General features: G+C 52.5%; 43 protein-coding genes and 8 pseudogenes. 24 read left to right on the plus strand and 27 right to left on the minus strand.

The annotated features are described in order from the left end of the window. Positions 1-204: 204 nt before the first annotated feature. Positions 205-1,332 carry a hypothetical protein gene (locus GIW48_RS13515; RefSeq protein ID WP_181643191.1) on the minus strand — a complete coding sequence of 376 codons (1,128 nt, stop codon included), beginning with the start codon at positions 1,330-1,332 and terminating at the stop codon, positions 205-207. A gap of 248 nt (positions 1,333-1,580) precedes the next feature. On the opposite strand from GIW48_RS13515, the gene GIW48_RS13520 reads away from it, so the two are divergent. Together GIW48_RS13520 and GIW48_RS13525 are read left to right on the plus strand one after the other, a co-directional pair. Continuing rightward, on the plus strand, positions 1,581-2,411 hold the full coding sequence (locus GIW48_RS13520; protein ID WP_181643190.1) for an HNH endonuclease: 831 nt from the start codon (positions 1,581-1,583) through the stop codon (positions 2,409-2,411). 36 nt (positions 2,412-2,447) lie between these two features. Beyond that, positions 2,448-2,708, plus strand: a pseudogene (locus tag GIW48_RS13525) (IS5/IS1182 family transposase); the annotation flags it as partial. Between the two features lie 304 nt (positions 2,709-3,012). Here the strand turns inward: GIW48_RS13525 and GIW48_RS13530 are convergent. From GIW48_RS13530 to GIW48_RS13540, 3 genes are all read right to left on the minus strand, one after another. Continuing rightward, entirely contained in the window at positions 3,013-3,984 is a 972-nt protein-coding gene (locus GIW48_RS13530; RefSeq protein WP_181643189.1) for a DUF4760 domain-containing protein, read from the minus strand. A gap of 733 nt (positions 3,985-4,717) precedes the next feature. After that, positions 4,718-9,061, minus strand: a complete 4,344-nt coding sequence (locus GIW48_RS13535) for an NACHT domain-containing protein (RefSeq protein ID WP_181643188.1) — start codon at positions 9,059-9,061, stop codon at positions 4,718-4,720. Between the two features lie 479 nt (positions 9,062-9,540). Then, positions 9,541-10,419 (minus strand): helix-turn-helix transcriptional regulator, encoded by an 879-nt coding sequence (locus GIW48_RS13540; RefSeq protein WP_181643187.1) that lies wholly within the window; start codon positions 10,417-10,419, stop codon positions 9,541-9,543. Positions 10,420-10,776: 357 nt separating this feature from the next. Between GIW48_RS13540 and GIW48_RS13545 the strand changes: the two genes are divergently transcribed. From GIW48_RS13545 to GIW48_RS13560, 5 genes are all read left to right on the plus strand, one after another. Beyond that, the gene (locus GIW48_RS13545; protein ID WP_181643186.1) at positions 10,777-10,923 is read left to right on the plus strand and encodes a hypothetical protein; all 147 of its coding nucleotides are present in this window, start codon (positions 10,777-10,779) and stop codon (positions 10,921-10,923) included. Between the two features lie 89 nt (positions 10,924-11,012). Then, positions 11,013-11,345 (plus strand): 4-fold beta flower protein, encoded by a 333-nt coding sequence (locus tag GIW48_RS29880; protein WP_442963431.1) that lies wholly within the window; start codon positions 11,013-11,015, stop codon positions 11,343-11,345. 321 nt (positions 11,346-11,666) lie between these two features. After that, the gene (locus tag GIW48_RS13550; RefSeq protein ID WP_056859336.1) at positions 11,667-11,978 is read left to right on the plus strand and encodes a hypothetical protein; all 312 of its coding nucleotides are present in this window, start codon (positions 11,667-11,669) and stop codon (positions 11,976-11,978) included. Further along, positions 11,975-12,577: a DUF262 domain-containing protein gene (locus tag GIW48_RS13555; RefSeq protein WP_236460517.1), complete on the plus strand. Its 603-nt coding sequence runs from the start codon at positions 11,975-11,977 to the stop codon at positions 12,575-12,577. Before GIW48_RS13550 ends, GIW48_RS13555 begins: the two co-directional genes overlap by 4 nt. 662 nt (positions 12,578-13,239) lie before the next feature. After that, entirely contained in the window at positions 13,240-14,043 is an 804-nt protein-coding gene (locus GIW48_RS13560) for a DUF6694 family lipoprotein (protein WP_181643183.1), read from the plus strand. A 97-nt stretch (positions 14,044-14,140) separates the two neighbouring features. Here the strand turns inward: GIW48_RS13560 and GIW48_RS13565 are convergent, their stop codons facing one another. Beyond that, complete coding sequence (locus GIW48_RS13565; protein ID WP_236460516.1) at positions 14,141-20,767, minus strand: DUF3320 domain-containing protein; 6,627 nt, start codon at positions 20,765-20,767, stop codon at positions 14,141-14,143. A gap of 308 nt (positions 20,768-21,075) precedes the next feature. Between GIW48_RS13565 and GIW48_RS13570 the strand changes: the two genes are divergently transcribed. Together GIW48_RS13570 and GIW48_RS13575 are read left to right on the plus strand one after the other, a co-directional pair. Next, positions 21,076-21,561, plus strand: coding sequence for a hypothetical protein (locus GIW48_RS13570; protein ID WP_181643181.1), 486 nt, complete (start codon positions 21,076-21,078; stop codon positions 21,559-21,561). A 189-nt stretch (positions 21,562-21,750) separates the two neighbouring features. Beyond that, positions 21,751-22,440 carry an ImmA/IrrE family metallo-endopeptidase gene (locus GIW48_RS13575; RefSeq protein ID WP_236460515.1) on the plus strand — a complete coding sequence of 230 codons (690 nt, stop codon included), beginning with the start codon at positions 21,751-21,753 and terminating at the stop codon, positions 22,438-22,440. Positions 22,441-22,698: 258 nt separating this feature from the next. Here GIW48_RS13575 and GIW48_RS13585 read toward each other — a convergent pair whose 3' ends face one another. Together GIW48_RS13585 and GIW48_RS13590 are read right to left on the minus strand one after the other, a co-directional pair. Beyond that, complete coding sequence (locus GIW48_RS13585) at positions 22,699-23,106, minus strand: hypothetical protein (RefSeq protein ID WP_236460513.1); 408 nt, start codon at positions 23,104-23,106, stop codon at positions 22,699-22,701. Between the two features lie 239 nt (positions 23,107-23,345). Beyond that, entirely contained in the window at positions 23,346-23,903 is a 558-nt protein-coding gene (locus tag GIW48_RS13590; RefSeq protein WP_236447935.1) for a hypothetical protein, read from the minus strand. 297 nt (positions 23,904-24,200) lie between these two features. Between GIW48_RS13590 and GIW48_RS13595 the strand changes: the two genes are divergently transcribed. The 4 genes and pseudogenes from GIW48_RS13595 (at position 24,201) to GIW48_RS29885 (ending at position 26,583) form a co-directional block, all read left to right on the plus strand. Continuing rightward, the gene (locus GIW48_RS13595) at positions 24,201-24,668 is read left to right on the plus strand and encodes a transcriptional regulator (protein ID WP_122822211.1); all 468 of its coding nucleotides are present in this window, start codon (positions 24,201-24,203) and stop codon (positions 24,666-24,668) included. A gap of 374 nt (positions 24,669-25,042) precedes the next feature. Further along, on the plus strand, positions 25,043-25,363 hold the full coding sequence (locus GIW48_RS13600; RefSeq protein ID WP_206199171.1) for a hypothetical protein: 321 nt from the start codon (positions 25,043-25,045) through the stop codon (positions 25,361-25,363). A gap of 68 nt (positions 25,364-25,431) precedes the next feature. Then, a pseudogene (locus GIW48_RS13605) lies at positions 25,432-26,040 on the plus strand (histidine phosphatase family protein); the annotation flags it as partial. A gap of 156 nt (positions 26,041-26,196) precedes the next feature. Beyond that, positions 26,197-26,583, plus strand: coding sequence for a DUF7693 family protein (locus GIW48_RS29885; RefSeq protein WP_419789540.1), 387 nt, complete (start codon positions 26,197-26,199; stop codon positions 26,581-26,583). A gap of 305 nt (positions 26,584-26,888) precedes the next feature. On the opposite strand, the gene GIW48_RS13615 is transcribed toward GIW48_RS29885, so the two are convergent. Together GIW48_RS13615 and GIW48_RS13620 are read right to left on the minus strand one after the other, a co-directional pair. Beyond that, a complete protein-coding gene (locus tag GIW48_RS13615) occupies positions 26,889-27,137 on the minus strand; it encodes a CsbD family protein (protein WP_083221824.1) in 249 nt (82 codons plus the stop codon). A 100-nt stretch (positions 27,138-27,237) separates the two neighbouring features. Next, positions 27,238-27,417, minus strand: coding sequence for a CsbD family protein (locus tag GIW48_RS13620; RefSeq protein ID WP_003191424.1), 180 nt, complete (start codon positions 27,415-27,417; stop codon positions 27,238-27,240). 219 nt (positions 27,418-27,636) lie between these two features. On the opposite strand from GIW48_RS13620, the gene GIW48_RS13625 reads away from it, so the two are divergent. The 3 genes from GIW48_RS13625 (at position 27,637) to GIW48_RS13635 (ending at position 30,916) form a co-directional block, all read left to right on the plus strand. After that, on the plus strand, positions 27,637-28,950 hold the full coding sequence (locus GIW48_RS13625; protein ID WP_236418335.1) for a sensor histidine kinase: 1,314 nt from the start codon (positions 27,637-27,639) through the stop codon (positions 28,948-28,950). Between the two features lie 213 nt (positions 28,951-29,163). Then, complete coding sequence (locus GIW48_RS13630) at positions 29,164-29,892, plus strand: helix-turn-helix domain-containing protein (protein WP_098466033.1); 729 nt, start codon at positions 29,164-29,166, stop codon at positions 29,890-29,892. A gap of 79 nt (positions 29,893-29,971) precedes the next feature. Further along, entirely contained in the window at positions 29,972-30,916 is a 945-nt protein-coding gene (locus tag GIW48_RS13635; RefSeq protein ID WP_236418333.1) for a DMT family transporter, read from the plus strand. Between the two features lie 62 nt (positions 30,917-30,978). Here GIW48_RS13635 and GIW48_RS13640 read toward each other — a convergent pair. Both GIW48_RS13640 and GIW48_RS13645 read right to left on the minus strand, forming a co-directional pair. Further along, positions 30,979-31,446, minus strand: a pseudogene (locus tag GIW48_RS13640) (IS66 family transposase); the annotation flags it as partial. Positions 31,447-31,601: 155 nt separating this feature from the next. Next, on the minus strand, positions 31,602-32,540 hold the full coding sequence (locus GIW48_RS13645) for a LysR family transcriptional regulator (protein WP_236418332.1): 939 nt from the start codon (positions 32,538-32,540) through the stop codon (positions 31,602-31,604). Positions 32,541-32,661: 121 nt separating this feature from the next. On the opposite strand from GIW48_RS13645, the gene GIW48_RS13650 reads away from it, so the two are divergent. The 3 genes from GIW48_RS13650 (at position 32,662) to GIW48_RS13660 (ending at position 34,435) form a co-directional block, all read left to right on the plus strand. Then, positions 32,662-33,588 (plus strand): alpha/beta hydrolase, encoded by a 927-nt coding sequence (locus tag GIW48_RS13650; protein ID WP_164444776.1) that lies wholly within the window; start codon positions 32,662-32,664, stop codon positions 33,586-33,588. Between the two features lie 164 nt (positions 33,589-33,752). Beyond that, entirely contained in the window at positions 33,753-33,962 is a 210-nt protein-coding gene (locus GIW48_RS13655; RefSeq protein WP_122822213.1) for a hypothetical protein, read from the plus strand. After that, the gene (locus tag GIW48_RS13660) at positions 33,959-34,435 is read left to right on the plus strand and encodes a hypothetical protein (protein WP_122822214.1); all 477 of its coding nucleotides are present in this window, start codon (positions 33,959-33,961) and stop codon (positions 34,433-34,435) included. Before GIW48_RS13655 ends, GIW48_RS13660 begins: the two co-directional genes overlap by 4 nt. Before the next feature lie 49 nt (positions 34,436-34,484). Here the strand turns inward: GIW48_RS13660 and GIW48_RS13665 are convergent, their stop codons facing one another. The 9 genes and pseudogenes from GIW48_RS13665 to GIW48_RS29895 form a co-directional block, all read right to left on the minus strand. After that, a complete protein-coding gene (locus GIW48_RS13665; protein WP_236460518.1) occupies positions 34,485-34,748 on the minus strand; it encodes a CsbD family protein in 264 nt (87 codons plus the stop codon). Positions 34,749-35,318: 570 nt separating this feature from the next. Continuing rightward, the gene (locus tag GIW48_RS13670; protein WP_122476224.1) at positions 35,319-35,975 is read right to left on the minus strand and encodes a VOC family protein; all 657 of its coding nucleotides are present in this window, start codon (positions 35,973-35,975) and stop codon (positions 35,319-35,321) included. Between the two features lie 12 nt (positions 35,976-35,987). Continuing rightward, positions 35,988-36,146: pseudogene (locus GIW48_RS13675) on the minus strand (transposase domain-containing protein); the annotation flags it as partial. 328 nt (positions 36,147-36,474) lie between these two features. Further along, positions 36,475-37,656, minus strand: a complete 1,182-nt coding sequence (locus tag GIW48_RS13680) for a GGDEF domain-containing protein (RefSeq protein ID WP_122822215.1) — start codon at positions 37,654-37,656, stop codon at positions 36,475-36,477. A 383-nt stretch (positions 37,657-38,039) separates the two neighbouring features. Next, positions 38,040-38,402, minus strand: coding sequence for a histone-like nucleoid-structuring protein, MvaT/MvaU family (locus tag GIW48_RS13685; RefSeq protein ID WP_122822216.1), 363 nt, complete (start codon positions 38,400-38,402; stop codon positions 38,040-38,042). Positions 38,403-38,671: 269 nt separating this feature from the next. Beyond that, on the minus strand, positions 38,672-39,853 hold the full coding sequence (locus GIW48_RS13690; RefSeq protein WP_122822217.1) for a GGDEF domain-containing protein: 1,182 nt from the start codon (positions 39,851-39,853) through the stop codon (positions 38,672-38,674). Between the two features lie 127 nt (positions 39,854-39,980). After that, a complete protein-coding gene (locus GIW48_RS13695; RefSeq protein WP_122822218.1) occupies positions 39,981-42,029 on the minus strand; it encodes a hybrid sensor histidine kinase/response regulator in 2,049 nt (682 codons plus the stop codon). Positions 42,030-42,285: 256 nt separating this feature from the next. Then, positions 42,286-43,149: a methyl-accepting chemotaxis protein gene (locus tag GIW48_RS29890; RefSeq protein ID WP_419789529.1), complete on the minus strand. Its 864-nt coding sequence runs from the start codon at positions 43,147-43,149 to the stop codon at positions 42,286-42,288. Beyond that, positions 43,150-44,310: pseudogene (locus tag GIW48_RS29895) on the minus strand (HAMP domain-containing protein); the annotation flags it as partial. It abuts the gene before it with no gap. A 417-nt stretch (positions 44,311-44,727) separates the two neighbouring features. On the opposite strand from GIW48_RS29895, the pseudogene GIW48_RS13705 reads away from it, so the two are divergent. Beyond that, positions 44,728-45,042: pseudogene (locus tag GIW48_RS13705) on the plus strand (IS66 family transposase); the annotation flags it as partial. Between the two features lie 407 nt (positions 45,043-45,449). Here GIW48_RS13705 and GIW48_RS13710 read toward each other — a convergent pair. Continuing rightward, entirely contained in the window at positions 45,450-46,511 is a 1,062-nt protein-coding gene (locus GIW48_RS13710) for a GGDEF domain-containing protein (protein ID WP_122822220.1), read from the minus strand. Between the two features lie 267 nt (positions 46,512-46,778). Here GIW48_RS13710 and GIW48_RS29900 point away from each other — a divergent pair. Next, positions 46,779-46,914 (plus strand): annotated as a pseudogene (locus GIW48_RS29900) (GNAT family N-acetyltransferase); the annotation flags it as partial. A 122-nt stretch (positions 46,915-47,036) separates the two neighbouring features. Here the strand turns inward: GIW48_RS29900 and GIW48_RS13720 are convergent. Beyond that, positions 47,037-47,213, minus strand: a pseudogene (locus GIW48_RS13720) (universal stress protein); the annotation flags it as partial. A 53-nt stretch (positions 47,214-47,266) separates the two neighbouring features. After that, positions 47,267-48,754 (minus strand): SulP family inorganic anion transporter, encoded by a 1,488-nt coding sequence (locus GIW48_RS13725; protein ID WP_122822221.1) that lies wholly within the window; start codon positions 48,752-48,754, stop codon positions 47,267-47,269. A 471-nt stretch (positions 48,755-49,225) separates the two neighbouring features. Between GIW48_RS13725 and GIW48_RS13730 the strand changes: the two genes are divergently transcribed. Next, a complete protein-coding gene (locus GIW48_RS13730) occupies positions 49,226-50,548 on the plus strand; it encodes a chloride channel protein (protein ID WP_122822222.1) in 1,323 nt (440 codons plus the stop codon). Between the two features lie 3 nt (positions 50,549-50,551). Here GIW48_RS13730 and GIW48_RS13735 read toward each other — a convergent pair whose 3' ends face one another. From GIW48_RS13735 to GIW48_RS13750, 4 genes are all read right to left on the minus strand, one after another. Further along, positions 50,552-51,829: a DUF2254 domain-containing protein gene (locus tag GIW48_RS13735; RefSeq protein WP_122822223.1), complete on the minus strand. Its 1,278-nt coding sequence runs from the start codon at positions 51,827-51,829 to the stop codon at positions 50,552-50,554. 198 nt (positions 51,830-52,027) lie between these two features. Next, positions 52,028-53,668 carry a methyl-accepting chemotaxis protein gene (locus tag GIW48_RS13740; protein WP_236460512.1) on the minus strand — a complete coding sequence of 547 codons (1,641 nt, stop codon included), beginning with the start codon at positions 53,666-53,668 and terminating at the stop codon, positions 52,028-52,030. A gap of 708 nt (positions 53,669-54,376) precedes the next feature. Then, positions 54,377-55,594 carry a DUF1444 family protein gene (locus tag GIW48_RS13745; protein WP_122822225.1) on the minus strand — a complete coding sequence of 406 codons (1,218 nt, stop codon included), beginning with the start codon at positions 55,592-55,594 and terminating at the stop codon, positions 54,377-54,379. A 262-nt stretch (positions 55,595-55,856) separates the two neighbouring features. Beyond that, complete coding sequence (locus GIW48_RS13750; RefSeq protein WP_122822226.1) at positions 55,857-56,639, minus strand: DUF4253 domain-containing protein; 783 nt, start codon at positions 56,637-56,639, stop codon at positions 55,857-55,859. A 213-nt stretch (positions 56,640-56,852) separates the two neighbouring features. On the opposite strand from GIW48_RS13750, the gene GIW48_RS13755 reads away from it, so the two are divergent. Beyond that, a complete protein-coding gene (locus GIW48_RS13755) occupies positions 56,853-57,089 on the plus strand; it encodes a hypothetical protein (RefSeq protein ID WP_094774137.1) in 237 nt (78 codons plus the stop codon). 139 nt (positions 57,090-57,228) lie between these two features. After that, positions 57,229-57,633, plus strand: coding sequence for a hypothetical protein (locus tag GIW48_RS13760; RefSeq protein ID WP_236460511.1), 405 nt, complete (start codon positions 57,229-57,231; stop codon positions 57,631-57,633). The last annotated feature ends 38 nt before the right edge of the window (positions 57,634-57,671 follow it).

Raw genomic sequence — 57,671 nt, forward strand, 5'->3', positions numbered from 1 at the left:
CTGCCCTCCCGCTGCACCAACCTGGATTCCCTACCGATGAGTTCATCTGGGGGGTTCGAAATCCTCGCGCCTGAAGGCCATAGCCTCTCACTAAGGGAGGTAGATTCGTACAGCCGAGTGATTGATACCAGTAAAGTGGATTGCTGGAACTAGCGCTACCATTGCATGGAGAGAGCACTTCGCCCTCTCTGCTCAAGCCTGTCGTTAAAGGTCGAGATTGCCAAATTCTTCGTAGTGGTCGATCAGTCGTTGCCTGAAGGTCTCGTAGTCTTCGGAAAGGATATCTTGACCGTGGTACGTCCCGTTCAGAAAGAAGGTCATCACGGCCTGTTGCGCCTTATCAACACCTTGATCTTCAATCTTGAGCAGGTACTTCGCGATGTAAACCCGGCAGATGTCTTGGAGCAGCAGTGCGACAGCGCCGGCTACCCGGAAGGACGCCTCAGGACTTTCTGCAATGTCCAACCTGATCGAGCCTGAATGCGCTACGGAATTACGAAGGACATTCAGCCATTTGAGACGCTTAGGCGCGCCCTCATCTGGATTTTCCGGATACATGCCACCGGCCTTCAAGAAGGCTGCGAGCTTGGCAAGCGCCGACTCATTCGCAACGTTTGACAGTCGCGGCATGATGTCATCAATGAGATCCTGGCTCACACCGGCTTTTTCCAGATACTCCTTAAATGCCTGTGCCGCGACCTTGACCTCCGCTTTTACGTCCTTCGTATAGCGGTTGGAGCCCGAGGCACTGTACCAGTGGGTGTTCAGTCCATCGAGCGCAGCCGATCCCATCGCAATTTTCACGCCTGCATTGCTATTAGTCATTGCGAGCATCACTGCTTCCATCGCTTCTCCAGCACCTGCTTCTTGCAGAACTGGAAGCAGCGCCCAATCGATCACTGGGTGGGTACGGAAGAAGTTTTTGCTGGTGACGGCCTGCCCTGCTGAAACCGGCATGTACGGCCTGGCAGCATTGCCAACCAGCACATGGCGACCTGTGAGAAGCGAGAGAATGACCGATAGGTCGTAGGCTCCATTCACCCATGGATTGCCGGGCAAAAGCACGGAGGCCTGATCTAGCCCCTCGTGCTCCGCTACAGCCGCCGTTACGTTCCAAGTGCCAGAGCTAGAGGGTTCCTCAGTGACGGTGTTCCTGAACCCGGAAGAATCGAAGGCACCACCAAAGACGAGTCGTGATGACCGAGCAAAATCCCCACCAATAAGCTCCTTGCTCACAGTGATTCGGTAGGGGCCTATGACAAACCCACCCTCAGAGTTGAGGTGGTGCTCAAAGTTGAAAATCTCTCGAAATCCGGTGTGCTCAAAGTTCATGCATCCCTCCTTGGTAACTGTGGTGTAATCTGCTGACCTCGCCGCCGAGCCAGGCGACCAACACTGCAGATTCGCACTTAAGCTAGCACACTCGCTGTGACAGAAAGATGCACAAAAGGCGGCGAAATCGCACTTTTTTACGTGTTATACGTAGTCACATTTCCCTCATCGCGCTCGAGCAAGTTGCCGCAAGCGGAAATATGCATTTACACTCATTCGTCTACCCGATTTTTGCAAGGACTCAAGAAATGGCAGTTAAGCCAAAAGCTCTTAAGGAGCTGTATGCCAGAGCTGCAGGGCGATGTGCTATGTGCCCGGGCTTTGAAAGTGTATTCAAGGAGCAGGTATGCGATATTGACATTGATAACAAAAATATTTCAGAAGCAGCCCACATAATTGCTCGAAGCAAGAAAGGGCCTCGTGGTGAGGATGGCTTTAGCGGGGACATCGATGACTACGACAACCTGATACTACTTTGCCCTAATCACCACAAGTCTGTAGATGACAACCCCCTGCGGTTTCCCCCTGACTGGTTACACCGCAAGAAGATCGAACTTGAAAAATTTGTTGAGAACTCGTTAGCCACTGACAACCGACGCAGTCGTGACATAAGCTCGCTAAGTCTGCTGATGGAGAACTTAGCCTTCACTCGAATTCGTGGCTACTGCGAAAGCCTACCTGACAGCTTTAATTCTGACCTTTTTGAGGTCGGGTCAGTGTTAAATGGGTTCCCTATTGACCTGCCAGATGCACGCCCGTTCTACGATGAAATTTTAGAGTTTAATTTTTCCGACTTTGAAAAAACGTATCGAGAACTTTCCTGGCTTCTCAAATCAAACTTTGAGAATGAGAAAAAGCATCTAATCTCGGTCTACAAAGACACAATCCAACGCGGAAATACACTTACCATACTATTCAACAAAGGGGAACTTTACCCTTACAAAGAATCGCTTGATATACAAAGTGAAATTTGCGAGAAAAGAGATAGTTTTATTCAGAGCTATACAAAGCTAATGAACCACTTAAGATTTAGTTACACCGAAGTAAACCTTAATTCTTATCGACCATACATATTATAGTTTCTACAGCTCGAAGAAGCATACCAGCCTTTGAAGCGAGCGACTTCAGGTACCGGGAAAACAGGAGCCTGAAGAATCGCAAGACCACGCGTTCAGGGGGCCTGACCACCAAGATCCACATGCTCTGCGATGCCATCGGCGTACTGCTGAAGTTTCTATTATCGGATATTGGGTGGACAGACCCTCGATCTTGCTTACTCCCAGCCATTGCTTGATGAGATGTATATACCCAGCTTGCGCGGTCACCTGCGCAAGCGCTGCCGATGGTTGCTGGCGAACCACGTCTATTACGCCGAAGCTTAGTCAGAACTTCGAAACAGCCTAGACACTAGCGATATCGCGCAAATGGGCCTCCTCCCAAATTTCGGATTTCGGAGATACATCAGCTACGCGACGGAAGCCAACATACTCAAGGTATCGCAGCGCTGCTTTGGAGGTGTGCCGAGCGCCTACGTGGAATTTGCTAGGCGCGTTTGGGACAAAATTTTTGCCAGGACGGCAAGATAGGCTGGTCGACGAAAGGCACTTACTTAGCCCTTCTCCGCGAAATCGGGCACCTCTAAAACTATGACGCAGACCTTTCCTAGACTGACCTCAGTCTTTACCTTGGAAATTTCCTGCGCTCAAGCTTCGCTTCAAACTGCTTCAGCTTTTTGGTGATTGGTCTGATCTTGTTGTGTTCTTTCAGAGCGGCAAGCGACTGGTTGATGATATGAGAGGTTTCCACCGACTCTTTGGAAATAACACCAGTAATGTTCCGACGCAGAGTCCACTTCACAGCGAGCCACTCAAAATTAACCCAGAGCCGAGCTTTCTTGATTTGCCGGGCCTTGATCAGACCATAGGTCAGCTCATAGAGGTCAATAAACTGGCTGCCGTAGATGTTGTAAATGAAATCTTCATCATAGATGCCGTAGCGGATCGCGTTGGCACAGCCTTCCATTGCGTTGAGGATGACCGAAGCTGAGGCCCTCACTGCATCTTTGGAAGTGGCCGGTTTTTTAGCGGCACTGGACGTTTTTGGCGTACCAGCTGCAGCAAATCTGCCCGTGTAAAAGACATGCTCAGCTCGTTTAGTGCCCGCACCGTCTGTGGTCGAACTTGAGTAAAAAAAGAATTGTGTCGCAGAATCGTCCCCGCTTTCGAATGAAGGGTCTGCTTTGGTCGCGCCTGGCGAGGCAGTCGAGGAACTCGCAGGTGCATAAAGCTCGTGCATGTAAGCAACCGCTTTCCGGCGATTAAGGTTACCGTCAGGGAGAAGCATACCCTGACGAACCGTATATAAAACCTGGAAGTGCTCTCCAAGCTCTGACATTTCCTTTTCGAATTCCAGAGCGTTTTTTTCACTCGCCGTTTTGCGAGTGAACCCAATAGTGATGCCCACCAGTCCGATACTCAGGTACGCGATGATCGGCATCAGAAAGGACGACGGATTGATCGAAGAGACGGAGCAGTCCTGGCAGGTGACTTGGGCATAAAAAAGGTAGCCAAGCGCGGCAACCAAGCATCCTAGGAAAAAAATATAAATCAGAGGCAAAGCGAGCTTGTTGGCGTTTACAAATCTGAAAAGCATTTATCGTCCTTAAAAAAAAAGCGCCACCCATTGGGTTGGCGCTTAGTTGCCGTGTCACGCAAGCGTCAAATCATACCAAGCCTAGATCAATCTCTTTGGCAATCAATTCAAGGTTCAGAGTCATCGTATTTTCCTCACTCAGTGATCAGACAGCTAAGCGTAGCTGGCCTTAATTACAGTTGATTCTTGCACCTGCGCGCACTGGAACGCAACAAAAAAATGTTGCGACTACTCTCCCATACGCCCGACTGGGGACGTCAAGCTCCGGCGCTAAGCAGCTCATCACGACTCGTTGATGGCCGTCAGCAAAGCCCACCATAGGTTAGGTAACTCTACGAGCGGTTGGCTAGTGGCGACGGTGAGCACGGGGAAAAATATCAGTGACACACACAACAGAAAAAGCAGCCGACCGACGGTCACAAGAATCCTACCGAAGACTGTGGTTAGCTCTCAGTTAACCTAGACCGAGTAACATGATCACGGAAAATGATCGCATCCTGGTTAATGATCAGATTCGCTTTCGAGCACTCAGAAATTCGTTGCCAGCTCACTCACTTTCGCCGGCGACATCAATATCTGACCCGATTATTCCGCCCCCCATCGCTAGCCAAAAGATTCGAAACTACCTTCTGAGGCCAGCAATCGCTTCTGAATTTCCAGGCGACAGAATCGAGAAATTACAAAATCTCCGCTGCCTTTGACATTCCATTTCAAGAACCTCAGCCGCCGCATATCATCCTTCGCCTCTCTGGCTAGCCTCCGCCTGATTAGCTTTGATGGCTTTGGTCGCGGTCACTCCTCCTCGCTTAGTAAGGTCTATGCCAATGACCTTGATGTCTTCGACATTCGGAAATTTCGACGCGATGGCTAACCAGTGCTCCTGCAATGCGATAACTAGATCCTCAAATCCAATCCGTCCATTGTTGGGAGAGTCCCACGCAACCTGCCCCCCATTGTTCACTAGCAAAAAAATGCCGCAGCTTGAGCTTACATCGCGTAGGTAATCGCCGCAGAGCTGGTTCTCGATCCGTTCAAAATGCTCGGGGCCGCTCCAGTTCTGAGAGAGCTTGAGTTCGACAGGTACGGGCGCGTAGGTCTGGCTGTTCTGGAATCGATAATCCGGGCGTTTGTCATCGGCAAGCTGCTCTTCCTGAGGAACGACGTACCTTCCTACTGCGCGATCTCTCAACCACTTTCCGATGAACTTCCGAATGGAAGTCTCCTGATTGGTCAGCAGCAAAATTTCTGCATAGCTGGAGTCGCCATCTTCTAAATCATGCTTTAAATCCAGAAGACGATCGATTGCCAGGTTCCAGAGTTCGCGATGGGTAGACGGCGTGCTTTCCAGCGACTCATGGAATTCGACGACCTTCGCTGGCTCCCAAGGTGACGTCTGTGAATCGGCTGTAGCTTTCTGATGAGCGTAAAATGCGCCCCATGGACGTAATGGCTCGGCAGGGTGCGCCTGTGCAATCTCCTGCAATGCAAGGAATGCTTCCTTACCTGGCGTCTCTCGAATAAGAGCTAATAGGCCATCACGAGCACCTTGGGCATCGTCCCTAAGCCCCGGGGAATAGACCCCTGTTCCTGCGCGATCAATGTCGTCTGCAATACGTATATAAGTGTGCATAAGCAGATACAGGCTCTTGGCATGCCCAACTGTTTTGTAGTTTTGCCTACAACGGCTGGAAGTGCGATTTCCAACAATCGCAATCAGGCAAAGCATGGCAAATTTGGCTTTTTCCTCATCTAAGGACAGTGAGTCGATGCGAGATGCAAGTGCCGGGATAGCAAGCGCCGGCTCTGTTCCAATCCACACGGCGTACCAAGTCGGCGCAATATCCAAATTAGCCTCTTCCAAAGCACGCTTTCTGGAGAGCTCTGCCAGGACGCCATCATGGACTGATGAGTTCTGTACGATGCTTAGCACAAGCTGAAGCGACTCAAGATCGCTGATCTGCTGTTCCAAGAGGATTAAGAGTGGAGCAACCAGCTCTCCGTACATCCAGTCCCCGCTCCAGCGAAGTCTCTGTAAAATACGATTACCACCTGACCCCAAACGTAGCGGATCCAGCTCATGGTTGACTTCGCGCATTACGATTTCTCGGATGACGCTCGGGTATAGCCTGAAAAGATTGGGAAACCACTCCGGAAAACCATTCAGCTCAAGCAGCGCATAGCGGGCTGCGTACTCAGCGTTATCAGCAGACATCTGCGTGAAGCTCAATGACTCCTCTCTGGCTTCGATAGCGAGCCCCGTCAATCCCAAAATCACCTGGTAGGGGGTAGAATTGGCAGGAGCCCCCTCGGATGGCAGAGTTGGGCAATAGCCACGCCAGAAATTAACAGCGCCGGAACGAAACATTTGAGCAATTGGCAAGCCGAACTCAGTTATGAGCGATTGCCAATTTCCGCTGCTCCAAGTATTAGATGAGGTTGAGCCGTCAAGCAGCCGTTCAATTAGGTAAGACTGGCTTCGAGTCATCACGCCTGGTTTTGGGCTGTTTATCAGGGTCACTTCGGCTGCGAGACCTTCTCGCCAAGAGCGACGACGTTCTGTCTCTTCCGCTTTTCGCTTGGCTGCCTCTTCTTTCCACTGAGCTTGCTTGATCTCCCACTTGTCAACGTCCCGCTCCGGTGGGTTCAACAAAATTTCAAGCTTCTCGCGAAGCACGACATGGGCCTCGGCTGCCTGCTTAAGCTGACTCTCCCAACAGGTTGGCTCCTCATACTGCGTGTAAATATTGAAAGCCATACTGAGCGCCATCAGGCGATCATCCATATTTGTGAGGCTTTCGATGTGATCGCAGGCGAGGCTAAAATTTTGCCGATTCAGCGACCAGAATGGCCGGAAACCAAGTAACTGCCAAACGTTAACCACAGGTTCCCCGCGATGCACTAGGCCGTTACGAGCTAATACAACGTCATACCAAAACAGCTTGTAATCGAGCTCAGGCCAAGTAGGTACGATCTCCCGGAGTTCTTCTCCGAGTTCTCTAGTATCGAGCTCGCCATAAATATGCGCTTGTGCCAGCTTGCTCAGGATCGCGAGGGCCGGTTCTTCAAGCACAAACGGGTCTCTTACCTGAAGCAAACGGAGCACCGCCGTACCAGCTATCTCAGCTAACCAGCTGTATTTCTTAGAGATAACGCTAAAACCGTGATCTTCCATAGGAGGCTTGTCTAAAAGCACTCTGAGCCCGCAAATGAGAGCGGGCAGGTTTTCCAGCGAACAAACCGTAGCAAGGGCGGAAAGTTTCAACGCTAGGGCATCCCTACCGCTGTAGCGCTCTTTCTTCGCACTTTTCTCGATCGCCTGCAGCAGCCAGGGCAGCCATTGGGTATCGAGCGTAAATCCATCAAGCAGCTCAGCTAACCATTCCCTGTTAACCTTTAACTTTCCTGCCAGCAGCGCTAGGCGCACATCGGCTACGTCTTGGGCTGTACCCAAGTCGGTAACAGCTCGGATTGCAGCCAAACGAGTGTGTTTGTGCTGAGCATTGAGGGCAAATTGCTTAGTCTCTGCAAGTGCCCCCACTACCTCTCCCTGCCATACCATTCTTAAAAGAAACCAGGCGATATCATCGTTGGTACGGTAAAGGGTCAGTAATTCTTTGATGTCTTCAGTGAGATCGTGGTGCGCGAATCGCTGTACGGCTGAATAGTCGGTCATCGTCCAACTGTGAGCCGGCTGCGCCAGATGTTCACAAGCCTTGCGCAACACGCGTCGGCGTGTGCTCAGGGGGAGCTGCCCAGGATCACCGCCCTCAAAGAACACCTCCGGAGCAACCTTTTCTAGCCGCTTACAAATGCGCTCGTCCAACAGGGCGAGCCAAGGCAAAACTGGACGCATCGAAGGATTGATGACCTCCAGACCATATTGTGTACGGAAGAACAAATTCTCGATCCTGACTCGCGAGCCTGCACCTCGGATTAGTTCGTGGAGCCACTCTGCAGTTAGGTACTCTCGGACAGTCCGATGATGGAACCGAACCGTTCCATAAATGCCGGGTTCGAAAATGGGGCGGGCCAGTAAGGCACCAGCGTCAGCGTCATCCCAATCTCTCAACACTGCGCGAATAGGAATTCCCTTTTTACTAGCGTCGCCATCAGGAACGGAGATTACAGATATCTGACCAAACGTTGCTGCGGCAGCGATGAGACGCGCTCCTTCACGCAGTTTCTCTGGAGCAATGGGGCTGAACTCTGCACGGTTCTGGTCGCGTTCTTCAAGGCGGCGGTCAATGCTGCTTTTCATCAACTCCAGTCGTGTGCCTATTCTCTGGTGCTTATGCCAAAAACCCACGAGCTCCATGAAATCCAGAGGACGCGTGGTTAGCGACCAGGCTTCTTTGCGCTCAACTGCGGTGAGAAACGCCTTGACGTCTTGAACGCCAGTGGCCTTTAGAAAGCGATCAATCTGGGCGTCATGGATGTCGTCCAGAGTGACTACGAGAAACGAAGTATCTGGCTCGGCCTCGGTTGTCGTCGTTTGTACGGCGCTTTCAAGAGCATCAGTTTGTATGGGAACAGCTCGACGAGCTTTTGCCTCAAACTCGAAAGCTGTTTTGCAGATAGCTAAATCGGTACTAGGGCGCCAGGCTGTGCTACGACCTGTGATGAGTATGTGCGCTTGGGCTCCACTACTCTTGGTTAAACGTCCTAATTTTCGGATTGCACGCTCGAAATCTCTAGGATCTTTTAACCGAGCCTCATCAACCGAGTCCATAAACAGCCAGCCTTCCGTACCAGAATCAAGCCAGCTCTTAAACTCATCGAAAGTGCCTTCTTCAATAGCGTCCTCCAGATCTGGATAGACATTTTCAATCCGGAGAAAAAAGGCGTTTTTTCCTGCGCTCCGAAGCTGTCGAGTGACATTTTGGATTTCGGCCGTTTTTCCTGAACCAGCCTCGGATAGAAGTATCACTCGGTGATGATTGAGCAAGTCTGTCCAGTGAAGCTCCCCACGACTCTGATGCCTACCACTCAGATCAACATCATCGGACAGATCAGCATTTAGAGGGATTTTTGAGAAGGTGCGATCAAGATCGATGAAGTCGTCCGAGTGCATGGTCATATCGAGCCTCAAAGCAGTTCAAGTGCAGCCCCAACATCGCCTGCCGAGGCTCTACCATCCTAACCGAAATAAAATCTGAATCGTCTGCGGTAGTTCAACTCAGATATGCGGCACCCACACCGATGTCGCATTGCCACTCAAGTAGCTACACTTCCTTGATCAGGTCGGCGCTTGGACGGCTGCTAGCCGCTGACGCTGAGCGCTCCGCGCGCCGAATGATTAGCCCTGAACCCAAGCCAGTGATAGTGCAGATACAAGAGCAAAGGTCTATGAAGAAATCTAGCGATAATCGGCCACCTGCACAGGCTGGGCGAATTTCTCAGCTGCCGTTCCGTTAAGCCTTAATACAGAAAGGAGCTGAACACGACGATGAAAATTGCCCTAACGAACCTGGCGAGTCATGCTCACTCACAGCCCCCTCCTGCAACCAGCCCGGTTAAGGATGGCATCGAGTTATAGAACAGTGCGCTGGTTATAGGTCATTTAGGACTTTTGTACCCAGGCGCAAACATGGAGCTCTCTACCCCATAAAGAGCTAGGGGATCCTGGAGCCATAAACGGTAAGCCTTGTCCGCGATGCTGTGATCTGGAGAACAATCTACGTGGTACTGCTGCAGTACGTAGCCCGCCATGGCGGCGCGAACTCGTAGTTTGAGCACGCCATCAAGCATGTCGTAGTCACGCTTCACGATCTCTGTAGAGTCTTTATCGGGATGCGGGACAATAGGTAACTCAAGCATCCGATTCCACTGATCGTCGTGTTTCGGCGTTTCTTCGTCTCCTGCTTTCTCCCCCATCTGAAGCTCAGCATGCCCCACTCGAGTTAGAACGAAGTCTGCAAACTTTTTACGTTTCCGATCAAACGCCCGGACGTGCCAGCGAAGACCGTCACAACCAATAGCGAACGGTACGATGGTTCGCTCTGACTGACCTGAACCGGAGGTGTAGCTGATTTTAACGACCCGTTTGAGGTGAATTGCCCTGGTGATGGGCGCTAAAACCTCCACCTTAGGTTTGCTGAGCAACGAAACCGACTCGTGGGGGATCAGCGGCTTTTCATATGAATCCAAGCCATAGCCGAACCCCTGCGAAAGCGCAGTGAGAACTCGCTCAGACGCATGTGCGATCAAAGGGGAGAATGTTTCGCGCATCACATACTGCTTCGTTACCGTGTCGAGTTCCGTGTTCTGGGGGGCAACATCCTTGTACTGAGCGAAATCACGGGTGGCAGCAGCGGCGCCTACGCCAAACCTATCCATGAGATCCGCACGTGAGACGGCGCCTGTGAAGTAGAGGCGGAAATCGATGTACACCAGGCGCTCCCGTTGCGCTTGGCTGTACTCGCTCAAATCAATCATGTCATCTCCATCGAATCTAAAAGTCGGTCAAGCCCGTCACCTTTCACCCAGCATAACACATGAGCAGTTGACGTCATCAAAATGATGATGATAGGCTTTGCAAATGACACCGATACATATTCATCACTAGCGCTACGAGGAGGCTTCTGAGCCTGCATTGGACTAGATGGTGGAAAGCCAGAAACAAAAAAGCCGATCAAGTTCGCACCTTGACCGGCCTTTGGGAAAAGACGTCTGAACAGACTCCAGATGTCTCTCGCGCTTCGTTGAAGAAAGCTTTGCGATGGTAGCCCCTGTCGGCTCCTTTCGCAAGGGAGCGAGTTCTGTGTTTGAGCCTACCTCAGCAGGAGACATTTTATGTCCCAGATTGAGATGTTCGAAAAACCCGACGCGGAGGGTGAGGTCATCTATCGCATGACCATCACCACCAAAACCGGGAAGGTGATTCGACGTGCAAACGGTCAGCCGTTTCGTATCGTGATTCGCCCTAAAGCAGCCAAGTAATTTGGCTGCTTAACAGAGCTCGGGGCACACAAGTGCCCTGTTCTCCCATCGCTGCAATGAAGAGCCTCATGAGCCTAGATTTCTATGATATGCAACACAAGCCGATCGCGTATACAGATGACGACGAGCACTTATATACATACTGTGGCCGTCCACTCGCCTACTTTCACGAAGGTTCGGTCTACTCCTATCCAGGCTTACATCTAGGATTTATAGCGAATGGCTACATTCGCGATAATCACGGCCACATAGTGCTACGCACACCAGAGTCAGGCGGTGGCTCAATGAAGATGTGGCTCCTACCCCCTCCAAATAAGGGCCCCAAGCAAATGCGATATCTCAAATGTCGAAGGCGTCCGAAATTTTATGCTCTGATGCGTCTCTTTCAATCAAAGATACCTGGGGATGAATTTTTCTCTTGATAAGAAATGACATGCCCGCTCTTTCGGCCATGGTTAAGAACGATAGCGGTGTAAGCACCGGCTTTAAGCCAACGGATGATTCAGACCTCCGACTAATGAGGTAAGAAAGACAGGCTATGGAAGATCTCGCAACGAAAATCATCCCATTGGTACAGACGCTTGTTCCTGGCTTCCTGCCTGACGTGACAGTCCAGTAACACATCAGTACCAGCTGCCGTGCTTGGGCAAACTTGTATATCTTCAGAAAAAACTCACTTCAGGCTCAAGGTTTTCTGAAAGAAACCGTTTGTCATAGTTAAGTACCCTTTTTGAGCGACAGCTTTGACCCTCTCTACACATGACTTCGCACAGCGCCTGAGCGGCGCCTTTCCGTTCCCCTGCACGATTCTCGGCAACCGCCAGCGGCGCACATGGGAGCGGCTGATCGGCTACATCGAATCCGCAACCTGCACATCCGAATTCAACAAAGCAGCAGCCTATGCCGAGGGCTATGCACATGCCTTGGCCGATAGCGGCCAGATCAATATCTCCACAGATCGGGATCTGCTGATCATTGCTACGGTCGACGCCTGGCGATGCGCCCGTACTTACACGAATACTTCGACCAACCTGAGCTACCCAGGAAAACCATGACTTCCTTTTTTAAACGCTACGCCGACGGCGGAACATCAGACCGGCACATCCATATGCCACAGCGTCTTCTGCCCACGACCGTCAGTCATTGTCCCCTCGAGGTCTTAGTGGGCAACTGGGAAAAGTATCTGGTAGAGCCCTCCTCCGCTCGTGAGCAGTTTCCGTGGGCTGCGCGATTCGTTATGGGCATGCCCGTTCCATCGTGGGCGCGCGGGTTGGAGTGGAACCTTGGTCAGAAGTCTCGCTTTATCTCTGCTGTATGGTCAGGCGCGGATCTGGGGAGCTACCTCACTAATGACTGGTACGAGCCAGTGATCGGTAGCAGGGCATTAGCCGAAAACAGTGAAATTTTGATTGATGGCCAACAACGTCTGCACAGCCTGGAAGAGTATTTCCTAGACCGCTTGGCGATTCCTGATGCACAAGGACAGCCAAGGATTTGGTCTGAGCTCGGCAACGGCGAAAGGAAACGCTTTCTGTCGACGATCTTCACACACGTGGGGGTGTCTTCTGGCGAAGAAGTAGCGTTGCGCAAAACGTATGATCTTTGCGCACAGGGAGTTGTGTCCCGATCATTTGATCAGCGCACCTTTCGGTAGTCATCGACGCTGCGGTTATCGTGGCATGCCCTTTCAGGGACGGCTGTCGTTAACCAAGCCCAGTCGTGGACTGGTCTTGGCCCTTCGGGCTTCCATCCTCATGCTCTTCGACCCTCCTGGTCTGCGCGCTCCGCTTGCAGAGTGATCCGACTCACCTTCTTGCTTGGACATTGGCTACCGCTCCCACATACTGCTGAGCATCCGATCAAAGATGAGGCCGGGCAAATGGGTTGGCTCTTTTGGAAAGACAAGCGCCCCGCGTGGGTTCAGGCAGAAGAACAGGAATTCATTAAAGCTGCGAACCGCCTAAAGACGCTTCAGGTAACGCCTCGCGGTGGCATGCGCATTGACCCCGAGGAACTCAGGGATCAGATCCTTGCGGCCCGTGAGTTATACAAAGACCTGGTTAAAAAATAGCGATACCGAAAGGCCAACCAAATCGGATCATCGCCATAGTCGCAGACCAGACATCAGCGGATCAGCGGATCATACATGACGAGTCTGAAATTTTTCAGGTGACTGGTATGGTTCTAAAAAATCGCTGCCGAGCGAAGGACTATAAAACTTTAGACTCACTGTCAAAGGAGCCCCACCTACCTGTACAGATCGCATTCCGACATCATTTTGATATGCTGCCCTGAATTTTCTGAGAGGGAATGCAGATGCGTCGAGTTATGTGCATAACGCTGATGGCAGGGATGCTAGCTGGCTGTGGCGAGCCGAAGCTGGACGGTAGCTCCCAACAGGCTTTCAAAGACTCTGCAGCGAAGGTTGCTGCGAGTTTGCCTGAGGACAAGCGCAAGCAGTTCGCATCTGATGTGATGGTGCTTGCATTTCAGGGACTCGATATTTCTCAGGTTCTACAGGGCAAGAAAAATGCCGACGGTGCGTCCGCAGAAATGCTTGTTGCGCTTAACGGGAAGACTGCTCAGCAGGTTACCGATGAAGCAAACCGCATCCGGACAGAGCGTGCGGAAAAAGAGCGGCAACAGGCGTTAACGGAAATTCAGGAGCTGGTCGAAAAGCAAAAAAAATCCGGAGCTGCAAAAGAAGAATTAGCCCGCTTCCAAGTTTCAAAGTCTCGCTTCTATCAAAGGGTTAAAGAGTATGGCCTTGGTAACCAACCTATCATCGAAATAACGGTGAATAACGGGACTGCCAGCGCCGTGTCACGGGCGTATTTCAAAGGCACCATCGCGTCTCCTGGACGCTCAGTGCCTTGGCTTGTCGAAACGTTCAATTACTCAATCAGCGGTGGTTTGGAACCTGGCGAATCTCAATCCTGGAATCTCGCACCTAATCAGTTCTCGGACTGGGGCAAGGTCGAACCACCAAAGGATGCCATCTTCACCGTTACCGTCGAACGGCTTGATGGTGCTGATGATAAGCCTTTATTCGACGCAGGCTCATTCACCGAGCGTGATGCAACGAGGCTAACCGCACTCCAAACAAAGTACGCTCAGTAACGTGGTGCAGGCTCTATAGCAGACTCGTGGTTAAGGTTGAATTTCATCGGGCGAGCCGCCCCAAGCGGCTACCCATTCCACTCGCTACTGTCGACAACTAAACATCTCTGCGATGTTTTATGGCTTTCTCTATACGCAAGCGGCCAGCGTGAGCAAGCTTCGTGACACCTGCTTCCTTAGCGACGGCGTAAATCAGCGCTTCAGCCTCATGCCCTTTGCTTTCCATCTCCCCTACAAGCGCAGATAGCTCCTGAAGGCAAATTTCGCTGAGGCTGCGCGTAGAGTCATCATCACCAGGGCGGCGAAATGAAGTTGAGTCTGACTGCAAATGAATCGGCCAAAAGAAGGTACCAAGCTCCTCCTCGTGAGATCTGAAATGCGCGAGAGCAACTTGATCCACGCGATCCCGGATACGTGCTCCAGTGCGTACCCAGCCGTGTGCCCTGGCAATACGCCTCGCCAGAACTGTATTCAAAATTGGGCCTTCTTCGTTCACGACGTGCGCGATCATGCTCTGCAGAAGCGGCGTGTACTCTGTTTCAAAGAAGAGATCTGGGTTCACATTGTCTACAGCCTGGGCAGGATCTGTTTCTCGATAAACTAGATAGCTCACGGGCTCGTAAGCCACGTACTTGTTCGTGCCCTCTATATCAGCCGCTCTCGCGTACTTCAGTTCTGGCATGCCCAGCGCAGGATCATTGGCAACGGGAGTACCCTCCTCGCCTAATACTACTTGGCCGACCTGCTCAGCTATTTCGATCACCTCGGCTACTGCTGCGTCAGCCTTGAGCCGTTCAGCTTCCTCCACCGCATCAATTTCCGCCTGTTTCGCACGCGAAGCCTCCAATAATGCAGTGAGCTTCTGATGAACCTTGTCCGCCGTCCCTAAAGCATCGATCCACCAATCGGTCGACCAAATTCTGACGATTTCCCAGCCCAACCCGCGCAGCACAAATTCACGAAGTTTGTCCCTGTCTCGAGCAGTAGCGCTGCGGTGGTAAGTAGCGCCATCACATTCGACGCCCGCGAGAAATCGACCAGGTGCGTCGGGGTGAACTACGCCCAGGTCAATTCGGAAGGACGATACGCCGATCTGTGTGTGGACTTGCCATCCCTTTTTGGACAGCGCGGCGGCGACTGCTTTCTCGAAGGGGCTATCGAAGCCTCCGACACTTCCAAAATCTGCTTCCACCAGAGCACGAGGGCCACGCTCGGCGAATTCAAGGAAGTGCTTCAGGTCTCGTACGCCCTCATTCTTGGTTCGGGAGAGATCCATATGTTCAGGACGCGTAGTGGAGAACACCACAAGCTCTTGACGCGCTCGAGTTATCGCCACGTTCAAACGACGCTCGCCACCCTGCTCGTTCATCGGGCCAAAGCTCATCGATGTGTGGCCTGCTGCATCCTTACCGAACGTAATGGAGAAATAGATGATGTCTCGTTCATCACCTTGAACGCTCTCCAGGTTTTTGACGAAAACGGGCTCCAGTAGCGACTCCGAGAAATAGCTATCCAACGACGGATCCTTCCTGCACGCCTCATCGAGTAAATCTTCAATCAGCTTTTGTTGTTCGCTGTTGAAGGTAACCACTCCTACGGTATGTCCCGACTGCCTGAACGTCGGCGACCTCAGACGGGCAACGAGATGCGCGACGAGTGCCTGGGCCTCGATGCGATTTGTTCGCGATCCACCCCTGTCATACACACCGGCGACGGGATGAAGCGTGACAGCTTTATCCGCAGTGAATGGCGACGGAAAGGTAACCAGCTCAGACTGGTAATAGCGTTGGTTCGAGAACGCGATGAGACTTTCATGGCGGCTACGATAGTGCCAACTGAGCTTTCGAGTCGGGAGGTTGGCACTGATGCACTCATCCAGAATGCTTTCCAGGTCAGCTTCGGTGTCCTCATCGTCAGATCCAGACTCTGCGCGCCCGAAAAAGGATGTTGGCGGTAGCTGTTTGGGGTCACCAACCATGACAACCTGGCGCCCACGAGCCATCGCGCCAATCGCATCCCAGACAGGAATTTGAGAGGCCTCATCAAAAATCACCAAGTCGAACGGAGTAGTACCTGATGGCAGATACTGAGCAATCGACAGCGGACTCATCAACAAGCAAGGGGTGAGCTTTGTCAGCGCACCCGGTGCCTGACTCATCAGCTCCCTCAACGGCATATGCCTGGTTTTTTTACTCATCTCGTGACGCAGTAAACCCCACTCAGAAGAGCGACTTACGCTTTCCTGGCTAGGAAGCTCTGAACACAGGCGCGCCCGTAACCAGTCACGAGTCAACGAAGTGAATTTATCATCCAGAGCTCGGAAATCACGGATGCGCTGTTCGTGTTCGGCGCTGACGAACGTTCGAATTACAGCTTCGTTATCGACGGTCGCATTCAACCACCACCGTGCGTAGTTCACTTCAAGCACTCGACGCACATTGCCGAGAGCAATTGCTCCTTTCTCCATAGCTTCCACAATCGGAGCCAGGCCAACCGCAAAAGCCTCATCACGGATTTTACGCCAAGCGCACCAAGCTCTCAGACGAGGCTCAGACACGATCATCAACTCACAATTTTGCCTCAATTCATCAAGAGACAGCTCTGAATTTATGGCTACTGCCTGCTCAGTGAACTGACCCACAGCGGTCAAATGTGCTGACCGGACTTCCAACTGTTGAAGTTTTTCACGGAGGGCGATCCCAGACTGGTGGATAGCGCCCTCAGGTTCCAGCAGAGCGTTACCCTCTCCGAGCAGCACACTCAATGGCCCCTTAAACCCTGCGATTTGCTCGGGGTTTTGGGCTAGCTTAGCCAAGGCGACCGCAATTTGACCTTGGAACAGCACTGCCTGACGTGCGTCATCCACCTTTGTCTTCAGGTCACTCCAAAAGGGCACAGTTTCACGAAGATCAGCAAGGTCAGCCAACTGTCGCTCAAGAATGCCGCGCTTCTTGAGTAGGATGTAGTCATCTTTCAGGGTTTGGCCACAACGCCCCTCCTCCACATGAGGATGGTCATCGGTTAGGCGACCACGCACTTCTATTTCTCGCCGCTCAGCCTGAAACTGCAATGCCGCCGTAAGTAATTCGCACTCTGTAGCAAGCCCTCTCCACAGGCCGGAGGTATGACAACCAAGCTCATCGAATTTAGCCAACTCACTGTCGAGACGAACAATAGCGCGCATGCGCGAGAGCTGGGCCTTTAGAGCCTCGCCTAAATGCCCCTGTTCAACGACATCAAATCCTTCGTCGTGCCACTCAGAGTTGTTCATCTGATTCGCCAAGGCGAACTGAAGAGCTAGGGAGCTGGTTAGGTGGCTAGGATTAGATTTAGATCCGTTCCAAACGTCTCCGCACTGGGCTCCAGGCTGGAGTTCGTCAATGAGTTTCCGCTGACCACGAATCTCAATCCAAGTCGAAAGATCCCTTGCAACATCAGCTTCTCCAGCTACTGCCTGAACTGCAGCGAGGGTGGCATTAACACGACGCTTGCCAAGCCAAGATTTAGGCCAAATGGCCTCATCAGCCTTTACCCACTCTTGGTGAAGTTGTTCAACATCGAGCGTTTCGACCGCGTCGGTGTAGGTTACCAAAAGCTGATCTGTCAGCTCCTTGATTTTTGCAAACTTGGCGAGTCCATCTTGGATCGTGTCGATCACGGCAGAAGACCAAGCAGGACTCATGGAATCTAATGTCGTCCTTCGCTGTTGCAAAAGATCCATTGCACTCTTGGCTTCTCCCACAACCCGAGTCGGCCAGATCTGCGACAAACTGCTCGTCAGATCACGGTGCTCCTCAATCCAATTACACCCATCGGTTAGACGCTGCGCGATCGATCGGGCGCTTGGCAGCAAGGCGAAGCGCCAGTCATGGCCGGCAGCAGTCGGAAGCACCAAAGATAGAGCTGACAACCCTTGAAGAGCCGAAGGTGTATGAGGAACTGCTGGCAACCCTGCAAACTCAATAAACCCGTCAGCAGCTTTTTGGGCATCAAGAACCGCAGGCAGAACATCACGAGAAGCCTGCAAAAACTGTTGCGTCCAATGGGGCGACCATTCCGACTGCCCGATTCCGGAAAGTGAATGCTTGCCTAGGTGTTCATACCCCACCTCTTGAGCGTTGACCTCTAGGCGGTCACCAATCTCGCGAATTTCCAGCATTGCCTTCTGGTCATGGATTTCAGGAGATATCCAACTCAATGGAGCTACCGGCTCGTCAGTACCGGAGGTGACCGTACCGATCGCGTCAAACACGGTGTACCCATTGCGATACCGGTTGTGCAATCGCTCAACGTAGATATTCAAACTATCTCTGATAGAAGCGAGCCTCTGCGCCTCAACCTCCCAAGCTTGCGTGTCAATCTCTCCCTTGGCTTCCCAAGCTGATTGCAGTTGGGCTAGTACGTCCGCTTTGCGCGCTTTGCTGGAGTGAATCTCGAGACAGAACTCTCCAAGACCGATCTCACGGAGCCGTCTGTAGACAACGTCCAGGGCAGCGATCTTCTCGGAGACAAACAATACGCGTCGACCCTGAGCAATTGACTGGGCGATCATGTTAGAAATTGTCTGGCTTTTACCGGTACCGGGTGGGCCGATAAGCACAAAATCTTTTCCCTTGGACGCAGCCATCACGGCGGCGAGCTGGGAGGAGTCTGACGGCAACGGGCAGAACACATCTGCTGGGCCGTATTCACGATCAAGGAATCTGGCATCCGGGAAAGGCGTATCAGATGCAAAGGAATCCCTTGGGGTGTCGAGAAGATGCTGGACGACTGGACTCTGCCGCAAGTGGCTAGCGTTTTCTGACAGGTCTTTCCACATTAGATACTTGGCAAACGAGAACATGGCTAGGGTAACTTCTTCAGATAACTCCCATCCTGAAATGTCTTTAATAGCGTGACCTACTCGCCGCCAAATCCCGACAATATCCAACCCCGATTCATCTCGAGGAAGCTCACTTTCCAATGTCCCTAAGCCTAACTGGAAATCCTGCCGAAGCATTTCGATGAGAGTTGGATTGAAGCAAGGCTCCTCATCATGGAGCACAATTGAAAAACCTGAACGTGCACTTTTACGCTCAAGGCTGACAGGGATGAGCAACAGAGGTGCGCTGTATTTCTGTCCCCCTTTGTCTTCGCGCGTCCACCTCAAAAAGCCAACAGCGAGAAACAATGTGTTAGCTCCGCCCTCTTGCAAAGCGGTACGAGCGCCGCGATAGAGCTCGGTCAAGCGCGCATCCATCTCGCGAGAGGTTAGAGCGACAAAAACCTCTCGACGCTTCAGGGCATCCTCAGCGTGACGCCGGCGAACATCCTCACGCTCACGCTGCTCGTAAATTTCTTTCTCACGCGGGTCTGCCCCATCCATGAGGTCTGGGCGGGTCAAAAGCTTCAGAGACTGCCCGCTGGCGAGAATATCTTCGAGTGCTCCAGGATCCGGCGCCTCAAGCTTGAGAGCTCTCTTGCCATATTTGAAATTGAGCAGGTTGTTACGTAGCGAGAGATCAAGCAGCTTGCGCTGCCATCGCTCCAACCTATCTTTTGGATTGAGCTTAGCGATGTCTTCGATTTCGATATTCACCATTTCGTCGGGAATATCGTCACCATCATCAATTAGAAGAAAAGGCGCCTCGCTCGACTCGCCTGTTACAACCCGGGCAATCTGAGCCTCGGAGCTGGCCAAGGGCTTGATACGTTGAAGTCGAGCACGTCGAACATCAAGCAGCATCTCGAACTCGGCCTCAGCATCCTCGTCAATCTGCTTGGCTCCACGTTCGACTGCATATCCAAACGACGGGATTGATGGCTGAGTAAGCAACGTAGTTTCAAACAGAGCTAGCTCTTTGAGCTTCACTCTTTTACGCACTGTCGTGACATCGTCGATGAGTGTAGTGGTGAACTCTTCAGGCTTCAGCCAAACCCCTGCATACGCATGGCCTTTAGTAAACACGATGACAGGGTTAAGGCCGATCTGCTCCAGCGCTGCACACAGGAATAGGGTCAAATCCATACAGGTTGCTAGGCCAGAATCGGCAATCTGGCTAGGGCTTCGCACTTTCTGACCGAACTGTTCGAAACTGGCCGGCGGCAATGAGTAGTCAAGTTTCATCCGAGCAACAGCACCCCACGCGGCTGAAGCAAGCTGCCATGCTCGCTTAGGGCCACCGGCATAACCATCCAGTGCAGGAGATTTTTCGCTCAAACGAAGCAACTCGGCAGCCTGCTTGAGAACACGCTCTACCGCTGGATCGTTTGGTTGAACGAACGCAGCCGTCATTTCCGGGATATGACGCAATCCACCCCACTGGTTCCGAGGTAGCAGCTCAACGACTTGCTCCAGTTGCGCAATAACTTTGTGCCCTCCTTCAGCCTCCTTGCAATCGGCTTCAAGGACGAAGAGGAACGTAGACATTTCAGCTTCAGTCAACCTGCTGAGCAAGGGCCCATCCAGCACAAGATCGAGACCAGGAAGGGTTCGAAACGACTCTGTTGCAATCTCCTCAATACGCCAGCTCTTCCGCTTCAACACTTCGGGCGAGGATGTCAGAGTCAACGTAGCATTGAGATAGCACTCGCCAGTTTCATTCGCGAGACGCAGCTCATGGATCACTGGGATTGCGTTCTGGAAGTCTGCCAGGTTGAGCTTTGACACCAGCGTAGCGAGGATCTTGAGCTCTTTCAGCTTCGGTTCTGCTGGTAAGGTGACATGCTGAACGAGTTCGTCCACGCGCAAACATCCTTGTCTCAGTGCCCATGGGGGTGCAGGCGAATGCCAGGTCAAGGGAGCCCCGATTGAGCTAATGGCGCGATGATAGCGCGTCTCGTCAGCCGCGTAATGAGCCTTTGGTCACTCTTGCCTCTTGCACACACCTACTAAATAGGATGTGGCTACCGTGCCTGAATCGTCGTCATTGTCCGCTGGACAAAGAATCTATCGATACTTCAGGTATCGTCGCAGCTAATACCGCTAATTACTTTTGACGTGGAGAGGCATGTCTGACGTTTTTTAGCTTACCCGTGGAGGCAAGCTTGCCCATGAACAGGCCACTCTTCGACTTTGACCTCAAACGCGCATCCCGCGAAAACTACATAACAGGCAAGGCCGCCATCAATTTTCCACATCCTGGAAGCACCACCGGTGGATGGCATTTCCTTTCCTATTTTGATCGAGAATCAGGGGTGGCCAAGGTGTCGTTGGCGGGGATCCATTATCCTGACACTACCGGCTACTTTGGCGACATGGGCATCATCGACATGACCGATGAGCTGGCGGAGCGCGGCTGGTCTGTGGATGGCTATCGTCTGTTCATGGCAGATCACTACAGAGCCGCTGCGGACATGATCGTGAAATGGGCACTGAGCGAGTCTATCCACTGCAGCGTCGAGATTGATGATTGGTTTCCCTCTCGTGCGGAGAGACAGCGACTGCTTGAGATTCTAGATACAGGAAGGTCAAAGCTTTCCGAGGTGGGCCGATGGCAAAAAGTGAAAGCGTGGCTGCGAACGCAAACCTTGAGCTAGGGTAGTCGCTAGTCTGGATCGCAACAGAAAAGGCACCGGAATGGGTTCTGGGCTGGAGTAACCAGCGCACGAGTACCGGGAGCCCACTCGCCTCTTTACCCCGACATTACCCTGGCATTACAGGTCGCTGACAACACTACATATGGTGCATAGGATGCTAAAATAGCACATCATATGGTGCACAAAGCTATGAACCGTGAAAGCATTCAGCAAGCAGCCCATCGTCTTCATAAGGAAATTTGGGACAACCAAGAACGCTTATGGCCAAACCGACACCTGACGCCATTTCAGATGCTGGCACCTGAGGTCGCGGCCCATATTTTAGGACTTGATTACCAGCTCCTTCCTGACCTGGGCTCTCCACTGTTCGGGCGAGAGGGAGAGAGCTTCAAGGCTGCTGGTTTAATGAATCGCTCGATTCGACGCATAGCAGTTTCCACCGAATTCCCACTAAATGTGATCCGGTTCACCGGCGCTCATGAGGTCGGTCACTTTTTGCTTCATGAAGATGAGGTGATGCATCGTGACAAGCCTTTGGACGGATCGGCACGAGGACAACGCCCTCCCAAGGAAAGGGAGGCTGATTACTTTGCGGCGTGTTTTTTGATACCAGCCCGACTTCTACTGGATGCTTTTGCTGCTCAATTTCAAATGAAGGGCCCCTTCCCCTTCACCGATACCACCTGTTACCACCTCAACCCTTCAGATCCATGGTCGCTTCTGAACGCAGAAAGGGATTCGCTTGATCGAGAGATTTCGCTGGCAAGGTGTGCCCGGTTCAACAACCGTAATTTGATTCCACTTTCTGTTCAATTTGGGGTTTCGGATATTGCGATGGCGATTCGAATCAAGGAGCTTCAGCTAGTACGCTGGCCTTAGCCTATATCCTCCTTGCTGCTCTAGTGCCGATGCTCAGTGGTGCGTCGGCCCAGACGAGTTCCTGGTTGATGGGTTTTCGACGAAATCGATGGACGAACTGAGTTCGTCTTGCATGTGCTCGAAGACTTTGTCGAGACGCGGATGAGCTCTTGATTCTCGGAGTGCATTTACTAATTCCAGAAGCTCTCGGCCCTGGGCTAGCGGCGTCTGGATATCGCAGTACACCGTGTCATCGTCTTGTCCCATGCCCTCACCCGCTCAGTCTTTTTTAGATTTATTTCTTGCGGCCCGGTGCTGCTCCAGGTGTCGCATCTCTGCTTCCCAACTCGCCAGGAATTTATCCCAGCCTGAGGCGTATGGCCCATCGACCAACCTGGTCGACCCGATGCTTGCCTGATGGAAACGCTCCCTCCAGGGTTGCGGAATGGTATGTTCCAAGATGATGTCGATTCCGGAGTGATGACGCTCCACCGAGACAGAATTACGAACCTCAATGAGTTCGAGAGGCTTCTGAGTAGAGGACGTAGCTTTTAGATCTAGGTCGTCGAGCTCATCAAGGGTGGCAAGGAGCTCGGATGCAGTGGGATCGCCAGGACGGAGGCATGCAAGGGCCCACAGAACCCTTCTCCTGGTTCTTTCACGCTCGCGAAGTAAATCGCAGGTCATTTAAACCTCCTTTTGACAAGGAGCGGTGTTTTGGCGTGCCGCCTTCGGCGGGGGCTGTCGTGAACCGAGCCGTAACAAGCACGTCTCGGCCCTTCGGGCGTCCATCCCACACGCCTGCGCGCTCCGCTTGCCTTCTGAACTGCACGGTAAGAATAGTCCTGCGCAGCAAGACTTGATTCTGACTGCGCTCTCTAGCGAGGGGGCAAGCGTGGCGCATACCCCACCCACTGCAATCCTTTTTACTTATAAAACTTACTGAAGCGGCTCGAAAGAGTTGCTGGCTCAATGGTTTCCCAGCTTTCTGGATCCGCCGTAACGCTGAACATTAGCCAAGCCCGCCACAGAAAAAAAGCAGCGACCATAGTCGCTTCAATTGTCGCAAATACAGTAGTGTTATGCATGTAATTCGGATCATCTTTGCCAAAGAGCATCAGCACTGGAAATATTGATGCAAACCAGCCTGCAACGAATGTCAGGCAAAAAGCTATAGCAGCCGTAAACGCCATGAAAATAGGAACTTGATATCTGTAGTGAGTCGCGAACATTTTTTCGCCACTCTCTTTCTGAAGTCCATATATGAATCCGTCGTTTTCTTCTTTTTTACTTTTATTTTTAAAAACGCCGTACAACGTCACATTTTCGCCAGCTTCCAGTTCTTCGTAAAACTTATTCGTCAGCTGTAGTTTTGGTATCACGGCCCCATTAATACTGACATTAGCCTTATACCCTCCACTTATACGATCCGTATGCCGAACGTAATCGACTTTCCCAGAAAACTTCACGCAATCAAATTTCATTACTACCGATCCCTGCCTTCGCTTAAAAAACCGCATTCAGTTCATGCCAGGAAGCCTTCTATGATGGTTGCAGGTAGGCATGCGGAGGCTATCCAATGCACGCTCTATGGAGCGGCTCGCATCAAGGCCACCGAGCCATGTCCCACCACCCGCTCTCCTGATCAACCATCGCTCCTGACACCGTGGCGCCTTGATCGACGACCGCCTGACAAACCTAATGCCACGATAATATCACTATGATCTGTTTATCGAAACACGCTTGCCGTGGCTCTATCCTCAGTTTTGAGGATCCGACTCATGCATCTGAAAGAAGCGCTGGCAGGAGCATTGCGAGGAGCTCGTGCTCATCAGGGGTTGAGTTACGAAGAGTTGGCGGGGGCAACGCACAGAACGTACGTGGGGAAGCTTGAGCAAGCCAGAGCGAATGCGACGCTGGAGAAACTGGACGAGATCGCTGACTACCTAGGACTCGACCTTTTGACTATGGTCACTCTCGCCATTGCTGCGCAAGGTGACGAACTTCCATCCGAGGCTTTGCAACGTACTGCCCTGCGAATCAGGGAATTCGAGATGTCCGGAGGGTGGCAGTTGGTAGAGGAGCAATTCCGTGATGGAAAGCTCATCAAGCGCTCCCAGGGAAAGCCAAAGCGGCCCGTTAATGCGATTTACATTCGAGCCCTGAAAGCGCAAGGTTTCGACAGGAAAACAATCGCTGAAAAGCTCGGCGTTGCCAGAAGCACAGTCCAAAAATATTGGAATACATAAGTCTGCAGAACATCAGCAATCCTGCAATCTAAGCAAATCGCGGTTTATGGCGCGCCCTATCGGGTCGGCTGTCGTAAACCATGCCATGGCTGACGCCAAGTCATGGCCCCTTGGGCTTCCATCCTCGCGCCTCCGGCCTTACAGGCCTGCGCGCTCCGCTTGTTCTGGTTATTTCCATCGACGGAAGAAACTAGGTATACCTCAGCCCTGAGCAGTGGAGTGCAGTCATCCTGTCTGTCCATATTTCTGTTGGAAGGTGCAGTCGCGGGGTGGACAATACGGGCTGGTCACTTGCTAGGTGGCAATTGAGTAAGGAAGGGCCACTAGCTGTCTATTGCGTTCAGGCGGACACGATTTATGTAGAGGGGCGCCCCGTGTCACTTGACCAGTCGGAGGCTGTTACCGAGCTACTGGACGAACTTGAGCAGGCTTTAGGTCATCTTAAGGCCACCACCAACGCTAACAAGCTAATTGAGTCACAACGCTTGAGCCATGAGGCCGACGAGTTAGCTCGTCGAGTGAACACTGCCTGGCTGACTTTGCGTTCGGAAATTGGTGAGTCTCAGAAGTTGCTTAATGCGCTTCACGGACTCAGCTTGCTCACCGGCGAACGAAGGGAAGCTAAGCTCGAAGAGCTTAAATTCAAGCATGCAGGCACCCAGATAGAGGGATTGCTGTCGAGGCTTCTTGATTGAAGGTTGAGTACCAGTAACCTTGGGGATCGAAGAGAAATGATGGCCGAATCTGTGCGAGTAGTTCGTAAATGAAGCATGTGAGACTAATACGACATGGAGAAAGCGCTGCGAACGCGGGCGAAGCCACTTTAGATCATGCGACCATTACTCTGACCCCGAGAGGAGTTGAGCAAGCGCAGCTGGTGGCATTGTCGTTCAACCATGCTCCGGCTCTGATCGTTGCCTCGCCTTTCACCCGAGCGCACTCAACCGCTATGGCGACCGCAGCGGTGTTTCCTCATATCCCTTTTGAAACTTGGCCCATCCAAGAATTCACTTACCTTGAACCCGCGCGGTGCACTGGCACAACCGTCGCTGATCGGCGCGAATGGGTGGAGGCGTATTGGGCCAAAGCAGATCCTGGTTTCACGGATGGTCAAGGCGCTGAGTCATTTCTAGATTTCATAGCTAGAGCTCAGTCTTTCTTGGAGTGTCTTGCAGAGCACCCCGCCCAAAACATCGCTGCGTACTCTCACGGCCAGTTCATTAACGCTGTTGCCTGGCTGATTGAGCGCAAGACGCTCGGCATTGATGCCGGAGCTATGGTGGACTGGCGTGAGTATGAAATCGCGAACCACGTGCCCAATTGTGGTGAACGGCTGCTTTCGAAAGATACCGACGAAGCCGATTGGAAAGTAAGCCGGTCAGCCACTAGGGAGCCACAAATGGACTCCACTTGGCGCGTGCCGGGCAGAGCTTATCAAGTCACTCGAGATCCCGAACGTCTGCTCATTGAGGAGCGCGCCGAAACTCTCGCAGCAGCAGGCTACCCTCCGCCAGACGATGATCCGGCTATGTACGCTGAGCAAAGGCTGAAAGAGGCCAGAACCGCAGCTCGTTCATCCCAAGTAGGTAGCGTTAGCGGAAACACTACGGCGGAGATCTCAGCGAGAAAGGTATGCCAATTATTGCGAGAGGTCATCTTCGAGCGACGGTCGATGACCAGGGTCAGTCAGCCGTCTTGGGATGAGATTTATGCGGGCCATTTCGTGGTGAGCGTCGAGGGTTGGCGGATATCGATCTACAACGAATGTGACACGCTCGACTACTGCGAAGAGTGCATCAGCTCTGATGGGCGACGCTGGTCGTTTGACTCTGGAGATCGCTTTGGTACTGACCCAATAGCGTTGCTCAGCACTTGGGAACATCAGACGCTTGAGCGTCTCCTGAAAGCGCTCTAGGGAGCCAAGTTCGAACGGGCCTCTACGAGGACGGCTGTCGTAAACCAAGCATCGATGTTGCCGAGTCCTGGCCATGTGGGCTTCAATCCTCCCGCCTGCGTGCTCCGCTTGCTACTGACCCCAAGTCACCCTTCCAAGAGATTTGTGGCCCAATAGCCTCGTCGTAATTTGGACGTGCTGCTTGGATGGAAGTGAATTGTGCATACCTGCCCTCGTACCCCCGCAGCCCGCTGATGGACAGTTCTAGGGGACGGAGGCGATAAAAGTTAAATGGAGCACCCCTGTCGAAACGTCCTTTTCCTTACTCAGCGGCGAAAGAGACGGTCTAGAACCAGCAGAGCAATTGCACCAATCGCGATTGCAGCAACTGGTTTCTCTTTAACGAACGTGGATACGCTGTCCAGGGCATCGCCATAGGTTTGAGTCAGCTGACCGGCAGCTTGGCGTCCCGCACCTTCGGCTTCCAGCTTCGAATCACCAAGCAGTTTTCCGACTGCGCTTTGGGCTTTACCGGCAACCTTTTCTACAACGCCTTCTACCTGCTCACTTCTCATGATTGATTAAACCTTCGTATAAGTTGGAAGCTCAGAATGAGTGAACTGCGATGGCTACCATCCGATAGCCATCCCAGCGAAACGGTGTTACCGCCTAGAACTACTTTTTGTCTACGGCGTCTTTGACCTTGCCAGCCACTTGCTGTGCTTCACCTTTCTTTTCTTGGATGGCACCTTCGACCTGTAGCTTCTCATTGCCTGTGACTTTGCCGACACCTTGCTTCACGTTACCGATAGCTTCGTTGGCCAGGCCTTTGATTTTGTCTGAAGTACCACTCATGGCTGTCTCCCGGTTAGGAATAGGTGTCCTATCTGGACAGAAAAATTGACTGGCGACTGCGACCGGGAGTTCCACGGTTGACGACTACCACTCGTCGCCGGCCCTTCGAGTGCTATCTGGAAACAGATACATCGCTGTTCGGATGGAGAAACAATTTCTTGCTGTCCAAGCTATCAAAACAGCATGATCGCCCTACTGCCCTCAGCGATGCATAATCAGATGCCCCACATTCCTGCCCCCTTTCCTCCGAACGAGGATGAAAGAGCCCTGTCGCTAGAGCATCTCGGGGTGCTGGACTCAGCTCCGGAGAAAGAATTCGACGATATCGTCGTGCTCGCGAGCACCTTGTGTGAAGTACCGGTCGCGCTGGTTTCTCTGGTGGATAGAGAACGTCAGTGGTTCAAGGCGTGCGTCGGGCTGGACGTGAGGGAGACGCATCGGGATCTGGCGTTTTGCGCGCACGCGATCCTGGCTCCCGCCGATGTGTTGACTGTCGAAGATGCCAGACTCGACCCGCGCTTTGAACACAGCGCGCTGGTGCTTGGCCCGCCCTACATTCGCTTTTACGCGGGAGCTCCTATCATTGACGATACGGGGCACGCTCTGGGTACGGTGTGCGTGATTGATACCAAGCCGCGAACCCTGACAGCACCACAGCGCACGGCATTGTTGGCATTGGCGAGACAGACCGCTTCGTTGTTGCAATTGCGCCTGCTCAGACATCAAATAGAGCGTCGAGCAGAAATGCTTGAACAAGAACTGGCTCAGGCGAATGCACTTAATCAAGTGGCCGAAGAGTCACTGCGTCACGCCAAGCGTATCTCCTCCTTGGGAATGGTCACGGCCAGTATTGCGCACGACTTCAACAATATTCTTCAAGCGCTAAGCGCAAGTTTGCAGATGATCCGCTTGCGCGCCAGACGACCAAAAGCCGTCGAGCAATTTAGTGATACCGGATTGCAGGCGGTCGAACAGGGACGGCAGTTGGTCAATCATCTGCTTTCTTGTGTTCGACTCGACAGCCCAAATTTGGTGTGCGTTGACGTTAATGCTCGACTTGATGCAATGCGCGATGTGTTGTCTCGCACCGCGACCGAAAGTGTTGAGCTGACTTTCGACCTGTCAGCCCCCGACACCGCAGTGATGTGTGAAGAAGCCCAGTTGAATGCAGCTGTCTTGAACCTTCTCACAAATGCCAGGGATGCGCTCGGGCCAGCAGGAAGTATCTGCATTTCAACGCGACTGATGCGGGTTGATGATGACGTAACACTGGCTGGAGGCAATTACGTCGTGCTCAGCGTCACTGATACCGGGCCAGGTATACCAGATGACCTGGCGGCTAAAATTTTTGATCCTTTTTTCACCACAAAGGAAAGAGGAAAAGGTACGGGCTTGGGCTTATCGCAAGTCCGTAAGTTCGCAGAGAACGCTGGGGGCACGGTCATGGTGGATAATGCACCCGACAAGGGAACAGTCGTATCTTTGTACTTGAAATCATTGGGTCGAATCGACTTTGCGATTATTCCCACATAATCATCGTGGCTTAAGTAACCTTCTTGACATGATTTGCCTGTATGCCGGCCTGATACGCTGTTGTTCCGTAAGTGTATGGCCAATACAGGTTGTGCGACCAACGGGCTGATCCGTAGATGTTAGAATCAGTGGCAAGTCTGACCTAACGCGGGCGCGCATTGGGCGTTTTGGGACGTCAACCTTGGATAACCAGACGGGCCGGAAGGTGCAGTAATGTTTCTTAGTCTTGAAGTTCGCAGCTATGAGAGGGAAGACCGTCACCACCACCACGAGCATGCTCAATTGGTACTGCCGATTCGTGGCGAAATGGAAATTGACGTAAACGGTCGCGGCGGCTGCATTGATCAGTCATTGGCAGCGCTTGTGACACCTGGCTCGATCCATTCGCAGCAGACTAACCTTGATAGCCGTTTTTTAGTTTTGGACTGTGCGCCGACGATTATGGAAACGCTCCAGATCGAGCGTCTTGCTCAGAAAATATATGTGCCCATTTCCCCCGCTACTCGTCGGCTTATAGAGTTCGCTGAGCTAATCGGCAATGCACAATTGTCCATCGCGGCCTCCCAATTGGGGCCTCTGCTTTTATCGTCTCTAAATCCGGATATCTCCCGCTTTCCAGACCCCATGAAGCAGTTGATCGCACGTATTCAGGCGGATCCTGGAGCGAACTGGAGCAATGAAAGCATGGCTCAAGTAGCAAAAATGAGCATGAGTCAGATGCACCAACGTTTCCGGCTAATGTTCGAGATGAGTCCTCAAGTTTGGTTGACTGATTTACGCCTGCAAGAAGCTCAACGATGGTTGCGTGGAACCTCATTGACCATATCCGAGATTGCCTTGCGTGCCGGCTTTAGCGACCAGGCATCGCTGACCCGTGCCATGCAGCGCGTGAGGGCCACGACCCCGGCGGTTTATCGTAAAACGCAAAAACAGTCTGGGTAAAAAATCCCGCAGTTACCGACAATACTCCCCGAATCAGTTGCTCCAGACTTTACCCATAACGCTTTGGAGCGGGGATGAAATGCTTGCTGATCGATTACTGCTAAAGGGCATTGTCTACGGAGTTTGCGCGGGCCTGTGTTGGGGAGTGATCTTCCTCGGCCCCCAGCTCACCCCGGGGCTGAGCGGCCTGCAATTCGCCGTTCTGAGATTTCTCTGCTACGGCGCGATTTCGGTGGCCTTGCTTATGCCCCGCTGGAGGCGCGTTTGCGCCAATCTCACTACCGCCGACTGGAAGTCACTCTTCTGGCTTAGCCTGATTGGGAACCTCATTTACTACACGCTAGTGGGCACCGGTGTGCAGTTGGTTGGCATTGCCACAACGTCTCTGATCGTCGGACTCATTCCGGTGTTCGTCACGCTGGCAGGTCGTCATGACGTCAACGCAATTTCTTTGCGCAAGCTCACTCCCTCGCTGTTCTGCGCTGTGGGCGGGGTCGTACTCATCAGCTGGCACGCACTGATCAACGGCGACAAGCCAGATATACTGACAAACGTGGCCGGAATTCTATGCGCAGCGGGCGCGTTAGTGACATGGAGTTGGTTCGCAGTGAGCAACGCTCGGCGGCTGGCTCAGGTAACCAGCGTTTCCGCCCATGACTGGGCACTGCTGACAGGGGTCATGACTGGCGCTCAGTCACTGCTTTTGGCGGTACCTGTCCTGGGCTGGCAGGTCGGAACGCATGACAACTCCGAATGGCTACACTTTGTCATGGTAGCCGGTGGCGTAGCGTTTTTATCTTCGGTTGTGGGTAATGCGTGCTGGAATCAGGCGAGCCGACTTCTACCACTGGCACTAAGCGGACAAGTGCTCGTGATTGAGACGTTAGCGGCGCTGGTTTTTGGATTTCTATGGGAGCATCGGCTGCCCGACTTACATGAAATTGCGGCGATTGCACTTCTGGTCACCGGTGTCTTGTGGTGTCTGAATTGTCATCGTACTCCCCGTCACTCTCCGGCTGTTTAACTCGTACAGAGATGCTATAGCGACAGGAATACTGACTACCCCTACCAGTTGTGATTAATTGGTCACCCACTATGCGGTAGCAACTGATCGATCTCACTCGCCCGGTGCGTCGGTAGGCGCGTGAGAACATCCTTCAGATACGCATATGGATCATAACCATTCAGCCGCGCAGACGGGATCAAGGTCATGATTGCCGCCGCCCGTTTGCCGCTACGCAGTGATCCAGCGAAGAGCCAGTTTTCGCGCCCAAGAGCCCATGGCCTGATTTGGTTTTCGGCCCAATGGTTGTCAATGGGTACTGCCCCGTCATCGATGTAGCGTGATAGCGCTGCCCAGCGTTTCAGGCTGTAATCGAGTGCTCTGCTGATGGCTGAGCCTTCGGGCACCAGATCGCGCTGGGCGCTCATCCAGGCATGGAGCATGTTCATCACCCGTACAGCTTTTTCTTGTCGTATTCGACGCCTTAAATCCGGCTCCAGATCGCGGACTTCGCTTTCGATTTCGTACAGAAACTGGATATAACGCAGGGCTTACTCGGAAGATGGATAGGTCGCAGAGCACATCCGCGAGCATTACCCAGGCGTGACCGTCCCACTTGGCGTCCACAAACTCTCCCTCGTAGGTTGCCCCTGGAATGTTCCCCTGCATTCGAAAGCATACTGGCCGTTAATCAGCAGGTCACGGGTCATGCAGAGTGAATGCCTTCCGCAGAATGCTGCTCCCATGGTGGGCATGGTGACCAAGCCTCCACGAGCTTATCGATGAAGAGTCGAATTTTTGGAGAGAGGTGCCGCTTGCTAGGGTAGATCACCCGAATAGGCTCTGCGGCCTCTGCATACCCAGCGAGCAATTGAACAAGCTTGCCGCTCCTCAAATCGTCGTTCACCACGTAGGAAGGAAGAGTCGCGATGCCCAGGCCAGCTACAGCTGACTGGTGTAATGACTCAGCACTGTCCATCTGTAGTCTTCCACCATGAGTAACGGGCACATATCGCCCGTTTACTCGGAAATTCCAAGGAAGCAGTCTGCCGCCGCTCACAAAATGCAGGCACTGGTGCTCGGATAAATCCTCAGGCGTTCTAGGCTCAGCATGTTCAGCCAAATACTTGGGTGAAACGCAGGTAATCATTTGTTGGTAGGCCACAGTGCGCGTTAGCAACCGAGAATCTTCCTTCGGTGGCCCGATGCGCATGGCCAAATCAAATCCCTCATCGATCAGATCGACCAGCCTGTCAGAGAAGGTGATATCAACGCTCAGGGAGGGCCAATCCTTGAGACAGCACTCAATGTGCTGAAGGACATGAAGTCTGCCCAACGCAACAGGCAAACTCATCCGCAGTCGCCCACTGGGTGTCGAACGACGAAACGCAAGAGCATCCTCCACGTCATCCAGATCCTGAAGAACGCCCACACAGCGCTCATAAAGAACCTGGCCGTCATCGGTCATGCTCAAGCTACGCGTAGTGCGATTCAGTAGACGTACCTGTAAACGAGCCTCAAGCCTGACTATCGACTTCCCCACCGCAGAGCGCGTGAGGCCAAGTTGCTTTGCCGCCGCAGTGAAGCTTCCCGCGTTTACCGAGCTTACAAACGCGGCGATATCATTCAGATTATGGAGTTCCATACGGCCTCGGTGGTCTCAACGCTCGGGCGGCTTAGCACCTGTTATGGGGAACCCTATTCCCCAATAGTAAGCATAGTATCTCAATTAGCTAATCAACTCCCAGCGATCAATTGAGGTCATTATGAACACCAAAGTCCAAGCAGCCGTCCAAACCTGGGCCAATAGCCTTAGCGATCTGGTACCCGTTCTTAAGGGAATCGATACCACCACAAAAATGAGCGACATCCGCGACTCTTACGCAAAAATGCTCGCGCAAAATCCAGCGCCAGCTGGCGTTAAATTCGAAGCAGTCGACATGGGTGGCGTACCCGGCACACTGGTTACTCCGGACGAGATCAAAACCGACGCGGTCGTGATGTACATCCACGGCGGCGCGTACATTGTAGGACGTCCAGACGGCTACCACGGTATCGGCGGCAACTATGCGAAAATGCTCGGTGCTCGTGTGTACATGCCGGACTACCGCCTCGCTCCTGAGCACAAGTTTCCAGCATCTATTGACGACACATTGCGCGCTTACGAATGGTTGCTTGAGCAGAAAATCCCGGCTAACAAAATTGCGTTTTCTGGCGAGTCGGCTGGCGGCGCAATGGTTGTCAGCGTCATGGTCGCGGCTAAATCGAAAGGGCTTCCATTGCCTGCGGTTGGCTCCTCCATCTCACCATGGGCGAACCTTGAACACACCGGTGCTTCCATGAGCAACCGTGAAGGCCTGGATCCTCTGAACTCCAAGCCTGTCTTGGACATCCTCGCCAGAGCATTCCTAGGCGACACATTGGCCAATCATCCTCTGGCCTCACCTGTGTTCGCGGACGTCACCGGTCTTCCACCGATCTTGGTGCAGATCGGCGAGAACGAGCTGATGTTGAGTGATGCAATGCGCCTTGCAACTCACCTGGCTGATAACCGCGTTCGCGTGAACCTGGAAGTATGGCCAGCGATGTTCCACGCCTGGCACTTCTACGCCACCATGCTGCCTGAAGCTCAGCAGGCTATGGAGAGCTCCGTTCGCTTCATCGAGGCTGGCTTGGCCGACGCTAACCGCTAAACGCAGAACAACCGCGATAGCTTTCTAGGCTATCGTGGCTCTACCCATATTTTCTAAGGCCATTTGCCCATCCACTGCTAGTAGTCTGACAGCTCGCCTTGTCTAGATACGTATTCATTTCTTGTGCTGCGCTATGCTGAGTTTCCCTGAAGGAGGCCACATCAATGCCAAAGGAATACTCGTTGTCGGATGTGCTGGAAAGGATGTACCAAAATCAGCTCGCTCTCGAAGCTGCGCTCATGGAGTTGACCCTCCAAGTGGAAGCCCAGGGACATGCGAAAGTGGGCGACAACGTCCGTGGTGCGCTTTACACAATTGGTGAGAACGCTGGTCATATCAAACAGGGGCTGGCCCGGCTCAAAAAACTCCCATGACCCAGCCGCTTTTCGATTTTGATCTCAAACGCGTTTCCCGCACGCACTACATCACTGGCAAGGCGGCGATCAACTTTCCGCACGCTGGGAGTACAACTGGCGGTTGGCATTTTCTGTCGTACTTCAACAGAGATACGAGCGTGGCAAAAGTGTCGCTTGCAGGTATTCATTATCCTGATACCACCGACTTCTTTGGTGACGCTGGAATATGCGACGTTACCGACCAGTTGGCGAAGCTAGGCTGGGCATCAGAAGGCAAACGCTTCTTCATGGCCGATCATTACCGAGCGGCTTCCGACATGATCGTTAAGTGGACTCTAAGCGATTCTAAGCACAGCAATGTCGAGATGGCTGAGTGGTTTCCCTCGCTAGAGGACAGACAAATGCTCTTCACGCTTCTGGGAACCGGAAAACAGAAACTTCTCGATATGGGCAGACTGCAAAAACTTGAAGGTTGGATCAGCTCACAGTAAGCCCAACTTAGCAGGAAGTGTCACCAGGTTGGAGACACCTCCAACTCGTTCAGCGACGACAAATGCGGTTGATCAGGATCAGCGCTGCAGCACCTATCGCGAGTGCAGTGACTGGTTTTTCTTTAACGAACGTGAATACGCTATCCAGTGTATCGCCGTAGGTTTTAGTCAGTTGTCCAGCTGCTTGATGCCCAGCACCTTCAGCTTCCATCTTCGAATCACCAATCAGCTTCCCGACCGCGCTCTGCGCCTTGCCGGCCAGCTTTTCTGCTACACCTTCTATGATTGAGGGCTGGCAACCGGATAACGTCATGACTGCAAACGAAGATTTGATTACTTGGAACACTCGCTGGCGTCTTGCTGGCGGCATTGTGTCCTGCAAGACATGCCATTCCCAGCAGCCTGAGACTCAACGAGGGAACGCTTTTGAGCACCTTCCGGGTTCTGGTTATGCTGGGCAGCACTGCACGCCGTGGGATGACCTAGACGTGATCTGCCAGAGCTTCAAACAAGACAAATAACCTGGAGGCTGGCTATTGACGACCGCTCGTCAGTAGCGCCAAAAAAAGAGGCGCTCCTGGGAGCGCCTCTCTATTCACTTTACTGCTCGCCAACCGGATTTGAATCGGCTAACTCCGTCCAGCAGATCATGATGTGTTTAACCACAAGTGATTAGCCATGAGCGGAGCTTTACCTAAACCCCAAAAAAACGAAGCGAAAGCGACATCCTTGTCGCCCAAGTGTAAGCGTCCGGTTAAGGCACGTTGCGATGAGTAAGCGCCGGGCCAACACCTCTTCTGAATCCAAACCTCGACGAATCACACGCCAGAGCCCCCGCATTGGGATCAGAACGAGATGTTGGCTGAATGGTTAGGTCAATACATCACCAGTTCAGAACCATGGGCAATCCTGGACGGAAATCTTGTGTCTGGCCACTTGCGCCATGATCGATTTCCAATACGACCAGATGCTCATCACCATGAACAATTTCAAATCCTTTCAGCTGGTTTGCGCAATTTGCAGGGGTAGAAAAAGCTTGGCTGTTGGGAGTGGTAACTCGCACAGATGTAATTTCGCGAAAGCCGCTGGAATGTTCAAACGGCTGCGCTCGCTCAACCGGAGCCTCATCTGGTCTCTTGGCAAACGAAAGAAAAAACCACATCGGTTCGGATATAGGCGCATATCCCACTTCGACTTTCAGGGCAGTTGGCAGGTAGACAGGTCGATACTCCCAAACTGGAAATATTGGCTTCTCCCCTACGGTGGACGGTCTGAAGCAAACTCCAAAGGGCGCGGCGATTCCATCTGCGCACTTGAGGCGGTCAAAGAGTTGGGTTGGCGCTGTTAACTGACTTTGAGCTTCTGATTCATCGGTGAGATGTAAAAGCTCGATGAAAGAATTTCGGAAGAAGAACCTTCTATTCGCAGTGCCTTGGCCCGGATGTACATTTGGCGTCCCTTCAACGAGCCCTAGGGCTTTCAGTGCGTCAGCGCCTCGACCGTCATCATTTACACAAATAAAAATGTGATCTATTTCCATCGTTAATTTCCTTCAATCCTGTGATTTGATTGCCCAATTAGTCGGCAACAGGTCAGTAACTTCGCTCGCCCGCTGCGTCGGCAGGCGAGTCAAAACGTCCTTCAGATAGATATATGGATCGTGCCCGTTCATGCGTGCCGACTGGATCAAGCTCATGACCCCGGCAAATCTGGCGCAGCTGTTTGGGGTTTATTGCAGCGCGCTGAGCGTCAATGCCGGCGCCCTAACAGGAATCTACCCAGTGCCGGTGATTGCACCTGGGAGCTAGGCCGTCGGCAGACAAGCTGTTCCGTTTTATGTGAGGTCATGATGCTAATTCAGCGGGCTAATCTTGATGTCGCAAGAGAACCTCGCTCGCTACCGGGACGGCCAAGAGTTCCGCCCCTGAATCGTATAACCTTACTGCTCGCTTCGGGGCAGTCTCATCCGGCGCATACGATCAATAAGGACGTGTAGGAGAATGATCATGCTACTGGGAGGAAGTTCTTTAGTGCTGCGGCTACAGTATTAAAGGCGCTTCATTCTGTTGGGGGTATGACTGCACGAGCTTCAAAGTATTGCGCCCTGACGCCTTTGCTTCATAAAGCGCCGCGTCCGCCTTGGCAAGCAAATTGGCTATCGCGTCGCCCTCATTGGGTACAACGCAGCAAACACCAATACTGATGCGCACCGAAATTTTTGCCTCACCATATTGAGCTGACGACTCAGCTAAAGAGGCGCGCAACTCATCTAGTACACCCAAGGCCCCGTCAGTATTAGTGGTCGGCAGCAAGATCAAAAACTCCTCACCTCCATAACGACCAATACTGTCGGAATGGCGAATACGCTGGGTTAGATGATTGGCACAGTGCCTAATAACTTCGTCTCCTGCCAGATGGCCATACCTGTCGTTGATATGCTTGAAGTGATCAATATCGACCATAGCAACTGCCAGGCTCGAACCGTCTCGGCGCGCACGCTCCAACTCCCTCGAAAACTGATCAAGGATGGCTCGACGATTTAGGATACCGGTCAGCACATCTCGCAGCGCCATGTGCTGAAGCAAAGCCTCGCTGCGCTCTTTAGCCAGGAGCACCAAGCCCAGGGAGATCATCATCGCAGTGAAGGTACCAATGCTGACCGAGATCGTTTGCTTGAGGTTACTCACGTCGTAACGCATTTCCGCAGCCCCTCCGCCAAGCACTGCCACGACTCGCATACCCAAACCGATCAGACTGATGCTTGATCCGATGATCAACAACATGCGTGCACGACCCTGGACGGGAATGTGCCGGTGAGTCCAGTAAATGATCAATGAGCACTGCACCATCAACACCACCGTAGCAGCCAGCATTCGCGGTTCTAGCGTATCGATCAAAGTGACCATCAACACCAGCATCAATGCTGCTGGAGCAAACACTCGCCACCATGCGACAGGAAGCTCGACAACCCGGAAGACACTGGCCCCATAGAAGGATAGTGCCACTGCCAATAGGGTGTTGGCGGAGCCGTAGGTCAACCACAACGGTGCGTGACCATAGAACGTATAGCCGATGTAGGCTAATGCATGCGCTAACAGACCGAAGCCTATCGTTAGAAGGCCATCACGCTGGTTGAACTGTCCGACTAGGATCAAACAAAAAGCCATAATCGTCGCTACCAAAGCGACACAGGCGAAAAGCGTAGGGGTGTGAGCAATCATAGGGTTCACCTGGCGCCTGCACTAGCACCTCTTAGGCGCAAGTTTAGTCGAAATGGCCGAGTGCCACTACCAAGCCCTTTGAGCTTCGATGCTTAGGACTGGTATCGAGATACCTGTACGGCGCTATTAACTCGTCGGGAAAAGGATTTCTGCAACTTCGCATCGCTGGTATTTCCACAACCCACCTAGCAGTTCGTATAGGTGAAGCAATGGAAAGAGTGAGCTTCTTGTAAAACCTACCTTACGTGCGGGGTTCCATTTACCTGGAGAAAAAATGGGCGCGCTGCTGAGAGGAAGTCTGGTAATGCTGAGAGCGCTGCCGGCGAACCAAAAGTTAAGCCCAAAAAAGGGCCATCACTGGCCCCTATGTACTCAACCCCAAATCACTTGCTTAGCCAGGACTCGACAGTCGCTGCGCCATGCTCAGTTTTCCATTCCTTCAGGCCGCGATGGTTCCCGCCTTTCGTTTCAATGATTTCACCGGTGTGTGGGTTCTTATAAACCTTCACCTGGCGAGCCTTGCGTGTGGCTTTAGGCTCAGATACTGGAGCGCGACGACCAGCCTGTGGATCCAGCAGATTGATCACGTCCTTGAGGCTGTAGCCGTATTTTGCGAGCAAATCACGCAGCTTCGTTTCAAATTCGATTTCTTTCTTGAGGCCAGCGTCACCCTTGAGGGCTTCGAGCGCTTGGAGCTGTGCGGCGAGGTGCTTTTCGAGCTGGCGGAATTCTGCGAGTTTGGACATGGAGGTTTCCTGAGTAATTAGTATTTTCACGTTACAACAGAATAGACACTCGGATGAAGCAGAAGTATCAGTGTTCCTTAGCATCGTTGTCATGCAAACCATTAGCCAGGGGAAGCACTCCGCAGGAGATCGAGAGCTTTAAAAGATCTGTGCCCCCTGATTCGCAGAGTCATCCTGCTCGCTTCGGGCCAGTCATCGGGCGCATACGATCAATAAGGAAGTGCAGGAGAATGCTTACGCTGATAGGAGGAAGTTTTTTAGTGCTGCGTCTACAGCATTAGAGGTGCCTCATTCTGTTGGGGGTATGACTGCACCAGCTTCAAAGTGTTGCGCCCTGATGCTTTAGCGTCATAAAGCGCCGCGTCCGCCTTGGCTAGCGCGGCGGCTGTCGTATCGTCCTCATTGGGCACCACACAGCAAACACCAATACTGATGCGCACCGAAATTTTTGCCTCACCATATTGAGCTGACGACTCAGCTAAAGAGGCGCGCAACTCATCTAGTACACCCAAGGCCCCGTCAGTATTAGTGGTCGGCAGCAAGATCAAAAACTCCTCACCTCCATAACGACCAATACTGTCGGAATGGCGAATACGCTGGGTTAGATGATTGGCGCAGTGGCTAATCACTTCGTCTCCCGCCAGATGGCCATACCTGTCGTTGATCTGTTTGAAGTGATCGATATCGACCATAGCGACTGCCAGGCTGGAACCCTCTCGTCGTGCACGCTCCAAATCCGTCGAAAACTGCTCAAGGATGGCTCTACGACTCAGGATACCGGTCAGCACATCTCGCAGCGCCATGTGCTGAAGCAAAGACTCGCTACGCTCTTTGGCCAGGAGCACCAAGCCGAGGGAGATCATCATCGCGGTGAACGTACCGATACTTACCGATATTGTTTGCTTGAGGTTGCTTACGTCGTAACGCATTTGCGCAGCACCTCCGCCAAGCACGGCGACAACCCGCATACCCAAGCCGATCAGGCTGATACTCGATCCGATGATCAACAACATGCGTGCACGACCTTGGGCGGGAATGTGCCGGCGCGTCCAGTAGATGATCAATGAACACTGCACCATCAACACGAGCGTAGCAGCGAGCATTCGCGGTTCCAGCGTATCGATCAAACTGACCATCAACACCAGCATCAATGCTGCTGGAGCAAACACTCGCCACCAGGCGACAGGAAGCTCGACAATCCGAAAAACACTGGCCCCATAAAAAGCCAGTGCTACTGCCAGCAGGGTATTGGCAGCGCCGTAGGTCAACCACAACGGTGCATGGCCATAGAACGTATAGCCAATATAGGCCAAGGCGTGCGCTAACAAACCAAAGCCAATCGTTAGAAGGCCGTCACGCTGGTTGAACTGTCCGACCAGGATTAAACAAAAAGCCATGATGGTTGCGACTAAAGCGACACAGGCAAAGAGAGTGGGCGTATGGGCGATCATGGCGGCTCACCGAGTGCTGGCAGGAGTGGCTGATCGCAAGTTTAGTTGAGCGATTCAAACGTCAGAAAGATATTTTGCATTCCAAATCCACTGTCACTCGCAACTGGCCGCGCCTTCACAACGTGGACTATTCGACCAAATCCGCCACCATAGAAGTCAGAACATCCAGCCCAAATGGCTTAGTTAGAACATGCGTACAGGGTTCGAGATGGACGTCTTTTAATACAGCGCTTTCGGCATAACCTGTGATGAAGAGGACAGGGAGATTGGGGCGAGATTTGCGACCAACCCCTGCCATTTGTCGACCGTTCATTCCACCTGGCAATCCGACGTCAGTAATGAGCAAGTCTACAACCGCGTCAGACTGAAGAATTTTCAAGCCATCTACACCGTCAGCAGCCTCAAGCGTGGCGTATCCAAGATTACTCAGTACGTCAGCCACAAGCATCCGGATTGAAGGCTCGTCATCGACTATCAGTATGGTTTCCCGCTTTCGTCCAGAATGGTCATCACTGATATCAGTCTCGTCAGGATTTGGCGTAACGTGGCCATCGTGGCGTGGCAGAAAAATCGATACGGTCGTTCCTCTACCCGGCGAAGATTCAACCTTGATATCGCCACCGGACTGACGTGTAAAACCGAAAACCATTGAGAGTCCTAGGCCTGTACCTGTACCGAAAGGCTTGGTGGTAAAGAACGGCTCAAACGCTTTGGAGAGCGTCTCAGGAGTCATACCCGAGCCGTTATCCGAAATAGATATACGAAGGTATCGACCGGGTACGATTTCATGATCGAGTTCGTCGTTTTTTTCAAGCCATTCATTGGACGCCGATATGACTATTCGCCCCCCGTCAGGCATCGAGTCACGCGCATTCAGACAGAGATTGAGTAACGAGTTCTCCAACTGGGCAGAGTCAATCAACGCAGGCCACAATCCCTCCATCTCTTTGACGTCGATGCTAATCGAAGGCCCAACAGCCCGTGAAATCAGTTCTACCATTCCCTCGATAAGCGCCTTCACATCAGTTAGCTGAGGTGTCAGTGTTTGGCGTCGAGAAAACGCCAAAAGGCGATGAGTGAGGGCACTCGCCCTCTTGACAGCACTCTGGGCAACAGCAAGGTACTTATCAACATCTGCTGAGCGCCCTTGAGCGAGTCGAGTCTGCATCAATTCCAGACTGCCCGAGATGCCAGCTAAAATGTTATTGAAGTCGTGTGCGATGCCCCCTGTGAGCTGGCCCACCACTTCCATCTTTTGCGAGTGACGCAAGGTTTTCTCGATGTTCTCACGTTCACTGACGGCAACAAGAATACGCTGCTCAAGGGTCTGGTTAAGTTCTTTGAGTGCGTCCTCAGCTTTCTTCCTATCTGTCACGTCGATTGACGAGCCGATCAGTCCAATGACCTCGCCGCTCTCATCAAACAGTGGTGCCTTGGCCGACAGCCATGTAGCGGCAGAGCCATCAGCAAGCCTGACCTCCTCCTCAACTTGCTCTGATAGACCACTCTCCATAATTCTTCGATCTGTCGCCATGATTACGCGACCCTGTTCCGGGTCATCCAGATACTCGGCATCTGTTTTGCCAATGTAAAATTCAGGACTTTTACCGATTAGCTCTGTCGTACCCTGGTTAGCTACAAGCATCCTGCCTTGCCGATCTTTCGCAAATACTACGCCTGGGACTGCGGCAGTGAACGTTCGCAGCAGCGTGTTGAGCCTGTCTCGTTCGGCCTCTGCTACCCGCCGCGCTTCGATATCAATAAGGACGCCAGGAAAACGCAGCGGTTTGTGATCCTCATCGAGCTCCACCCGCCCATTTGCTTCAACCCATCTGTAAACACCATCGCTTTGCAAAACGCGATATTCGCAGCGGTAGGCACCACCTCTTCCGAGCGCATCGGTCACTTTGCTCTGCACGTGCGCAAAGTCATCCGTATGAATAGAGGCCGTGACGAGTTCCAGTGGCAACCCTTTTAAACACAGGTCAGGCGAAAGACCGAATGAACGCGCGAAGCGTTCATCTGCGGTAAAGCGATCTGCTGGCACATCCCAAACCCACGTACCAATGATGGCACCTGCATCAAGTGCCAGCTGAAGCCGTTCAGATGCCTGCTGAGCCTGCTGGTAGAGATCTGCATAGTCGATGGGAATACCATCAATAGCATCGTGATTCATCGCTTTCAACCTGTCTCAACCAAGCGCTTGGAAGCTTGGCAATACGTTTATTTTTAGAGGCGTGGGAGCATTATTCAGGTACCACCAGTAATCAATATGGCGTCACTGTATTTACATCGACTAGCCTTTACCTGAGAAGGTTTAAAAATTAATTCGTACTCGCTCGAATGGAACAGCGAATGAGCAGATAAGCACCAGCATAAGCCCGCAAACAAAGGCTGGGGGAGGCAACAAATTGGGCTCCCCCACTGTCGCGTTACAGCTTGAAACGCGAAACGACAGTACGCAGTTCCCCTGCCAGCAGCGACAGTTCCTCCGCAGTAACAGCGTTGTCTTCTATGCCCTCCATCAATGCAAGGCTACCGTTACGAATCTCAGTCACATTGCAATTGATATCCTCCGAGACGGCGTGCTGCTGAACTGCCGCGCTGGCTATTTGGGTGTTCATCCCTACGATTTGCTCAACGCCGTCATTGATTGCATCCAGGCTGGTCGAGGCCTGATCAGCGGACTCGATGCACTCCTGCGCGCGCAGCTTGCCCGCTTTCATTTGTTCGACGGCGTCACCTGTCGCCAGTTGAAGCTCTTGAATAATCCGGCGGATCTCTTCGGTGGAGTTTTGTGTGCGCGAGGCCAGAGTTCTGACCTCGTCGGCGACCACCGCGAATCCTCGACCCTGCTCACCGGCGCGGGCCGCCTCAATGGCCGCGTTCAACGCCAGCAGGTTTGTTTGATCAGCAATGTTACGGATCACCTCGATAACGCCACCGATCTGCTGGCTGTGTTGCGCAAGCGCCGAAACCTTTTGCGCACTGCGCTCCACCTCATCGGCCAAGGCTTCAATAGTCACGCGGGTTTCCTGCATCTTCGCCAGGCCGGTGTTGGAGGACTGGCTGGCGTGCTCAGCGGCGTGTGCGGCACCCTCGGTGTTTTGCGCCACGTCCGCAACGCTGGCTGTCATCTCGTTGATAGCCGTTGCGACTTGTTCGGTTTCGCTTTGCTGTGCGCTCATCGCGCGCTTAGCCCGGTCAATCGACACACCTATACGCTCCGCCGCATCGGAGACCGATTGTGAACTGCGCTCGACCTGAGCAAGCGAGGAGCTAAAGGCTTGCACCATATGGTTAAGGCCATTACCAACGTCGGCCATTTCATCTTTGCCCCGTACTTGAATGCGCACGCTCAGGTCACCCTGTGCAATGAGTTGGGTAGCTACCAAAACGTCGTTGATGGTGCGGCGCATGGCGCTATAGATACCGCTGAACACATACACCAGCAACAGGCCAAGAATGGCAAACATGCCCAGGATGAATAGCCGTTCCGAGGTTTTTTCCTGAACTCGTCGTTCAAGCGCATTCAGCAGTGCGTCTTGCAGTGTGTCTTGCGCCTTGTACAACTCAGCGACCACCGCATTGCCTTTGCCTGGCAGATTCTGAACGCCGGTGATGGTGTCGCTTGGTGCGTCAATTAATACTTCAAGGTCGGCACGGAAACTGTCAAGGCTCACAAAAGCACTGGTGATCGGTGCCTGAATACTGTCGGCGAGGGCAGGTTCTCTGCGACGCAACAGGGCCAGGCTTTGTTGAAGTTCTTTGTGGACGAGTAACTCATTTTTGAGCATCGACTTGATAACGCTGCGCGCCCCCGAACTCAACGTTTGTCCGTCATGCAGTCCGCTGGCAAGACCGCGCAATTGCCCGACGATGTTGATTTGCCGTGGCAGCCTCAGGGTGCTCTGGTCGATCATGAACAGCGATGCGTAATCTTCATCCAACACCATGCCCGACGTGGCCGATACGTAGTACACGAAGTTCAATGTCTCGGTGAGTTGATCGTTCCAGTTGTCGAACATCTCGTTTTGGTTGGCATCGGCCTTTGCCTGCTCAATCAAACGCTGTGCCGCCGTGTGCAGACGCTGCACGCGATCACCGGTTTCCAGCTGCGTGTTGAATTGCCTGTCGGTGGCGGCCAGTTTCGAAAACGCGTCCTCCAACTTCAACTGGTTGGCCGACAGATCGGCTTGAGCATTTCTATCCCCGCTGAGCAAGCGGTTCGTGAGTGCGCGTTGCAACATCGATAGGCGCAGTACAGGCGTTACGTCCAATAGATAGCGCTGGCCTACTTGTTCCGAGCGAATGACCTCAAGGCTTCCGTTGATCTGATGGATCACACGCGTGCCGAGCAGAACCAAAGGGATTAGGACGATGATTGCAAGCACACCAAATTTCGCGGGGAAGCGTAAACGGTTAGCTAGGTTTATGGCAGGAGCAAGGATATTCATAGAGTTCTCACAGCCCGGAATGGGACAGTTTGTAGTTAGTTTTTTGTTGAGAACGCTCCATTTTCTCGAATGCCTGGCTCTGTCTGGCTCATTCGGCTAATCACGTTTTATGTAATTAAACGTTTCAGTCATCCTGTCGGCACTGAGATTGATAACTTTATCAAAAGTTGTACAGCCATTTATTTTTGTACAGCTTTGGAACGCCTTGAGAGCAGTGATGTCGCTGAGCCATCACCATTTCAATGGAGCTCTTCAGGGGGAATTGCTTCGGTCGTTAACTCAGTTAGGCGAGTGGATTTCCGAGCAATCCTTGCGGTACATCCAGTCGCTGTACGAAATCGAGAGCGAAGTCCGCGACCTGGAACCGGATTTAAGGCGCCAAATACGGTAGGAAAACCTGTACAGGTGATGGATAGGCTGCATGCCTGCATGATCGCCCAGCGCGATCTGGTGCCCTAGGGTTCGGCCATCATTTTAGTGCTGGATTACAGCCTGAAACGCTGGGCAGCGCTGTCGCGCTACCGGGATGATTGGGTCGTCCCCATAGAAAACAATTGGTGTGAGAATCAAATCAGGCCATGGGCTCTTGTACGCAAGAACTGACTCTTCGCCAGATCGCTGCGCAGCGGAAAACGGGCGGCGGCGATCATGATTGTGATCCAGTCTGCGCGACTAAATGGGCATGATGTATATGCTTATTTGAAGGACGTGCTCGCGCGTCTGCCGACGTAGCGGGCGAGTTTGATCGATCAGTTGCTGCCGCATAAGTGACAACCGGTTTAATCACGCTAGGCGTGATGGACGGACGCATACGCAGGGTCTTGAAAATGACTTAACCGTACTGATAAGACGAATGGAGATTTTGTGTAGGGATACCACCAACTCTGGTCTATATAGCAAGAAAATTGGCGTGATGTAGTCGACGATAGCGCTCTTTGCCTGGGACGTGTGAGCGCCCGCCTGTCATCTGTGGTGTGGCGGTTACAGGATGAACGGTAACATTTACACCACTCATTCACGCGACTCAAGAAGTGACTATCAGTGACGTCGCGATTCGACACGTTGAACAGAAATTGCGAAAGTACCCTCGCAACCTGCTTGTTCAATTCTACGACTTACCATGCGAAACGTGAACAGCCCTAATAAGCACTGTCGTTAGCGCGTATTTCTGTCTGTGACGGGGGGTCGATACCGACCACTCGGTTGCGTCCCGCACGCTTGGCTGCATAGGCACGACCATCTGCCACCTTCAACAGATCGTCAAGGTGCTCGCAATTACCACCGAAGACTGCGACACCCGCACTTAGGGTCATGTTCAGTTGCTGGCCACTGAGCTCTAAGGGCGTCGCGGCAAGGTGCTCGCGCAAGGTTTCTGCGATTAGCATGGCCTGTTCCGCCCTGGCCCCCGGCAACAGAGCGGCGAACTCCTCTCCGCCCAGACGACAAAGTAGATCGGTGGCACGCAGACGTTTCGTTAGTATGCTGGCAAAATGGCAGAGCGCTTGGTCACCTGCGTCATGGCCAAAACGGTCGTTAATTTGCTTGAAGTGATCTATATCCAGGTACACCAGCGCTAGGGGAGTACCATTACGTAGAGCAAACTCTGACTCACGCTGAAATACCTCGGCCAGCTTCGCGCGATTAGCCAAGCCGGTTAAGTGGTCGGTAGTAACTAGCTCTATCAGACGCTGCTCGGTAAGAACTCGGGTACGCTCATAAGTGTGCGAGAAAATGGTGATTGCCAATGTCGCTAGACCAATGTCGAGAACGAAGCCAATATCGTCCACTGGACTCTTTTCTGCATGGTGCCTGGTGATCATGTACAGGCCAAGACTGACGAACAGCAGAGAACCAATCAGCCCCAGACGTAAGCCAAGCAGCAGGTAAAGAATTATCGGTATGGTCTGGATCCAGGCAAATATTCCTACCGATGTCTCTGGCGAGGCGAGCGTGAACATCATAACAGTGAAAAATGGCAGCAGATAAATGATGGTCAGGACTTGTAGTTTTTTGGTGCGGTCAATGATCATCAGCATGTACAGCGAGATGAACGCGTAAGCTAGTTCCAGCCCGGCCAGCAGCCAGTAACCACGGTTGGCGTTGAACAGTGAGAAGAAGATACCAAAGCACAGAGTTGTCCAAAGCAGCGACTTGAGCATCATGCGTCTGTGTTTCTCGCTATGGTCAATACGGTTGGGCATCGTATTTCCTTCGGTCATGCAAACTGTAGTGGCAATTGGCAACCACCAGTGTACCTCTTATCCACACTGAAATTGGCAACTCCGCCAACCATCTATCTATTACCGTCGAGAGTCGATTTTCGGTCACGCTGAATTAAGCGGGCCGCCGAATCACATCGACCTGATTTGGGTATAAGGTAAAAGCTGTCCGCTAGGCTCTATTTTGTGACCTAGGAACCGTGAGGTAGCCCTGGAAAAGTCAACTGTCCCCAATGCTAGCCCCCCCCCTTGAGTGTTGATGTGAAAGAAAAGAATCCCGAAGCGGTAGGGTTTATTTACATTGCGGGTGTGTTCAAACAGGTCTTTCTCCGCTGGATGGCGAGGGCCGCCCCTCCCCTTGCTGTACCTGAGCCTGCCCGGCTAGAGCTGTAGTAGTGAATCGCTCCTAGCTTATGCTTCGGGGCGATTCATTATTCAACAGGCCGGCATCCTTTGATTCGGTAGCAATTGCACGATCTTACTGGCTATCTGTGTCGGCAACGTGTCAGCACATCTTTGAGATAATGTAGCCAGCTCCTCCAGCAAATGCTCTTGACTGCCAAGGCCGATATTGCCGCTCAGGTCTGCAGATGCAGGGCATTTCTCCTCATCCAATACATGCAGCAAGGTCAGGGGAGCGCTGAGGCGTAGCCAGGCCCATGCTGCGTAATCGAAGACCGCCAATGAGGATTATGAGTTATCAATGCATGCCGTTACGTGGGTCATTGTCGTTCTCCTTAGTGGCTTATGAGCTTGTCGATGGCACCGGGTTTGTCATGAACAGCGAATCGGTCAACGATTGTTGCGCTGGCTTCATTGAGACCGAGCACTTCAACCTCCGCGCCTTCACGGCGGAACTTGATCACGACCTTATCCAGCGCTGCGACGGCGGTGATATCCCAGAAATGCGCCTGTGTCAGATCGATGGTGACTTTGTTGAGAGCTTCCTTGAAGTCAAAAACTTCAGTGAACTTGTCAGCAGAGCTAAAGAACACCTGGCCCACGACGCGGTAAGTTCGATGCGATTCCGTCTCTTCCAGTGTGCTCTCGATATCTAGGTAGTGCCCGACCTTATTGGCAAAAAACAGCGAAGCCAGCAGCACACCTACAAGTACGCCATAGGCTAGGTTGTGAGTGGCCACGACGACCACGACAGTCGCCACCATAACAAGGTTGGTCGACAGCGGATGCTCTTTCAGATTGCGCAAGGAATCCCAGCTAAACGTGCCGATGGACACCATAATCATCACTGCTACGAGTGCCGCCATAGGGATTTTGGAGAGCCACTCGCCAAGAAATACCACCATCAGCAGCAGGAAAATGCCGGCACACAATGTTGATAGACGGGTACGACCACCGGATTTCACGTTGATGATCGATTGGCCGATCATGGCGCAACCTGCCATGCCGCCAAGCATGCCGGCAGCGATGTTGGCCACACCCTGGCCTTTGCACTCGCGGTTTTTATTGCTGGTGGTATCGGTCAGATCGTCGACGATAGTCGCGGTCATCATTGACTCGAGTAGACCTACTACGGCCAAGGCAGCCGAGTACGGGAAAATGATGCGCAGGGTTTCAAAGTTCAGCGGCACTTCGGGCCAAAGGAAAATCGGCAACGTATTCGGCAGTTGGCCCATGTCGCCTACAGTGCGGATATCCAAGCCAAGGTAAATGGCGATGGCAGTCAGGGTCAGGATGCACACCAACGGTGACGGAATCAGCTTGCCGATCTTCGGTACGTATGGGGAAAGGTAGATGATCCCGAGACCCGTTGCGGTCATGGCATAGACGTGCCAGGTGACATTCGTAAGTTCCGGCAACTGCGCCATGAAAATCAGGATCGCCAATGCGTTTACGAAACCTGTGACTACCGACCGTGAAACAAACCGCATCAACGAGCCAAGCTTCAGGTAGCCGGCAAGGATTTGAAGTACGCCACATAGTAGGGTCGCGGCCAGGAGGTACTGAAGTCCATGCTCTTTTACCAGCGTAACCATCAGCAGTGCCATGGCGCCTGTCGCCGCCGAGATCATTCCGGGACGCCCGCCGATAAAGGCGATGACGGCACAAATACAGAAAGAGGCGTACAGACCGACTTTGGGATCTACCCCGGCGATGATGGAAAAGGCGATGGCCTCCGGGATCAGCGCGAGTGCGACGACGACTCCTGCGAGCACGTCTCCGCGAACGTTAGAAAACCACGTTTGATTAATTTTTTGCAGCATAGAAATATCCAAGGCAATGCACCGCACGCACACCACACAAATGGCGAGCGCATCGATACGAATTCAAATTGTGAGGATTATTTGACTGTGTGCTTTGGGTGTAAGAACCGGGCATACAGCAGCAAGCACCGCGAGCGAAACAGGCGGGTGCGAGGTGTTGCGAGGGGGCGTAGCGCTAAGGTGGCGTAGGCTGCCAGTAGATCGTTTGGAGTACAGTCATGCTGATGTTCCTGTAGCTCAAGGCGGAGGCGGCATTGATAATACCTTAAAGCTAATTTTCATTGCGACCCGTTACCTGACCGACGGCGCTTTGCATTTAGTCCTGCCCTTCCACGGCGCTTCCTCTACTCCGCTTTACCTGCCGGCCCTCCCCCTCCTTATCTCACTCGCTGCGCTCCAAGGCCGTTTGGAGCCAACGTTTTATTTGTATAGTCTTGCCCTGAATACGGCTACTTGAACGGGAGTTCCGGGTTGATCAAACCGATAATGCTGTTACGCCGAGGCTTCGCCTCAATGCGCTGGCGCACCAGGGTCACGTTATGGATTGCGGCAACCATTGCCGGCCTACTGGTGGTGGCTTTCGCAAGGCTGGCAGACATGGCACTGGCGCAGTTTGCTCAACAGACCGCTGAGCGAGCGTGGCTACCTTTTATTTACACCCCACTGATCGGCATGCTCGTAGTCTGGCTGACAACGCGCTTTTTCGTGGGGGCGCAAGGCAGCGGGATTCCGCAGGTGATCGCAGCAACACGCCTTGCCCGTCAAGGTAAGCCCGTTAATAAATTGGTTTCACTGCGTATTGCTTTTGCCAAGATATGCCTTGGCACTCTGGCGCTGACGGGTGGCTTTTCGGCGGGGCGTGAGGGCCCCTCAGTTCAGGTTGCTGCATCCATCATGCACTTTTTCCACCGCTTCCTACCCAATGCGCGAATCGTACGCAGCGAGGATCTTATTCTGGCAGGAGGTGCAGCGGGTATTGCGGCAGCATTTAATACGCCCCTGGCAGGGATAGCATTCGCGGTAGAAGAGCTGGGACGCAAGCTGGAAACCCGTACCAGCGGCGTTCTTCTTAGTACCATCATCCTATCTGGGATGGTTGCCATTGCTTTGCAGGGAAACTACAACTATTTCGGCCACTTCGGCATTCAGGACATCAACCTCGACATAGTCGTCCCGGCATTAGTCATAGGGATTGGGTGTGGGCTATTGGGAGGTTTGTTCAGCCGAATGTTGTTATGGCCGCAGCGGCATCCACACTTCATTATCTGGCAATGGCGGCGACTGCATCCAGTGTGGTTCGCCGGCATCTGTGGATTAGTCGTCGCTATATTGGGTTGGCTGAGTGGTGGAATGTCGTTCGGTAGTGGGTACGGCATTACCTCTCAGGTCATCGCATCCGATGTAGTCCTGCCATGGCACGCCCCTGTTACCCGCTTCCTTGCGACCGTAGTGACCTACTTCTCTGGTATTCCAGGAGGTATTTTCGCGCCCTCGCTCGCTGTAGGGGCCGCAGTCGGCGCAAATACCGCAGAGCTATTCCACCTGGCCGCTCAGCCCACTATTGCACTCTGCATGGTTGGGTTTCTGGCCGCCGTTACTCAGTCGCCAATCACCTCCGCAATCATTGTGATGGAGATGATTGATAGCCACAGCATGGTTATCAGTCTCATGGCGGTAGCCCTGATCGCCAAGGCTGTCAGTTCGAGAATGGGCCCTGAGTTGTACCAGCAATTGGCGCGAGGCTTTCTCGAGAGTGCAGAACCTGCTGCCGCGCCAAAGAATCCAGCTCGATAGACCTTATCGTGTCATCGTTCTAGCCAGAGCGTTCAGTTGATCCTTCTCATGCTGCAGCGCTAACGTGGTCTCTGCACGAGTCATCAGAAGATCCACGTGCGTGTCGCACGCATCTTTAAAGATCGCTGAGTTTATTTCAGCGAGACTGATGAGGGCTTTCAACAGGCGCACGTTAACTTCCAGCAAAGCTGCACCGTCCCTGCTGATAGGAGCAAAAAAATCATCGAACAGATCATCAACCGTCAATCCTCGGAGAAAGACCTGCTTACACCTTTGGTCTGTTTGCGAGCCAGAGACGTGAGGTTTGCTCCAGCAAGTTAGAGTCCTCACTCCCCGGCCAATGACATCGATGGCTGTTCCTGGGTCGTTCACCGCAGGCGATAAAGCGCGAGAAGCGATTTCCGAGAGAACACAAAGTCCGAAGCGTGGATCATTTTCAAAGGTTCGACGGACGCCTATGGTCAGAGCCTCCAGAACCATCTCACGTGCAGTATCGATATCACCGTCCGTCGTGTTGCCCAGGCTCACAATATGCAGGAGTGGCATTCCCTCGTGCACAAATGTCCCAGGGAGCACCTCCAGATAAATCTGTATTTGCTTGTGCTGTGCGACAGCTCCAAGTGCGCTCACATCGATATGTTGCACGTAGCCTGTCAGCTCACTTTTAACGGTGATTGCGCCGATAGGTAGCGACAGATCTGTCGGGTAAGCTGAACCGCCCAAGTAAGGCCACTGAACTCGTTGAGTGATTGCCTCTATCGCAGCCTTCTCGACGCGGTCGATGGTTTCCCCCACCCTTCCGAGCTTTGACAGGTGATCGATCCAGCGCAGGAGGGTGTAAACGATCAGGATGACCACAATTATCGTTACTGCGAACAGCAACACCCGACCTTGCGTGCCATAAGCACCCGTGCTCAACGCGATGATCCCCACCAGGCTAAACAGGAATGAGCCTATAAACGTGGCAAGGGCATTTTGGGTCGTGGTGTCTTCCATTACCAAGGTGGTGGCGCGCGGTGTCACTCCGCTGCTCGCGGCCCCATAAGCGGTGACCATTGTGCTCAACGAGAAGGTTGTGACGGCCAGCATGCTGGAGGCAATGATCCCCAGAATTTTGTCTACGGCATCTGCGCCGATGCGCGCTGGCAATGACTCCGGAATGAAGTCTTTGAATACAACAGCGAGCAGAGCCGTGGCCACCCCTAGAAGGGAGAATAGGGAGGCTCTGAACCACAGCCGTTTGGTGAGTTGATTCGTTACCCAACGCCAACGAGCAATCATGTGCAATCCTTCAGTGACTACGTCAGTGGACGTCTCAAGCAGGGCAGAAGTTTATTCGGAAATTTGAAACTGGTTACATCCTGGCTAGAGATGAAGCATCTCACAGGTATGCGTGTTGCTGCATAGGCTGGAGATGTCTACGATGCGGGGGGCAGTCCAATAAAAGTGCGCCAGCAAAAGCGCACTTCTCTGTGGGATCTAAAGCTTAAATTTGGCTACCAACTGGTTGAAGGATACTGCAAGCCTTGAGAGCTCGTGGCTCGAGGCATTTGTCTGATGTGCTCCTGTAGCAGTTTGAGCTGACAAGCTTTGAATGTTGACGAGGTTACGATCTACCTCACGAGCAACCTGTGCCTGTTCTTCTGACGCGCTTGCGATTACCAGATTGCGCTCTGTGATTGCAGCTACACCCTCAGTGATCGATTCCAGTGCTACGCCTGCGGCCTGCGCAAGCTGACGTGTGTTATTTGCCTGGCTCTGACTCTTAGTCATGGTTTCTACTACAGAGGTAGCGCTTGTCTGAGCAGCGTTAATCATCCCCTCGATTTCAATAGTCGATGATTGGGTACGATGAGCTAGAGCTCTCACCTCGTCAGCTACTACTGCAAATCCGCGACCTTGCTCGCCCGCTCGAGCAGCTTCAATGGCCGCATTCAGAGCTAGGAGATTGGTTTGGTCAGCAATCGACCTGATGACTTCAAGCACCTTGCTGATTTCTTTCGTCTGATGAGCAAGCTCTTGAACCTGCGAGCTCGATGAGTTGATTTCCCCAACCATTCCTTCAATCGCTACAACAGCTTCTCCAACCTTACTTTTGCCAGCCATGGCGTCTTGATTGGTTCTTTGCGATATTTCTGCTGTAGAAACGGCATTGCGAGCGACTTCATCGACCGCAGCTGTCATTTCATTCACAGCGGTAGCAGCCTGTTCGATTTCGCTGTTCTGCTGAGTAAGACCCCGTGTGCTCTCGTCCGTTACGACGCTTAGCTCTTCTGCTGCCGAGGCTAGCTGATCTGATGCACTGGATATATTTTGAATTGTGCTTCGAAGGCTCGCCTGCATCCCATCTAGGGAGGACAGTAATTTCCCGGTTTCGTCCTGGCTACCTGCGTCAATACGTTGCGTAAGATCTCCACCTGCAATACGCTCCGCAGCCGATACTGCATAGGAGAGTGGCCGTGTAATGAGTCGCGTAATAAGAAGACCCAGGCCCATTGCCAGGAAGAACGCGATTACCATACCTGCAATCATCGTTAGCTTAGAACTTTGAATGAGAGCATCGCTTTCACTTCGGAGATCGTCTGCTTGATCATTGTTAGATGCAATTATCCCTAGCATTTCCTTCTCAGCGAAACCGTACTTATCGCTGACGTCTCCTACCAGTTGCAATCTCGCCCCTGGCAAATCCCCCGACGTCAACGTATTGGCGAACTTCTCTCCCGCTTTTATATAAGCAGGCCAATCCCGTTCAAAATTATCACCTAAGGCCTTTTCGTCATCGCGCAGCGGGGTACTACGATAAATAGCGAATGCTTTCTCTACAGCACGCTGGCGGTCAGATAATGATTTTTGAGTGGCTGCGAGTTCCCCCTCAGTTGCATTACCAGCTTTTTGTGCCAGCAACAAGTATAGATCTCTATTGTGATAAATTACTTGCTGTAGAGCTTCATTCACCTTGTTAATTGAAGTTATATTATTGCTAAATACCGATGAGATCGCGTCGCCCAGCCGTGAGTTGCCGTTCATCCCGACGAGCCCAATCGCAATCGTTATCAATGCGCATATCAGGAATGATATGGACAGTTTTGCCGCAAGGCGTAAATTCAGGAACCAAGTCATAGAGCTTTCTCTTCGATAGGGGAGATCTGGTTAACCTTGAGGCGTGCCATTGATCAGGAGATGTATCGGCAAGCAAGTCCGATTATTGAGATTTTTTTCTCACGCGCAGCTTAAATAGATTATTTCTTATGTTTATCACCCTAAGCCCGAGCGACATTGATTTTAATAACAATTCGCGCTTCATTTTTGATGGGTTGTTGAATAGTCACTGAGACCAACTTGGCTGATTTCGATTCTCGTCCATTGAAGGCCGCCTTTCCCAGTTGGGTGCGAAGCAAACTGAATAGCTGACACCTCTCTGATCCTTCCACTATCGAGTCAGCTGGGAATCTGAGATCGCCAATCCAGCTTAACCACAGTCCGTCGGAAAACGCTGAGTAACCGGAGCAAGCGGAGCGCGCAGGCTGGCACAGCCGAAGGCGTGAAGGATGGACGCCCGCAGCGCCGAGATACGGCGGGACGCGGGAGCTCGGTTCGCCACAGCCTGCCCGCGCACAGCGGCTCGCCAACTGAAGTAAGTCAGTCAGATCTTGCGGCCCGACTCAGTAGCGCTAGAGAAGCCACCAACCCCACATCGGTAAACTCCCAAATTTTCCCACCAGGATAAGCAATCAAAATGGGGAGTGTATCGTAATGATAAATTGCGACTGCTGCTTTGCCAGCTCAGCGATACCTCCATTGCAGTGCGCCAGAGTAGTAGAGCACTGATCACAAGGTAGTCAGGCGATTAAGCTGCTCAACCGAAGGAAATCCCAGTGTCCGATAGCGACGTGGATAGCCCGCTTCTGTAGCCAGCAGATCGCCAAGCTCGAATTCAAGTTCACTCCAGGAGACGGTTTTGACTGTCGCTTCCCCACCCTCAACAGGTTCAACCAACGCGACGCGATCTGTCTTGGGCAACAGCGTCAGCACACCTTTTGTCCAGGCGCTCATCGATACCGTCTGGTTTGGTTGGTCAGCCATTTGGAAGAGGTTGTAGGAGGCGACGAAGATGTCGATGCCCTTTTCCAGATTGAGCTTGTCGAGCAACTCTTTCTGATTGGCATAATTACTCTGCAGCAGCAAATGCTCCAGTGTAACCAACCGACTGCTGACCCCTTCATCATCACAGTTAAACGGTATGATATCGCGACCTTCGTAGGTGTAAATATCGGTAGAGACAGCACGCCCCCTTTCAAGAGCCTGGAAAGCAAGCTCTACCATCTGACGAATTCCCTGTTCGTCCTTGTCTCCAGTGACCATCAGGACGTCTCGACTGGGCACCATGAACACTGGCCAACCTTTAACTGGCACGCGCTGAAGGACATCTGGCAACAACACCCTGCTGGTGTCGTACCCATCCGCCCACTCCCCAGCGTATAGGCCTGGAATAATCTCCCCGAAGGCTTCGTTTGTCGTATCACGCAGGTTCTCGATGGAGATCTTTACCGCCTCTTCCATCGTCACACCCCAATGTGCTTCGGGGCCATTGGTAAGGGTGGCAGTGGACTCGGGCGAATCGACAGCAAGCAGAATAACGCAGTCTCGGCCCAAAGGCTGTGAAACATAATCGTACTGCTTGTCGCCATTTTTACGGGCGTGTTCCAGTCGAATTTCTTCGAGCATGGCAAGGTTGCGAATCACCGGACGCAGCTGTGCTTTGACATTATCAAACACAGTCTCGGTTTTTCTACCCGCCTCTAACAGCGTCGATACGTATCCGGTCAGAACGGCGGATTTCTGTGCTTTGTCTGCATTTTGATAGTCGCGAAAGGCATTATGGAGATTGAAGTACGATCCATCCCCATGGCGGATGCGGAACTCGTTCTTCTCAAAATTCAGATTCTCGCTGAAGCCAGCTTTACGAGTCGAATCCATAAATTTTTTGGCAAATGCTTCATCAGTTAGCGGTCGATTGAAGAATTTGTCGAGCAGGGAAAAAAGCATGTACAGAATCCTTTTTGTCAGCAGGCAATTGTAAACAGCGGGAATTGGGCAGGCTTAAACTTGTTCAGAGCTTGGGACGGCTGCTCTCCATATCGACAGCTATCAGACGAAATTGACGTTACGTAGCGGAAAACGAGCAGCGCCAATCATGTGCCTGATTGTAGTGGATGTGTGGATACTGCCCTCCTACGAGGCGGCAAAAAGCTCCAGACCTCTCACATGCTTTGTTAACTATTCAGCCGGACTTTGGATGCGACGAAGCTCACTCCACGTAACGGAGCCAAAGATGCGTCCGACCGGAGACCGCCTGCGCAACTTTGGAAACACGTCCCTGTAGGTTTTCATCGCTAGTGTTATAGAGCGCACAGAAGTCTTTGGCTACGACGTTAGCAAGTGATGTATCAGGCGGTTCAGCACGAATGAAGCCGATGTAAGAAGCACCTACGCCCATCAACTCATAGCCATGCGCTTCTGAAAAATGACGCGCAACGGCAAAGTTTTTCGCGGGATCCAGATCCGAAGTGAAATAGCCATTCGGAAAAGCCGCGAGTGCCTGGCAGGACTGCTGAACGGGTACCAGGAGCGCTGAAAGAGGCTGCTCTAGAAGAGAGATAGGGTTGTTCTGGTAACCGATCCACTCCTGGAGGGCCTGCTGATCTAGCGTCAAACCATGAGTACAAGCATCCTCGAAAGACGTGGCTGCAACCAGGGTCATGAAATTGCGAAGACAGATTGCGAACTCCTCTTTCGTAGTCGGATAGCCTATGTATTCACCATTCTCAAAGCACTCTGGAGGCAAGCCCGCTATGTCCTGCTCCGATGCATCGTCCATCCCTAAATTATTGCGCACATGTCCCGAGGTGTAGCGGGCTTGGTGCAGATCATCGAGCGAGAACAGAGGTTTAAAGCCTGGATGCGCCTCAGCAATCTTACGACGAGCTTCGGTCAGATCGTCAAAGCTGGTAATCCCGCTCACGCCGTACTCATCGCATGTACCTACAGACGGATTATCACGCTTGCCGTTACCGCGAAATTCGATATCCATAAACCGTGGCCTGCTCCATTTTGGTACTGAATTGAGTGAGTAATCCTAAGCGTTTAAGGATCATCATTGAAGGTCTGCCGCCAAGCGACAATAAGTCTTCCTGCCACCACATAGCAGCGCGCTACGCTAACTTTGACGTTCGCACTTCGAGGTAATGTTGATGTCCGAAACTGGCCTACCATGCAATTTCTAATCGACTCAGGGAAGAAACTGATGACTACAGATCCGTTATGTCTAGTCTTTGTGCCGGCTCTGGCGGCAGTGCTGCAAGCCGCCGAGGATAAAAAGGGCCAGCCGCTTACCGAGATTGAGGTGTGTGAAATCCGAGACAGATCCACCTGCATCGCTTTGCCTTTTAGCGCAGCCTTGGCAATGGAAGAAGATCGTGGTTATCCAGACATCGTCGCGGAGGACTGCTGGAATGAATGGCAACGGCTACGCTCCCAGTGATTTGCGTCTGTACCAAAACAACGCAGCCCTTCTGTGATTAGAAAATCGTCCGGTTGTAAGCCGTTGCTTTCTGTCGGCCACAATACGCTGGTAGAAAACTGAGTACCTTCCCTATCTGCCAAAAGTGAGTCAATCCCTTATGAACGAAGGTTGGCAAAACGACGACTATCTCATCGTCTTCACGGAGGATGAGAGCTTAGCTGCCATGAAGGCCTACAGATTTGATCATCATCTGCCGGGGTACACGCTATTAGGTATAAGAGGATGGGACGACTTTATCGTCATCAACTCTTCCGGAGTAATGTTTACCATTCCAACGCTGCCACTCGATGCGTCCTATGCCGTGCCGTTTACCTTTCCCCGGCAGATTTACCTTGAACCGGACGAGCGTTTCGCTGGCAAGATCAAGTGGTATACGAAGCCCTTAGTCTTTGGGGGCGACCCGGCGGACAAAACAAATTTCGCATGGATCACTCACGAGCAACATGCTGAGCTTGTCACCTGGTGGAACGAACACTACAGGAGCGCCAAAACACAGAATTAGTGCAATTGCTCATAAAGCCGAAATCGCAACACATCCTC

It is taken from the genome of Pseudomonas sp. PA-6-3C, assembly GCF_021605825.1.
Taxonomy (GTDB): domain Bacteria; phylum Pseudomonadota; class Gammaproteobacteria; order Pseudomonadales; family Pseudomonadaceae; genus Aquipseudomonas; species Aquipseudomonas edaphica.

Bases quoted from the DNA above. Each gene is read 5' to 3' on its own strand.
- GIW48_RS13515 (WP_181643191.1), bottom strand. From the start codon at position 1,332: ATGAACTTTGAGCACACCGGATTTCGAGAGATTTTCAACTTTGAGCAC.
- GIW48_RS13520 (WP_181643190.1), top strand. From the start codon at position 1,581: ATGGCAGTTAAGCCAAAAGCTCTTAAGGAGCTGTATGCCAGAGCTGCA.
- GIW48_RS13530 (WP_181643189.1), bottom strand. From the start codon at position 3,984: ATGCTTTTCAGATTTGTAAACGCCAACAAGCTCGCTTTGCCTCTGATT.
- GIW48_RS13535 (WP_181643188.1), bottom strand. From the start codon at position 9,061: ATGACCATGCACTCGGACGACTTCATCGATCTTGATCGCACCTTCTCA.
- GIW48_RS13540 (WP_181643187.1), bottom strand. From the start codon at position 10,419: ATGATTGATTTGAGCGAGTACAGCCAAGCGCAACGGGAGCGCCTGGTG.
- GIW48_RS13545 (WP_181643186.1), top strand. From the start codon at position 10,777: ATGTCCCAGATTGAGATGTTCGAAAAACCCGACGCGGAGGGTGAGGTC.
- GIW48_RS29880 (WP_442963431.1), top strand. From the start codon at position 11,013: ATGCAACACAAGCCGATCGCGTATACAGATGACGACGAGCACTTATAT.
- GIW48_RS13555 (WP_236460517.1), top strand. From the start codon at position 11,975: ATGACTTCCTTTTTTAAACGCTACGCCGACGGCGGAACATCAGACCGG.
- GIW48_RS13560 (WP_181643183.1), top strand. From the start codon at position 13,240: ATGCGTCGAGTTATGTGCATAACGCTGATGGCAGGGATGCTAGCTGGC.
- GIW48_RS13570 (WP_181643181.1), top strand. From the start codon at position 21,076: ATGAACAGGCCACTCTTCGACTTTGACCTCAAACGCGCATCCCGCGAA.
- GIW48_RS13575 (WP_236460515.1), top strand. From the start codon at position 21,751: ATGAACCGTGAAAGCATTCAGCAAGCAGCCCATCGTCTTCATAAGGAA.
- GIW48_RS13585 (WP_236460513.1), bottom strand. From the start codon at position 23,106: ATGACCTGCGATTTACTTCGCGAGCGTGAAAGAACCAGGAGAAGGGTT.
- GIW48_RS13590 (WP_236447935.1), bottom strand. From the start codon at position 23,903: ATGAAATTTGATTGCGTGAAGTTTTCTGGGAAAGTCGATTACGTTCGG.
- GIW48_RS13595 (WP_122822211.1), top strand. From the start codon at position 24,201: ATGCATCTGAAAGAAGCGCTGGCAGGAGCATTGCGAGGAGCTCGTGCT.
- GIW48_RS29885 (WP_419789540.1), top strand. From the start codon at position 26,197: ATGTACGCTGAGCAAAGGCTGAAAGAGGCCAGAACCGCAGCTCGTTCA.
- GIW48_RS13615 (WP_083221824.1), bottom strand. From the start codon at position 27,137: ATGAGAAGTGAGCAGGTAGAAGGCGTTGTAGAAAAGGTTGCCGGTAAA.
- GIW48_RS13620 (WP_003191424.1), bottom strand. From the start codon at position 27,417: ATGAGTGGTACTTCAGACAAAATCAAAGGCCTGGCCAACGAAGCTATC.
- GIW48_RS13625 (WP_236418335.1), top strand. From the start codon at position 27,637: ATGCCCCACATTCCTGCCCCCTTTCCTCCGAACGAGGATGAAAGAGCC.
- GIW48_RS13630 (WP_098466033.1), top strand. From the start codon at position 29,164: ATGTTTCTTAGTCTTGAAGTTCGCAGCTATGAGAGGGAAGACCGTCAC.
- GIW48_RS13635 (WP_236418333.1), top strand. From the start codon at position 29,972: ATGCTTGCTGATCGATTACTGCTAAAGGGCATTGTCTACGGAGTTTGC.
- GIW48_RS13645 (WP_236418332.1), bottom strand. From the start codon at position 32,540: ATGGAACTCCATAATCTGAATGATATCGCCGCGTTTGTAAGCTCGGTA.
- GIW48_RS13650 (WP_164444776.1), top strand. From the start codon at position 32,662: ATGAACACCAAAGTCCAAGCAGCCGTCCAAACCTGGGCCAATAGCCTT.
- GIW48_RS13655 (WP_122822213.1), top strand. From the start codon at position 33,753: ATGCCAAAGGAATACTCGTTGTCGGATGTGCTGGAAAGGATGTACCAA.
- GIW48_RS13660 (WP_122822214.1), top strand. From the start codon at position 33,959: ATGACCCAGCCGCTTTTCGATTTTGATCTCAAACGCGTTTCCCGCACG.
- GIW48_RS13665 (WP_236460518.1), bottom strand. From the start codon at position 34,748: ATGACGTTATCCGGTTGCCAGCCCTCAATCATAGAAGGTGTAGCAGAA.
- GIW48_RS13670 (WP_122476224.1), bottom strand. From the start codon at position 35,975: ATGGAAATAGATCACATTTTTATTTGTGTAAATGATGACGGTCGAGGC.
- GIW48_RS13680 (WP_122822215.1), bottom strand. From the start codon at position 37,656: ATGATTGCTCACACCCCTACGCTTTTCGCCTGTGTCGCTTTGGTAGCG.
- GIW48_RS13685 (WP_122822216.1), bottom strand. From the start codon at position 38,402: ATGTCCAAACTCGCAGAATTCCGCCAGCTCGAAAAGCACCTCGCCGCA.
- GIW48_RS13690 (WP_122822217.1), bottom strand. From the start codon at position 39,853: ATGATCGCCCATACGCCCACTCTCTTTGCCTGTGTCGCTTTAGTCGCA.
- GIW48_RS13695 (WP_122822218.1), bottom strand. From the start codon at position 42,029: ATGAATCACGATGCTATTGATGGTATTCCCATCGACTATGCAGATCTC.
- GIW48_RS29890 (WP_419789529.1), bottom strand. From the start codon at position 43,149: ATGGTGCAAGCCTTTAGCTCCTCGCTTGCTCAGGTCGAGCGCAGTTCA.
- GIW48_RS13710 (WP_122822220.1), bottom strand. From the start codon at position 46,511: ATGCCCAACCGTATTGACCATAGCGAGAAACACAGACGCATGATGCTC.
- GIW48_RS13725 (WP_122822221.1), bottom strand. From the start codon at position 48,754: ATGCTGCAAAAAATTAATCAAACGTGGTTTTCTAACGTTCGCGGAGAC.
- GIW48_RS13735 (WP_122822223.1), bottom strand. From the start codon at position 51,829: ATGATTGCTCGTTGGCGTTGGGTAACGAATCAACTCACCAAACGGCTG.
- GIW48_RS13740 (WP_236460512.1), bottom strand. From the start codon at position 53,668: ATGACTTGGTTCCTGAATTTACGCCTTGCGGCAAAACTGTCCATATCA.
- GIW48_RS13745 (WP_122822225.1), bottom strand. From the start codon at position 55,594: ATGCTTTTTTCCCTGCTCGACAAATTCTTCAATCGACCGCTAACTGAT.
- GIW48_RS13750 (WP_122822226.1), bottom strand. From the start codon at position 56,639: ATGGATATCGAATTTCGCGGTAACGGCAAGCGTGATAATCCGTCTGTA.
- GIW48_RS13755 (WP_094774137.1), top strand. From the start codon at position 56,853: ATGACTACAGATCCGTTATGTCTAGTCTTTGTGCCGGCTCTGGCGGCA.
- GIW48_RS13760 (WP_236460511.1), top strand. From the start codon at position 57,229: ATGAACGAAGGTTGGCAAAACGACGACTATCTCATCGTCTTCACGGAG.